The sequence below is a fragment of the Streptomyces albiflavescens genome (assembly GCF_014645835.1).
GTDB lineage: Bacteria > Actinomycetota > Actinomycetes > Streptomycetales > Streptomycetaceae > Streptomyces > Streptomyces albiflavescens.
Genome location: NZ_BMMM01000012.1, coordinates 145474 through 201732 on the forward strand (window position 1 = coordinate 145474; position 56259 = coordinate 201732).

Sequence of the window (56259 nt, forward strand, 5' to 3'; positions counted from 1 at the left end):
CACCGGCTGCGAACGGTCCAGGGCCTGGATCTGCGATTTCTCGTCCACGCATAGCACCAGAGCCTTCTCCGGCGGGTCTAGGTAGAGGCCCACTACGTCGCGGACCTTGTCGATGAACAACGGGTCCGTGGACAGTTTGAACGTCTCGCTGCGGTGCGGGGCCAGGGCGAAGGCACGCCAGATCCTGGACACCGCCGACTGGGACATACCGGTCGCGGCTGCCATGGAACGGGTCGACCAGTGAGTGGCGTTGGCAGGTTTCTCCTCGAGTGTCTTGACGATGACCCGTTCCACGTCGGCATCGGTGATCTTCCTGGGGACACCCGACCTGGGCTCGTCGGACAGACCGTCCAGGCCACGGTCGAGGAAGCGCCTTCGCCAGGTGCGGACCGTGTCCGGAGCGACGCTCAGCCGCCGAGACACCTCCATGATCGAGTGTCCCTCGGCGCACTCCAGCACAATGCGTGATCGCAAGGCCAGGGCCTGAGCCGTTGAGCGACGCCGCACCCACCCCTCAAGTACTGCCCGCTGGGCATCCGTTACCGACAACGGCGGGATCTTCGGTCCACGACGATTCACACCAAACCAACGACGAACCTCTGACTCAGGTCACTAGCTACGCGGGTTCGATTCCCGTCGCCCGCTCCATATGGCGTAGGGCCAGGCCAGAGGTTCATTCCTCGGCCTGGCCCTAGTCGTTTCCGGGGCTCCGATCAGCCCTCCGTGCAGCCGCTGCACTCCGTGTCGGTGGCTGGCGTGGTGGTACGCGAAGACGGACGTGTTCTGACGATCCGGCGTGCAGATAACGGCACTTGGGAGCCGCCCGGAGGCGTTCTCGAACTGGACGAGGCACCCGAAGATGGCGTGCGGCGCGAGGTTTTCGAAGAGACCGGTGTAAAAGTCGAGGTCGGCGACCTGACAGGCGTGTACAAGAACATGACGCTGGGGGTCGTGGCACTGGTCTTCCGATGCCGCGCAGAGGGTGGGCACGAGCAGCTCTCAGACGAGTCCACGGCCGTCGAATGGTTGTCTCCTGAAGAGGTCGCCGAGCGCATGGGCGAGGTCTACTCAATCCGCATCCTCGACGCCCTCCGAGACGACGCCCCACACGTTCGATCTCACGACGGCCGCAAGATCCTCGACGCCTAGCCTCCGAGACCGCTGATCCAGCTGTCGAGTCTCAGTTGATGGTTGACGGGTTGGCGTCGGGTGATGCTTGACGTCTGCCCTAGACGATCTTCCGGCGGTTGTGTTCGCCGGACTTGCGGACCACCACCTCCTTGCTGGTCACGCGCGGGACGGTGGTGACCAGCTCTGGGCCGTGGAAGATGCGGATCATGTCTTCGTCCAGGTGGGCGGTGACGACCGACGACCGTCTGCACAGCGGCTGCGCGCGTGAGATCCTGGAACTGCGGTGATGCGATGTGTCACACATGGTGGTCGCACCCGGTCTCCCTTGTGAGGGGTGGCCTGCACACGCCCCCTCAATGCATCGTCGCGTCAAGCATACGTAGGGAATGGTGTACATGTCGTACCCGAAGCAGGTGTATTTCGGAGATGGCGGCGAGATCAGCGCGAATTTCCGGCCGGAGAGCACCGGACCCAATCTCGGCGAGCCCGGCAAGGACGCCATCCACTATCTTGCGACCACAGCCACCACACGAGGCGAGTTCGGACTCTACCGAGTCGAGATGAGTCCGAAGGCAGGCGGCCCCAAGACGCATTTCCATCGGTCCATCTCGGAGTCGTTCTTCATCCTCGACGGAACCGTTCGCCTTTTCAACGGCGAGGAGTGGGTCGACGCGCAGAAGGGCGACTTCTTGCACGTGCCGCAGGGTGGACTTCACGCCTACCGCAACGACTCCGACGCGCCGGCTCAAATGCTGCTGCTCTTCGCACCGGGCGCACCGCGTGAGAAGTACTTCGAGGGACTGTCGCAGCTGGCCCATGCCACGGATGAGGAGCGAGCCAGGTTCCTCGACGAGCACGACTCGTACTTCGTGGAGTAGCCCGTCCCACCGGGTGCCGCCCCGGCGCGGTCCCACCTGGCGGCTCCTCGTGAGACCGCCGGGTGGCCGAGCACCGAGCGGCTCACCGGGCGGCCGGTCACCGCCGGGGCCTGGCGTTCGCGACCGCGCGGCGTGCGGCGACCAAGTGCCGAAAATTAGGTATGGGTTGGTCTGCCCCCCTTTAGCACACTGAAGGCATGGACGGACTGTACGTGGTCAGGCATCAGCCCTGGGTCCTCAGCAAGAGCCATCGCGGCAAGCGGCTCTTGCACGGCCCCGAGCTCCTGACCGAACTCGTAGTCTGGGTCGAGTGGCGGGAACTCAAGGAGATCGCAGAAGTGCTCTCCACCCACGTCCTCCACTGCATGGAGCGTCACGACGAAACCCCGTTTTGTCGGCTCTATGGAAACCCACCAAACTCCAGCTAGGTTCTCCGTCGCGGAACGTCCCAGGAACTGCTCGATCCCTTGCCCACGCTTAAGGGCTCCGACAGCGAACGACTCCACCAGGTAGCGCATGCGCGCAGGGTCGCGACCAACGACGTGCGATGTTCACCGTGACCGTCCGAGCTGCTTCCAGGCTGGTCACAGCAAAGCACGGAGCCTGGGCCGTCTCTGGGCCGTGCGGGGGTGCTCAACGACGACCAACGCTGACAACCACTGACAGCTAAGTCGCAGGTCGCAGCGTTGATCGATTGCACGGCCGCAGGTCAGAGACCCGGCCCTTCACATCTTCGGCCACTGGTGGAGCTGGGCCCGCCCGTCGACACGCGTGCCGTGCCCATGCGTGCTCCTACCTGGCCGGGACCGTGCCCCTTGCGTGCCCGTTCCGGCGGGACGCAGCGGGGACTCACGGGGAACAGCGGTGCCGATCGCGCTACGGCCAAGGTCAGGGAGTTGCCAGGCCAGTCGCCATCCGCATACCCCGTCTTCCAAACTAGTGCTCCAGGATCCGAGCGCAGCGGCGCTTGACCGGGTCATTGAAACTCCCGGCCAAAGTCCTGGAGCCGACCTCACGTCGTTATCAGTCCTCAGCCCTCTGAGCGTCAGTCGTGTCGGGCGATCCGCCATCAGAGCCCCGGGGGCGCCTGGCCAGCGTGAAGGCGGCTGCTCCGGTAAGGAGGGTGCCGGCGCCGCTTGCCATCGCTCCCAAAGCGTTCAGGACATCTGACGGCTCATTGGCCAGGAATCGGCCGTAGGGACATCCCGGGCTTGGGCAGGGGTCATTGGAGGGCGCGACATACACGTAAGAGCGGCCGCCGGGGTACCAGCCGTTGTTGATGACTAACAGGACTACGCCAGCCAGACTGAGGACGAGTCCTGTGCTGACGATCCAGGAAGAACGCCGTTGGTGCCCGCGTACGCGGGTGCGCGGGCTACGCATGGAGACACGTTGACATTGAGCGGCGCGGTACAGCAATACGACGTTCTACGTGTTGAGTTGTCAGTAGCGCGACCTTTGACCCGGCTCGGACGCTGTTGCACTTGCGGTGTGCCGAGCGTGCGTTGGAAGGGGAGGAGGAGGGGCGAAGCGGTGCGGCACAGCAGAGAAGTACAGCAACCGTGTGGACCGCAGGCGACCGACTCCAATCGCCAACATCCCCGTGACCAGCGCGGACGACCTCAGGGACCTTCCCGCCTGTAGTTCGCATCGAGTGGCACCCAGTTCGGGCGATGACTTGACTCGGTTCTTCAGAGTCCGCCGACCTGGTTGTGAACAACTCCAGTTCCTCGTACACGGGCAAGGTGACTGACCTACTGTGGTGCCACCCAATGGCTATCGCTGAGGAGGCGCTCGTGCAGTGCCCCTCGTGTGCTGCTCCTACCGTCGCTGTGGCGCGTAGAGGCTCCGAAGACGGCCTTTCGATCAGGCGGCGTCGTCAGTGTTCTGCCTGCACGTTCTTGTTCACGACCGTTGAGACGGTGATTGTGATCAAGCGTGCAGGTGTCACGGAGCCCTTTTCGCGGCAGGCGGTGATTGCAGGAGTTCGCACCGCTGCTCAGCGGCAGAGCTTCATTGCAGATGCATCAGCTGGTCGAGCGCAGTCGAGACGACGATCACGGCACGCACCGCTGGTCTGCCCTCGATCCGAACACCTGAGCACGCAGTCCAGCTGGGACAGCGCTGAGTCGCTGTTCCCGCTGGTGGCTGCTTCGGGCCGGGGCTGAGCCAGCGTCGTCTTTCAACCGTCTGATTGGCATACGAGGAGCGCGATGCGCGATCCGGCCCTCTAGCGCATCCACGCCTTCATGGGGCCCTTGATCCGCGATCTATCCATCAACATCCTGAGCGGCGCACTCGTCAGCCTGATCGGAGTGGTGCTGCGGCAGCTACACCGACGGCACATCCGCAGGCGGACAGAGCTGACATCAACGACTGACACCAACAGCACCGAATAGCAGCGGTCGTCAGCGGTCGCCGGAGCGGCTGTAACCGCACGTGATCTCTTGCCGAGCAGGCGCAGAGGGAACAGAGACTCGACCTTACAAGGCAGATGTCCCCCCAGCGCACGATCGCCCTCCTGGGCCGCCCTGGGGCCACGGGAGGACACGCCGTGGCCCCGCTACGGACCCGCTCCCTGCCTGATACGCACTATCTGCGATACAGGAGGGCACCGCGCACCTCCCACGATCAAGGAAATTGCTGCTCAGAGCCCATTTGCAAGCCCAACTCTGATTGTGCTCCGGAGCCGTGTGCGGTCGCGGCGAAGCACTGTCAGTGGCCAGTTGTACGGTCCAGCCATGGCTGAGAGACCTACGACAGGCTGGCGCGAGGGCATCGAGGAGGAGCAGCGAAAGCTAGACGCCGGCACGCTAGATCCGAAGTGTGCGTGCATGGCAGAACTGTTCCCGGAGGGCCTGATCACCGCCACCGACAGCATCTTGGACGCGTTCGAAGGTGATCTTCCTTCGCTCCAGGGATCTTCAGACGAGCGCGTCTTCGCCGCCGTGCAAAGTGTCGTCCTGGCCCTGAACATCGTCAACGACGAGCACAACGGCGGCGCTTACGAGACGGACGAACGTGAGCAACTGTGCGAGTACATCGACGAAGCACTCACCGAGCATGGGGTCGATGTCGGTGCTCTGACCGCGCGACACGGTTTGGGGCGCTACCAACTCACGGACCGGTGGCGCGACTGGTAGCGGTGCGGTTGTGTCGAATACGCGTCGAAGCGAGCTCACCGGTCAGCAACGCGTGCGGAAGAGGCCAGTTCAGGGGCAGTCCTCTCCCGAACCGCCTTAGCCTCTTCTAAGCGCTCGGTCGTTCGGTACGTGCCACTGTCGTGCCACATCGTGCGGTCAACCACGGTCAACGACGGTCCGCCGCAGTTGAGATGCGCCGTTGACCTGGGCTCCCGCTAGAGCCCGTGTGACCTGGGCGCCACGGCCATCCCACACCCCCGCCCTTACAAAGCCGCGGTGCCCGGTCTACTGCTGGAGCCCACGTAGGCACCCAGTAGCCTGCGGCCAATAGCCTTTGTCGACCTTGGAGGCTCCGTGGTCCATGCTGCTCTCACCGAACCGGATCGGCTGTGGTCGGCGCAGGAGGTCCTGTCGCGTCCCAGCCCGGTGCCGGCGGCGGCCGGGGTCTACGGCTGGTACTTCGAACAGGCTCCCTGCGAAGACCTCGCTGTCGGGCGCCTGCTTTACGTCGGTATAGCCCCGCGATACATGGCGAACCGGACCAGCAGGCAGAACCTGCGCAAGCGCGTGCGGTATCACTACCGGGGCAATGCGGCCGGATCGACTCTTCGCCTCACCCTCGGTTGCCTGCTCGGAATTGAGCTACGTCGCGTAGGTAGCGGGAAGCGCATGACCTTCGGCAAGGCCGGAGAAGCCGCCCTCAGCCAGTGGATGGCGGAGAACGCCCGAGTGTGCTGGATCGAGCATGAGGAACCGTGGACCATGGAGTCGGCGCTCATCTCTCAACTCGACTTGCCCCTGAACCTCGACCAGAACCGCCGCAACCCGTTCCACAGCCGACTCACGGAAGTGAGATCCCAAGCCCGCCAGCGAGCACGGGAGTTGGCCGTCGGCGCCTAGCCCATCGGGCTGACATCAACGGCGGCGAACGATGGTGCACCGAGGCGGTCGCGGCCGGATCGGCGAGCAACCCGCGGGCCTCGTTCCGGCACGCCGCACAGCGCTGCGATCGAACTTACAAGGCGGATGTCACTTGTCCTTCAGGGATCCCGCGGGGGCGCCATTCGCCCCGTGTGGCCGGATCGCTCCCTTGTGGGCACTTCGTGTACGTGTCAAACAGTTGAGGGGCGGGGTGATTGGGGGAGGGGGACGCTGCATGTCTGCGTTAGGTGACAACCGGGTTGCGCCTTCGGATTGGGCGGAGGAGCGGTTCGGGCAGCATGCCAGCAGGCTCGCCGCCGCGGTTCCGGTGCAACTTGCCAGGGCTCACGCGCGCGCTCACGCGGTGCACCTCACTGCTCGGTTGAAGAAGCGAAGCCCCTACGGCGCCACCCTGGCGGAGGCAGTTCGCGAGAACCTGGCGGATTCGGCGCGGGAGCTGGGCGGAGCCGTACGGGACGTGCGCGGGTACGAGTACGCCGTCATCAACGACCACGCGCTCTTCCCCTTCAAGTACGCCGACCGTCCGAGGCCCCTTGATCGTGCTCGGCTGGCTTCCAACGCTTCACCTACGCGACGCCGGATGCTCTGGGGGCACGGGCCGCAAGCGCCAGACACACTGTTCCCCCTCGACGACGACCTGACGACCGAGGAGTACGAGGAGCTGCACGAGACGTTCGAGGCCCTGGGTGCCTCCACGAGGCTCGTCTGTCTCTTCTTCACGGCCGACCCTGAGAACGGCATCCACGCCATCTACTGGGGCGACGCCCACCTCGAACCTGACCGCACCTTCACCTGGCTCCACAGCGAGCAGCTCCCAGTCGCTCCCCAACCGCTTGCGTGACGGCCGAGACTGGGCGTGAGCTGCGTCATGTCGGCAACGGGCGGAAAGCTCCTGGGCCGTGCGAGGTCGCTCGACAGCGACCGACGGCGACAACCAGTGGCCAGTTACGGGCCGTTCGCCTACGAACAGTCTCACAGACCGTCTCACGTGTCCGATGTCCGGTTAGAGCCCTGACCTGTGTAAACGGGCCGGACACCTCTAAGGGGACAGTGTCCGGTGTGTCCGGTCCAGAGGGCTGCAACACTCGGGGATGGGTGTTGCAGCACCCTCCTCGCAAGGTGCTCGCCTGGGCATTCGAGTCGTCCGGTACGGCGTCCTCCGCCAAATACGCGGCGAAGTTGGCCGTCAGAGGGCGATCTACTTCGCCCAATCCCAGGCCGTTGCGCGAGGCTGGGCGCCGATCTCGGACATGAACGAGTCGGTGCCGTCCGCCGGCGCTGGGTTCTGCTTGGAGGCCAGCTCGGGCGCGCATACCTGCCAGTACAGGGTCCGGGTCCCGTACGGGGCAATGCCCGCGTCCTGAGTGAGCGTCTTGACCGGGCCGTCCACGTCGTCGGGATACTCGCCATCGGCGTGCTTGGGCGTGTACAAGGTCTGGAACTTCTGGGAGATGGAGATGACGGCCGTGTCAGAGCGGTTCTCGTAGACGGTCATGACGTTCACGCATTTGTTCGTCGCGTCGCCGTCGTGCCATTCGGTCAGGGTGACCGATCCCTGCGGGGTGCGGGCCGGGGCTGGCGCAGGCGCCGAGGACGCGGCCGGCTTAGGGATGGCCGAAGTGCGACTGGCTACAGGTGTGGATGTCGGTGTGGGGGTAATGGTCTGGGTGACCGTGACCGTGGGGGCTGCTGCCGTGGGGGCGTCGTGTGCAGCGGGCTGCGGGGCGTCGCTGCTACAACCAGCGCCGAGGAGTGAGGCCGCGCAGGCGGCTATGACAGGAAGGAACCGGCGGGCCATGTCTGCCTTTCACGTTCAGCGAGATGACTGCGGCAGGCGCTGGGCGGCCGGTTCCTGTGGGGACGAAAGCGGGGGTCGCCACCTGACGTTCGGTACGACGCGGATCATAGCGGCGGGTACGGCTGCGCCCGCGACCCCACGTCACTGAGTAGCACCGCCGTTCGCGGCTGGTGACGCGGTTCTCTTACCAGCACCCGATGGGCGTAGGAGCCGGAGGCCACTCCCGACCTGCCTCTGCTGTCCGTGCTCCTCGCGACACACCTCCGACACACTCTGTGTCGCCGCGCACCCCCCGTCAGCCTCCGCCGCAGGTCAGACGGGGTGCCAGGGTGCGATCAAACAATCTCTCCGGAGCCGTGTGCGCAGGTTCGAATCCTGCCGGGGGCACTTCGCCTCAACCAGCACCATCACGCGGTTGACCAGCGCAGATACCTAACGAGAAGAGCGAGATCCAGTCTCACTGGGTCCCGCTCTTTGTCGTTGTTGCGCGCTGATCTCGTGTAAGCGGCGTGTGGGGACACGACTGTGCCTTGCGTGGCTAGGCCTCGCGGTCAGGCCGCATCCCTGGGGTGCGGCACCATGACGGGCATGGATCTTGAGGGGATAGGCGCGCTCTCCGCAGCCGGAGTGGCGCTGATCGGGATACCCGCCACGGTGCTCATTGGCCGATGGCAGATGAAAGCCGCCTTGCGCACGGCAGAGGCCACTAGTGAGGCGGGCTTGGCTCAAGCCGAGTCTTCCTACCGTGCAGCATTGGACGCTGTCCGCGCCGAGACATACGCCACTCATATGCAGTGGCGTCGTGGCATCCAGCGGGAAGCTTACGCCTCCTTCCTACTTGCAGCGCACCGCGTGGTGGAGGTGGGTGAGCGAATTGTCGCGGACAATGCGGAAGAACTCCCGCGGGAGAGCATCAGAGCAGGGAAGATCGCCATCGACGATGCTCTTGCGACACTCAAGGCAGCTCAAACGATCATCGAACTGGAAGGCCCGGATGACGTAGCTGCCCCTGCCGCAGGTATGACCAATGCTGCTCAGTTGATGGCGCTCTACCTTGGCTACCAAGCCACCTTCGAGAGAGCGCAGGGAAAGCTCCACAGAATGCTGGATGATCAGCCGCAGCCCGTGAGCACCCCTGCTGAAAGGCTCATACAGGCGCTATCTCATCTGGGCCGTCTCCGATCGGCGGCCCCTTCCGATTCCGCAGACCTGGACGAACACGAGACTCAGGAAACTCGAGCAGCGGAGCGGTCCTGCCGTGAAGCCGGGAACGCCCTGCCGCCCAATGCCCTCGACTACGAAGAGTTCGAGGCGCTCCTCGAGGGGCACTCGCGCCGCCCCCCAATGCTCAGCAGCAGGTACCTCGATGCTGCTCGTCAATTCGATGCCGAGGAAGTAATTTTCGTCCGAGCCGCGAAAATGGAACTGCACAGCCGGGTTTCCTGAATTAACTCTGCAGCGGTGGATACAACAATCCAGCGGAGTACGCGAGTTGACGCGGAACAACTGAGCGGACCCCGAGGAGACCGCTCAGTTTTTTCATAGCATCTCTAGGTAGTTAGCCATCGCGAGGTAGCTAGCCATCGCGGCCTGCCCAACCCATAGCCTTCTCAATCTTCGGGTCTGATGCAGGCTTGGGTGACTGGTTCGGTCACGCGGCCTGGAGGGCCGGTGTGGTCATGACGGTTTCGTATTCGACGGGGGTCAGCCGGCCGAGCGAGGCTTGTCGGCGGCGTCGGTGGTAGGTCCTCTCGATCCAGGTCACGATCGCGATCCGCAGTTCCTGACGGGTGGCCCACGAACGGCGGTCGAGGACGTTCTTCTGCAGCAGGCTGAAGAAGGACTCAAGGGCCGCGTTGTCGCCTGCCGCCCCGGCCCTCCCTATGGATCCGGCAATCCGGTGCCGGCCGAGTGCCCGGACGAATTTCCGTGACCGGAACTGCGATCCGCGAGCGTTATGCAGAACGCACCCGGCAACGTCCTCGCTCGACCGCGCAGCGCAGACCGGGCGGGAACCTTCGAACCCTCATCGCCGGGGGTGCCACTGAGCTTCGGCGTCGGAGCGGTGGCCCCAACACCGGCTTACCGGCTACAGGTAGCTCGTCTGTCATCGCACCGATCCCCCTGGGAGTCCGCCGGTCCGTTCCCGGGCTCTGCTGTAGACCACCACGCTACTGACTGGAATCGAGGCGTAGCCGCGGATCTGGAATCAGCGCCGGCCGCGGCAGCAGTCGGCGGGACGCCCCTCGGCGAGGGTAGAAACGATGGTGATCGGGCGTCACTTGCTCGACGTCACCAACGGCTGGGAGGGGACGCCGCCGGCGGGTGAGCAGGTGGTCGTGGTCTCGCACCGGCACAAGCCCGAGGCATGGCGCCCTGCGGCGTCGTACGACTTCGTCGGCGATGTGGCACAGGCGATCACGAACGCCAAGGAACTCGCAGGGGAGCGCAGTCGCCGTGGCGGCGGGCAACGTCGGCGGGCAGCGCATTCGCCCTCGGTCTGGTGGACGAGGTGGCCATGGACGTCGTGCCGGTGGTCTTCGGCTCGGGCAAGCGGTATGTCGGGTCGGTCGACGCCTGGCATCTGCCGGCGGACCCGCACGCGGTGATCCAGCGACCGGGTGCTGTACCTGCTGTATCGAGTCTCCGGTGACGAGGTACGGCGACCAATCTCTCGGCCCGGAGGACGGCAGCCATTGCAGGCTGGGGCCGGCCTGCACCCACCGCGGCCCGACCCGCCGACGGCTCGGGTGCACGTGCCGGATCTGCTGCGCATTGGTCGCGAGTGTGACGTCTGCGGTGCCCGGCGCGCTGTATCCGGTAGACCGGTCAAACACGGTCCCGTGGTGTTCGCTCGTTCCCCCGTCGGGCGGACACGCACGCCCGGGGCGGGCAGATTCAGTCCCCATCGTCTGCCCGCCCTGCGCGAAGCCGGCCGCACCCCGCACGCCCGGACCGCTTCGCTAGGCTCACCCCTCGAAGCACCACAACTACGCCCATAATCATGGAAATTGGGCGCCGACTGTGTGTGCTGCCGTCCGAGGCAGAAGGGTTGGTGTACGAGTGCTGCTGGCGGATCGATACCGCTTGGACGAAGCGCTGGGGCGCGGCTCCACGGGCGAGGTGTGGCGTGCCGTGGACCAGGCCCTCGATCGTGCGGTGGCCGTGAAACTCCTGCATGCGCAGGAGGAGACGGACACCGAGCGCTTCCGCCTGGAGGCGCAGACCGCAGGCCGCCTCAACCACCCCCATGTGGTGAGCGTGTATGACTTCGGCTCCGACCACGACCAGCCCTACCTCGTCATGGAGCTCATCAAAGGCCGGACCCTGGCCCAGGAGCGCTCACTGCGCGGCACCCTGCCCCCGCACGAGGCGGCCGGCATCGCGGCACAGATGGCGGCGGGCCTTTCCGCGGCGCACGGTCAGGGCGTGATCCACCGGGACATCAAACCCGCCAATGTGATGCTCACCACCGACCGCACCGCGAAGATCACCGACTTCGGCATCGCCCGTTTCGCCAACGACGCCGCCAGCACCCTCACCGCCACCGGCAAGATCGTCGGCACCGCCGACTACCTGGCCCCGGAACGCGCCCTGGGTCGTGCCGCGCAACCCTCCTCCGACGTCTATTCGCTGGGTTGCGTGTTGTACGAACTGCTCACTGGCGGGCCGCCGTTCCTGGGCTCGACGTCGCTCGCCGTGGTGCAGCAACACGTTGATGCCATCCCGGTTGCACCCACCCGGCTGCGCCCCGAGATACCTGGCCCGCTTGCCGATTACCTCCTGCGCCTGCTGGCCAAGGACCCCGCGCACCGCCCCACCGCGGAGCAGGCAGCCGCCTGGCTCGCCGGGCCATGGCACGAAGAGCAACCGCGCGACACCGCTCCCCTGCTCGAACCACCCGTCGCCACGGCTCCACCCCGCACCATAGCCACCCGAGTTGCGCACTCCGGTCCCCACGATCGCCGCAAGGGCGTATCGAAGGCCGTGCTGGGGGGCGCGGGTGTGCTGCTGTTCGTGGCAGCGATCGCTCTCGGTACCTCGCTGAACTCCGGTGACGACGCCCCGTCCTCACCCGTTCCTGCAAGCACCGCGCCCATCACCCACGCGCCTACGAGTGCGGCGCCCCTGTCCGACGTGCCGTCGACGACGCCGTCACCCTCCTTGCCACCTCGACCACTTGAGGACCGCCAGGGCCAGGAGGAGAGGTCGAGGGATGAGCAGCACGGTAAGGGGAAGGAAAGACACGGACAGGACTGAGGATCCGGAGCGAACGCAGTACGGCGCCGAAGCAGTGGTTCGGCGAGTGGTCCTCGGTCACGCCGTCGGGTCGAACAACGGTGATCCTCTCGGATGTCCTTGGCCTCGCGGCGCGGATGGCAGCGTTCATCCGGAGCTCGTCACGGGGCGCCTCCGAGGTGTTCTGCCGTACGCCGTTCTTGCTGAGCACCACGATGTCGCGCCGCCAGGCGGTGGCCATGACCTGGTCGCCGGGCGCGAGCCGCTCCAGGAGCGGCCCCGGGTCGCCGAAGGACACGGTTCCCCGCCAGGAGTCCGCCTACCTACTCCGTCCCAGCGTCCATCAGCCAGAGGCAGGAATGCACCCAGGTCGCACGGCAGTCTGCGAGAGCGGCCGGCTTCCGCATCCCGGCAATCCCAGCTGAGCGGGCCGAACGGATCGTTCAGTGGGCAGGGCATGAGCACGCCAAGCTCACCCACTACGTCTACGACATCGCACTGATCGATCTGGCCACCGCGACCGATCAGATCGACTGGGACTGGATCACTGCGCGTCGCAGCCCGGCTGTCTCCGACCAGGAGGCCCTCTCTGTGCTGGTTGCAGGCGAGTGCCCCCGCCGCCTACGGCCCGCCATTGAAGAAGCCGGACTTCAGGTCCCCGACGACGGCGTCGAGTGGATGCCCACTGACGATGAACGCTCCACTCCATGGCGCGCTGAGTGCGAAGAGCAACGCCAGGCTCAGCCCGACCACACTCGCAATACCTACGACGAGCAGCGACGTTCGCAGGCTGCAGCGGAAGACCAGCGCGCCGGAGTTCACGATCAAGGCCAGTCCGCTGACCACAAGCGTGACGACGTAGAGCGCGGGAACGTCGCGCGAGGCGGCCGCGACGCGGGCACGACGACTACTGGTGACACCGTCCAGGGAAACCACCAGCTCCGTGCCTGCCGGGGTTCCCACCTCGGGCCGGGCCGCCTCGGCGCGCACGCTTCGCTCCAGCCGTGCGATCGCGCGAGCGGTGGCCGTGTCGGTACCGGACGCTGCGGCTGTACCCTCCCATTCCTTGGCACGCGTGGTCTGCAAGTAGTCCAGCAGTGCCGCATGGATCGGCTCCGACTGGACTCGGGGACTTGTCGCCGCCCATGCCAGGCGGGAAGCCGCGGCCGCCTCGTCGCTCACCAACCCCTCTGCTGCGCGCAGGTAGCCGGCCTCGCTGGCCAGTGAGAGTGCCGCAAAGATCGCGAAGGCAGCGCCGAGCGTCGGCATCAGGGGCGGGGCGATCTGCGGCACCCGATCCCGTTCCTCGACCGGTACGAGCGCCCGGACGCCGATGCGCGCCAGGGCGGCGACCAGTAAGGCGAGTACGAGCCCGCACACAACCAGCACCACCGCCGGCAGCGAGGTCAACCAGTTCACCACATCACCTACTGCGCGTTCCCACGAGCGCCCCTCGGCGGCGACGCATCGGCCCCCGCGACCTGAAGCTCCTCGTCGATCACTGTCAATGAACGCTCCATGATCACAGGCCGAAGACCTTTGCCGCTCGCGACGCCCGGCATGGCATCTCGCTTCGTTGGCCAAACGGCCGAATACCGCCCAGTACGGGGCTGTACTGACAACCGCCGCCGCGCCTGTCTCACTTTCCGTCTCATTCAGCCTGGTTCACCGTCGTTCAGCCGAGACCGGAAGCCGATCCCCATGCGGCGAGCCTCAGCAGGCGTCCCTACAAAATGACGAAGGCCCCCGGACAGGTCCAGGAGCCCTGCGTAGGACACGCGGCGGCCAACGACGAAGCCACCACTGCCGGTGGAAGAGCGAACAGGCGGGGTTCCTGCCAGGCGCGCGAGGGCAAGAGCAAGACGCGCGAGGGCAAGAGCAACAAACGAACTTCCGCGCGCGCAAAGATCGCGCCGTGATGGCCTCATGGGGGAATCCACTGTGCGCACAGCGTTCCGTCCGACGTTCCTCGAAGATCATGGCCCCAACGTCGTGAGGCCGGGTAAATTCGCTGGTTCGACCTATTGGTGCTGGCCATACTGCCGCCATGGATCCCCTGACTCTGAAGACCGCGCGCCTCCAACTCAGACCTTTCGCCCCCTCCGACGCGGACGCGGTGTACGCAGCCTGCCAAGATCCGGACATCCAGTACTACACACCAGCGCCCACGCCCTTCCAGCGTCAGGACGCCGAGAAGTACGTCACGGAGACTGCGCCACGGGGCTGGGACACTGACCACGACCACATCCTCGGCGCCTTTCGCTCGGACAACGCTGCACTGGTCGGTTCCTTCTGTCTGACCAAGCTCTTTCAGGGCGTCTACGAACTCGGCTACTGGGCAGCCAAGGAGCAGCGCGGCCAGGGGTACTCCGCAGAAGCGGCACGGGCGCTGTGCGACTGGGGATTCACCGCACTCAACGCCCACCGAATCGAGTGGTGGGCGATGGTCGGGAACACAGCCTCGCGCGCGCTCGCCGAGAAGCTCGGCTTCACGCTCGAAGGGACCCTCCGCAACCGCAGCATGGTCCATGGCGAACCGCACGACTGGTGGGTGGGCGGACTCCTGAAACCCTGACGCCACGCCTCCGGCACCTGAGGCTCGCGGCTGTGCAGCAGCAACCGCAGCTGTTGCAGTACACCACCGGAACTGGGGTGGCCGACCGGGTGGCTGCTCGCCGCCCGGCGACGGGATCGTAGAGATGACCTCCTCGTGCGGGAGTCCCTCGTTGGCGGTACCGGCGCCCGGGCAGCGAGCACCGTCCGCCGAGACCAGGCCGCGACCAGGCCGCGACCAGGCAATTGGCCCCCGCGCGGCCCGCCGTCCCGGAACCGGCGGGCCAGCGACTCGAAAGGCGCCGTCGCGGGGTAAGCGGAACCTACGCCTCCGCTAGCCAAAACGGAAGACCCCTGTTTCTGCAGCGGCCCGGCCGCTCAGGCATGGGCGGCTGGGTCGGCGCCTCGGCACAGTACTCCGGGGTCGTGCATCCAGGACATACGTTCGTCCGTGCGCACCGCCCAGTACCCCAGCTTCGCTCGCTGAAATCGCTCCTGCACGAGAGTCGGTACGTACGCCCGGGCACCAACCTCCCAGGGCGTCGACGGTGGTGAGGCCGAGGCCGGTCTCCAGGGCCCTCACCGTGGCCGGCGGGATTCCCGGCGGCGCCATCGAGGAGGGCTTGAAGGACACGGTGGCGTTCGTCCTGCGGGGGTGCGCGCCGTAGCGGACGCACGGGGAGGCGATGACGCACGCCCGCCGTTCAGTTGGCCGTTGTCGGCTCCGTTCAGTTGGCCGTTGTCGGCTCCGTTCAATTGGCCGTTGGCCGCCCACCGCGCCCGGCTCGCGCTCGCCCAAGCCGCCGGGACGGCGGCTGCGTTCCATTGGCCGTTGTCGGTTGCCCCCTCGGGTGACTGACACCGTGTCAGCGGCCCGGGGCCCGCTGCTTCACCTCCTGGAGCACCCAGCCGTTGCCGTCGGGGTCGCTGAAGTCCGCGTAGGAGCCGTAGTCGGCACGGTCGGGGTGCGGGCCGGTCAACCGGTCTCCCTCCTCTTCATGGACGACCCGTCCGGCATCGTGGCCGTGGTGGAAGAGCCCTGCGCCGTCGTGGAACACCTCGCTCACATCGACGCCGCGGCCGACGAGCTCCGCGCGGGCCTCCTCGATGTCGAAGACGACGAGGTACAGGCCCTGGGCCGAGCCGGGGGGAGCGGAGGTGACCCCCTTGCCGAAGATGATCGAGCACTCGGAGCCGGGCGGCGTGAACTGCACACCCCGGAAGTCCTCACTGGCGACGTAGTCGATGTCCAACCGGAATCCCGCCGCCTCGTAAAAGTTCTTGGCCCGATCGACGTCGGAGACGGGCAGCACGATGACTTCGAGTTTCAGATCCATGAGGATGTCCTTCAATCCAGCAGCACGACCCCGGTACGGCGGCACGTCCGCCGCCCCAGGGCCTAGCTCGCTGATGGTTCGTCAAACGTGATGTGGAAGGTGAGCCGCCGCTCCGTCTGACCGGCGGGGACGGTGTGGACATAGCCCCGGGCCGTACGGTAGGCGCCTGAACCGCCGGTGATGGCGATGTCGATCGCGGGGGCGGGAGGCAGGTGGAGCAGGGCCTGCGAGGTGACCTGTCCCTGGGGCAGAGCGAAGGTGCCGACGCACTGGAGCTCGTCCGGGTTGATGTGAACATAGGTGCAGACCACGCTGTGGTCGCCAATCTTCCTGCCGTCACGGTAGAGGTCTTCGGCGATGATGTTCTCGTCGCCCTGACTGAGTCCCTTGCTGCCGAGATCAAGGGATGCGGACTGGGTTTGTTTGGCCACCAACTCGATGGTTTCCGTGCGTTGGTGAGTCTCCTGCCCGGTGCCGGCGGTCGATGTGGTGGCCGATGCCAGGGGGGCAGCGACGAGGGCGGCGGCCAGGACGGCGGCCGCGCTCAGGCTGCGTAGATTGCTCTCGCGCATGGAGCGTCTCCCGCCCGACGCGGAAATGTGCCTTTCACACCTCAATTTACCGGTTTGCGTGATGCCTCGCGCGGTGTGCCTCACCGCCCCTTTCACCGCGACCGATGATCAGGGGACGCTCGCCGCCCTCGCGCCTGCCCCGCAGCACCCCACCGGACGTAGGCCGCTCGGCCGATCCAGTGCGGCTACGCAGGGCCCAAGGCGAAGGCATACCGGCTGATCTTGATTCTCTGCTTCGAGCTCATCCCGGGCAGCCGTATGTGCGGCAATGGACGAGGGGGCGGAATTCAGCCAATTCGATCACACGGCCCGACATCGCTGTGCTCTCACTTCACAACTCTTCACAAGAATCCCGCATGTTGGGGTCTGTGGGTGCCACGGGAAGGCCCTCGTGAGGGCCGGTGCTCGCGGATCGTTTTCCTGCCATGTCCTCGATCAGATCTTGTCGCGCATGCTCATGCCATGACTACAGTGACCGCGCCCGGAGGGTTAGTCCAGACCAGACGTCTCCAGGGTTTGACCATGCACGGGGGGAACGTCCCACAGCGCCGGGACCATGCGCGACGGGACACCCCCTGCCTTGCAGCAGAAGGAAACAGGGGGATACACGTTGCGCCCTGCCAGATCCGTAGCCGCACTTTCCGCTGTGGTGGCCTCGTTCGCCGCCGTCCTAGCGACGGCGCCGTCCGCATCCGCTGCGACCTCCTATGCGTCTGACGCGTGCAGTTCCGCCTACAACCGGGCCTGCTTCCGCATTCACTTCAACTCCCGTTCCGAGACGACACAGTTGTCCCAGAGCGCCTGCTTCGCCAGCAACAAGTCGATCAAAGACCACTGGGGTTACTCCCCGAACGGGGCCTCGATCGTCCGGTATATCTTCGGCGGATTCCCCGGCTACTACACGGACCCCGATGGTGACACCCACAAGGGCATGTCCAATCCGTGCGACGACACGGGCAACGGGCAGTACGCCACGGACAACGCCGCTTCCGCCTACAACCAGGACCCGTCCCACTCGTACACCGTTTACAGCAACGCCGGATACAGCGGCAGCAAGAAGACGATCCCGAAGTACGACGGCATCGCCCGCAACCTGGGCAGCGGCCTGAAGAACAAGAACTCGTCGAGCAAGAGGAACTAGCTATGACCAAGAAGTGGATGCGCTCCGCTGCGCTGGCCGCCTCGTGCTCGGCGCTCGCCCTGACCGCTGCCTGCGGCACCCAGCACGCGCAGGGACAGCAGACGGTGAAGACCAAGACCGAAGCCGGCTCCCTGCCGGATGCCACGAGCCGGGCGAAGTGGCCGACGGCGCAGGTGGAGAGCGGCCTCGCGGCCGGGATGCGGCTGCCGCTCGAGGACTACATGGTGTCGTACCCGGACGAGGTCGACGTCGAGAACGCCAAGGACAAGGTCAAGACCGCGTGCATGGCGCGTCTCGGGTTCACGTTCGCCCCGCCCGCCTCCGGCACGACCCCGGCCCTGTCGTACGACGGCATGAATATGGAGCGCCGCTACGGCATCACCGACGCCAAGACCGCTCAGACGTACGGCTACCAGGTGCCCGCGGCCGCCCAGGAACCCGCGGACGACACCGCCGCGGAGGAGGCCAAGGAGGGCCGCACCGACAACTGGTACGAAGCCCTGGAGAACACCTGCATCCCCGAGGCGAACAAGAAGGTCGGCATCCTGTACGAGACCGACATCGCCGGTGACCTGGCCGCCGAGTCGCTGGAGGTCACGAAGACCAACCTCAAGGTCCAGGCGGCCCTGAGTAACTGGTCGGCATGCATGGCCAGGAAGAGCTACACGAAGTTCCCCGAGCCGCTGCAGGCCGGCGAGTCCTTCGCCCAGTCGACGGGAACACAGGCGTCCCAGACAGAGATCGACACGGCTGTCGCGGATGTCGACTGCAAGGAGTCCTCCGGCCTGGTGAAGAGCTGGTTCAGCGCGGAGACCAGCCGCCAGACGCAGCAGATCGGCGATCACAAGGCGGAGCTGGACGCCGAGAAGGCCCGCAACACCAAGATGATCGAAACGGCCAGGGCCATCCTCGGCCAGAACTAGCCACCGCATCCTCTTCAGCCGACCGCCGCGGCCCCTGTTCTGCCTTGGGGCTGCGGCGGTTCGGCAAGCAGAGCCACGTCGATCGAGCCGCCGGTACGGGGCGGATGGCGTTGGTGCGGGGGGCGACTTCTCGCAGGAGCGGCAACGGTCTGCCGGGGTGAGGGGAGTCGGGCGGTCGTCCATCGGTCGGCAAAAGGGGTCAGGGGCGGTCCCCCGTGGACCGCCCCTGACCAAGGCGGACCGCCCCTGACCAAGGCAGAAGCGAAGGTCAGCAGGTCACGCCTTCGCCGCCGACGTCTCCGGCGCGGAGTCCGACATCGCGTCAGAATCCGACTGCCCCTCGGCCACCGGGCGGACGGGGATGAGGGAGGCGACGGCCGCGGCCGCGAGACCCACGCCGCAGCCGATCAGCATGGCGACGCGGAAGCCGTTCTCCGACGGCAGGGAGTAGACGCCGAACTTGGTGGTCATCTGGGCCAGGACCACACCGATCACGGCGGCGGACACGGAGCTGCCGATCGAGCGCATCAGCGTGTTGAAGCTGTTGGCCGAGGCGGTCTCCGACTGGGGCACCGCGCCCATGATGAGGGCCGGCATCGCACCGTAGGCGAAGCCGACACCCGAGCTGCCGACGATGGTCACGAGCAGCAGGCCCCAGGGTGAGCCGGAGCTGATCAGCGGCAGGGAGACGCCGTATCCGAGGGCGATGACGAGGGCGCCGACGACGAGGGTGACCTTGGGGCCCTTCGCGGCCGACAGCTTGGCGCCGACCGGCGAGATCAGCATCATCATCAGGCCCGCCGGGGCCATCCACAGGCCCATGGCGAGCATGGACTCGCCCAGTCCGTAGCCGGTGGCCTCGGGCAGTTGGAGCAGTTGGGGTACGACCAGCGACTGGGCGTACATCGCGAAGCCGACCAGGATCGAGGCCGCGTTCGTCGTCAGCACCTGCGGGCGCGCGGTCACCCGGAGGTCGACCAGCGGGTCGGTGATCCGCAGTTCCCACCAGCCCCAGGCCAGCAGCACGACGACGGCGGCGGCGAACAGGCCGAGCGTGGTGCCGCTGCCCCAGCCCCAGTCGGCACCCTTGGAGACGGCGAGGAGCAGACAGACCAGCGCGGTGCCCAGACCCAGCGCGCCGAGCAGGTCGAAGCCGCCCGACGCGGTGTTCGCGCGGTCCGTGGGCACGAAGAACCAGATCAGCGTGCCGACCGCGAGGCTCAGCGCTGCGACCACCCAGAACAGCACCCGCCAGCTGGCGTTCTGCGCGATCGCCGCGGAGAACGGCAGGCCGAGCGCGCCGCCCACCCCCATGGACGCGCTCATCAGCGCGATGGACGTGCCCAGCTTCTCCGCCGGCACCACATCACGCAGCAGGCTGATGCCGAGGGGCACCACACCCATGCCCATGCCCTGCAGACCGCGTCCGGCGATCATCGGGAGCACCGAGGAGGACAGGGCACACACCACCGAGCCGAGGATCAGCGGGACGAGCGAGGCCAGCAGCATCCGCTTCTTGCCGTACATGTCGCCGAGGCGGCCGGCGACCGGGGTCATCACCGCGGCGGCCAGCAGTGTGGCGGTGATCACCCAGGAGGCGTTCGAGGCGCTGGTGTCGAGCAGGGTCGGCAGTTCCCCGATCAGCGGCACCACCAGGGTCTGCGTGATCGCGGCCACGATGCCACCGAAGGCAAGGATGCCGACGACTCTGCCGGAGCCGGTCTCGGGCTTGGAACTGTCCACGGGTACTCCCTCGCGCTCTGTCAGATCCGTATGCACCATGCATTCGATATGTATCATGCACGTGAAGTGCATCATACACATGCGTGGTATACCTACTGGTAGGCGGTCTCCCTGAGAGGGAAGAGGGAGGCCGACCAGGAGCCGAAGGAACCCCGCATGGACAAGCCCCTTGATCTGATCGAATTCGAGACGATGCTGCTCGGGCGGTACATGCACCTGCTGACACCGCGCATGCGAAACGGCGACCGGCGGCTCGACCGCAGCGCCTACCTTCTGCTCAGCCGCATCCAGGTGGACGGCCCGATGTCCATCGGCCAGCTCAGCGAGGCGTTCGGGCTGGACACCTCCACGCTCAACCGGCAGACCGCCGCAATGCTGCGGGCCGGGATCGTCGAGCGCATCACCGACCCCGACGGGGGCATCGCCCGCAAGTTCGCCATCACCGCCGAGGGCGAACGCCGGCTGGCCGCCGACCGCGCCGAGAACCTGCAGGGCCTGGAGAAGGTGATGGAGGACTGGACGCCGGACGAGGTGGCCGAGTTCGCCAACTATCTCGGACGCCTGAACCGCGACATCGAGCGCCTGGACGGGCGCCCCTGGCCGCGCCGCTGACGCACCCGCAGGATCGTACGCTCAAGCAGGGGACCCCCCTCGCCCCTGGGGGCTCTGCCCCCAGGGCCCCTCGGGCTGTCCTTCGAGTGCGAGCCGGTGGGGGCTTGTCGCGCAGTCCCCCGCGGCCCTGACGGGGCGCGCCCGGCGGGTCAGGCCGACGCACGTTTCCGCGGTGCGGCCTTCTTCGCGGTCGTCTTCTTCGTGGCGGTCTTCTTGGCCGCCGTCTGCTGGGTGGTCGTGGCGGCGGCCTCCTTGGTGGCCGTCTTGGTGGCCGTCTTGGTGGTCGACTTCTTCGCCGTGGTCTTCTTCGACGTCGTCTTCTTGGCCGCCGTCTTCTTCGCCGCGGACGTCGACTTCTTGCCGCCGACCTCCTTGGGAGCCGTACGGGCGGACTTGCGGGCGGCCGTACGGCGGCCCGGGAGGGGTGTGACCTCGGCGGGCTCGCCTGGCTCGACCGCCTCCTCGCCGCGCGACTCCTTGGCCGCGCGCACGCTCTTCTCCAGGGCGGCCATCAGGTCGAGCACCTTGCCGCCGGGGCGCTCCCCCGCGGGGACGGCGGGCGCCTCCACGCCGGAGGCCTTGGCGGCGATGAGCTCCTCCACGGCATCGCGGTAGTCGTCGTGCAGGTCCTCGAGATCGACCTCGCCGAGGGTGTCCATCAGGGCGTCCGCCAGGTCCAGTTCCTTCTCGCGGACGGTGACGCTCGTGTCCGGGGCGACCTCGTCGGTGGCGCGGATCTCGTCCGGCCAGAGCAGCCCGTGCATGGCGATCACGTCGTCGACCACGCGCAGCATGCCGAGCCGTTCCCGCCCGCGCAGTGCGAACTTCGCGACGGCGACCTTCTGGCTGCGCTTCAGGGCCTCGCGCAGCAGGACGTACGGCTTGGCGGCGGGGACGCCGTTCGCGGACAGGTAGTACGCCGTGTCCATCTGGAGCGGGTCGATCCGGTCGGCCGGTACGAACGCCACGATCTCGATGGTCCTGGCGGTCGGGATCGGCAGCGAGGCCAGGTCCTCGTCGGTGATCGGGATCAACGTGCCGTCCGCGTCCTCGTACCCCTTGCCGATCTCCGCGGTCGAGACCTCACGGTCCTCCAGCTCACAGAACTTGCGGTAGCGGATGCGGCCGCCGTCGTCGAGGTGGATCTGGCGGAAGGAGATCGAGTGGCTCTCCGTGGCGTTCACGAGCTTGATGGGGATGCTGACCAGGCCGAAGGAGATGGCGCCGTTCCAAATGGATCGCACGTGCAGCACCTTCCTGACATCGATTCGAGAGGTGCGTGTGAAAGCTGGAAATCCAGGCTGAAACCAGGCTAAACGGACGTCCCCGACGGCACATCCGCAGGCACTCTCCCCCGGTGCCGCGCGCCCCGATTCCTTTCGGCGACCCGGCTGGTCTTCATCACCAGACGCTGGAACGACGAGAGGGAAAACCATGACCAGCACCGACACCACCCCCGTCCAGGCCGAACGGGACGACGCCGAGCGGGCCGTACTCGCCGTGCTCGAAGACGTCTACGCCGCCTGGGCGGCGAACGACCCGGACGCGTTCGTCGCGGACTACACGGCCGACGCGACGGCGCTGCTGCCGGGCACACATCTGCGGGACAAGGAGGAGATCCGCGCCGCCATGGCGGCCGCCTTCGCCGGGCCGCTCAAGGGCTCCCGGGCCGTCCACGACGTGCAGAGCATCCGGTTCCCGGGCCCCCGGACCGCCCTCGTGATCAGCAAGGGCGCCATCCTCCTCGCGGGCGAGAGCGAGCCGCGGAACGAGAACCGGGCGCTGGACAGCTGGGTGCTCTCCGAGCAGGACGGGGCCTGGCGTGTCCGGGGCTTCCACAACTGCCCGGAGCACACGGCGTGAGGCGCCCGGCAGGACAGGAGACCGAGCGGACGGGAGACACGGAGATGGCAAGTAGGCAGTCGGGTGCTGTGGCCAAGCTGTACAAGACGTGGCTGGGCAGCCCGGCCGAGGATGACGTCGTCCGGGACCAGTCGCAGTGGGACGTACTGACGGCGGAGCCGGGCGGCATCGACTACCTGGAGACCGACGCGGGCGGTACGGCGGCGATGTGGGCGGTCCCGAAGGGATGCGCCGAGGACCGGGTGCTGCTGTGCGTCCACGGCGGCGGCTTCGTCTCGGGGTCGATCCACACCCACCGCAAGATGTTCGGCCACCTCGCCAAGGCCGCCGGCGTCCGGGCGCTGATCGTCGGCTACCCGCTGCTCCCCGAAGGGGTGCATCCGCTCCCGGTCGACCATGTGGTCGCCGCCTACCGGTGGCTCCTCGGCCAAGGGGTCGACGCCCGGCGCATCGCGTTCGCGGGAGACTCGGCCGGCGGCGGGCTCGCGGTCACCGCACAACTGCGCGCCCGGGACCAGGGACTGCCGCTGCCCGCGGGATCGCTACTGATCTCACCCTGGGTCGACATGGAGGTCACCGGCGGGACGATGGTGTCGAACAGCGGGAAGGACGCGCTGTTCAACCAGCCGTGGGTGAAGGAACTGGCGGCGAACTTCCTGGGCGGCGGCAGCCCACGGGACCCGCACGCCAACGCGCTCCACGCCGACCTCACGGGCCTCGGGCCGATCTACGCCCAGGTGGGCGACCAGGAGCTGCTGCTGGACGACAGCCGCCGGCTCACGGAACACGCCGAGAAGGCCGGGGTGTCCGTCCGGCTCGATGTCTTCCCGGAGCAGCAGCACACCTTCCAGATGATGGTCGGCCGGGCCCCCGAGGCCGACGACGCGATCCGCCGGTTCGCGGAGTGGGTCGGCCCCCTACTGGGCCGGTGACCGGGCCGGGCAGCCGAGCAAGGGAGCGATGATGGCGCAGCGGGCAGCGGCCGGGCGTCCCGGTGATACCGCCGGATCGGACGGCCCGAGCCCGGACGGCCCGAGCCGTACCGGTGGGTCGGACGGTCCAAGCCGTACCGCCGGATCGGACGGCCCGAGCCGTACCGGTGGGTCGGACGGTCCAAGCCGTACCGGCGGGCCGGACGGCATCGAGTTCGCCGAGCGCACCGCCCCGTTCCGGCGGGAGCTGCTCGCCCACTGCTACCGGCTGCTCGGATCGGTGGACGACGCCGAGGACCTGGTCCAGGAGACCTACCTGCGGGCGTGGCGCTCGTACGACGGTTTCGAGGGCCGGTCCTCGGTGCGGGCCTGGCTGTACCGCATCGCCACCAACGCCTGCCTGACGGCGCTGCGGCACGGTTCCCGGCGTCAGCTGCCGTCCGGGCTCGGCGCTCCCGGCGACGACACGGATCCCGCGTCGGCCGGCGGCTCCGAGGCCGGCCGACTGCAGCCGGTGCCCGACGCGCTGGTGACCCCGGAGTCCGGCGACCCCGCGACAGTGGCCGTCGCGCGGGAGAGCCTTCGGCTCGCGCTGATCGCGGGGCTGCAGTACCTGCCGCCCGGCCAGCGGGCCGTGCTGCTCCTGCGGGACGTGCTGGCCTTCCCGGCAGCCGAGGTCGCCGAAATGCTCGGCACCAGCACCGCGGCGGTCAAGAGCAGCCTGCAGCGGGCCCGGTCCCGGCTCGCGCGGGTGGCGCCGACCCCGGAGCGGATCAGCGAACCCGCCGAACCCGAGATGCGCGCGCTGCTGGATCGGTACATCGCCGCCTTCGAGCGGTCCGACGCGGCGGCCCTGGAGCGGCTGCTGCGCGCCGACGCCACGCTGGAGCTGCCGCCTTCCCATGGGTGGTACACGGGCGGCGACGCCGCCGCGCACGCCGTCGCGGGGCTCGGCTCGCCCGGCGACTGGCGGATGGTCGCGACGGCCGCCAACGGGCAACCCGCCGCGGCGGCCTACCGGCGCGGCGACGACGGCGCCCATCACGCGTACGGGATCGTCGTGCTCACCGCGGCCGGCACCGGCATCGCCCGGATCACGGTGTTCGCCGACCCCGCCCTGTTCACCGCCTTCGGCCTGCCTCCGGTCCACAGGACCGATATTTCGTGATCTGTTCGTCTTGGTCGCCTTTCATGGGATTCTCGACCCATGACGCCGATCACGGAGGTGGAGGGGCGCAGGCTCGCGCTCAGCAACCTGGAGAAGGTGCTGTACCCCGCGACCGGCTTCACCAAGGGCGAGGTGCTGCACTACTACGCGACCGTCGCGGACTCGCTCCTCGCTCATCTCCACAACCGGCCGCTCTCCTTCCTCCGCTACCCCGACGGGCCGGACGGGCAGGTCTTCTTCGCCAAGAACGTGCCGCCCGGTACGCCCGACTGGGTCAGGACCGCCGAGGTCCCCCGCTCGGAGGGCCCTGCCCGCATGGTCCTGATCCAGGACCTGGCCTCGCTCATGTGGGCGGCGAACCTCGTCACCGAGTTCCACACGCCCCAATGGCGGATGGACGCCCCCGGCGAGGCCGACCGGCTGGTGTTCGACCTCGACCCGGGGTCGCCGGCGACGATCGTCGAGTGCTGCGAGGTCGCGCTGTGGCTGCGGGAGCGGCTGGCCGCGGACGGGATGGCGGCGTACGCGAAGACGTCCGGGTCGAAGGGGCTGCATCTGCTGGCGGCGCTGGAGCCGACGCCGTCCAAGGAGGTCACCGCGTACGCGAAGGAGCTCGCCGTCGAGGCCGAGCGTGCGCTGCGGGGCCGTGTCACCCACCGGATGACGAAGAACCTGCGGGGCGGGAAGGTCTTCGTCGACTGGAGCCAGAACGCCGCGCGCAAGACGACGGCGACGCCGTACACCCTCCGCGCCCGGGCCGAGCCCACCGTGTCCGCTCCGGTGACCTGGGAAGAGGTCACGGAGTGCGCCACCGCGAACCAACTGGTCTTCCGCGCGCCGGACATCCCCCCTCGCCTCCAGCGGTACGGCGATCTCCTCGCGCCGCTCCTGAATCCCCGTCGCGCCGGGGCGCTGCCCTGAGTCGGTGTGGGCGCCCCGCGGCCCGCGCCCCGGAAGGGGCCCCCGGTTACACCCGTGCCCAGGTCTGGCGGTCGCGGGCCATGGCGTGGAGGGCCTCCACGTCGGCGGGTTTCAGGACGCCGCCCAGGTGGGCCAGGGAGGCGAGGTCGGTGTCCTGGAGGATGCGGATCTCGCGTGGGGGTGCCACGACGTCCAGGTCGGCGGGGCCGGACACGGCGAGGACGGGGTGGACCTCGGCGGTGAGGGCGTAGGAGGCGCGGTCGGCGTCCGCGCGGACTCGGCGCAGAAGCGGTTGCGGCTCGTGGCGACCCACGGTGACCATGGGGTCGGCGATCAGGACGCGTTGTTTGCGGGCGTAGAGGGTCCGGACGCAGAAGAGGCCGCCTGGCCCCAGGAGCAGGTGGTGGATGCGGTCGCCGCCGGGGAGGGGGATCGAGTGGAGGGTGTGCCACCCCGCGCCCTCCAGCTGGTCCAGGGCCTCGCCGACGGCCTGCTCGGCGGCCAGTGCGCGGCGTCGCGGATCGGGACGCAGCCGGTGCGCGGGGCCGGGATCCCGGTCGAGGGCGATCACCAGCGCCTCGCCGGGCCGGTTCGGGGCGAGGTCGTCGTCCGGGTGGAGGGTCAGCCGGGCCAGCTCGGCCGGGGTCGGGACCGGCGGCGGCCCCACCGTCACCGGGCCGGTCAGGAAGGGACCCAGCACATCGAGCACGTCCTCGCGCCGGTCCTCGCTGAGCAGGTTGACCCGGGCCGCCTCACGGTCGTACCAGGCGACGTTCCTTCCGTCCGCCAGACAGATGTACAGCCGCTCCTGGCCGTGCCGCCAGGTCGGTATGACGCGCAGTCCGTTCATGCACCATCACCCCATGACCATGGGAACAGGCGGGGTGCTCCAGGGGCAAGAACCCGGTTACCTTTGGGAGGAGTTGGGGGAGTTGGGATTCGGTGGGAGGCGGCGTTGCGGACTCGCAGGAGGCAACCCGATGTGCCCGCTCCGGACAGCCCCTGGAGCGAGATCGTGCCCGGCCTGTGGATGGGCGGACACGCGTTCTCGGGCCGTTCCGGTGAGCCGGAATTCGCTGTCGTACGGAATGAGTTCGACCTGGTCCTGACGCTGCTGCGGCTGCCGGGGCACGGCCCCGACCCCGGCGTCGAGCACCATGTGTGGCCCATTCCGGACGGACCCCTCGACGGTACGCAACTCGCGGGTGTGATGCGACTCGCGCGGGCCGCGGACGACGCGCTGGAGGACGGGCGCCGGGTTCTGGTGCGCTGCTATCACGGGTACAACCGTTCGGGACTGGTCATCGCGCACGCGCTCGTCCTCGCCGGGCACACCGCCGAGGACGCGATACAGCTGATAAGGGCCCGTCGCTCGCCGTGGGCGCTGCACAACGAGCTGTTCGTGGAGTACCTGCGAGCGGGACTGGCCACGGCCCGCCTCCTCGAGGAACTCGCGGAGCCGTGACGCCATAGCCGTACGAGCACCCATTCCCACCATGCCGGACATCCGGCGTCGTACGCATGAGCAGACGGCTCCACGGCGGCCTTCAACGTCCGCGAGATCCCGCGGACGAACAAAAGGGACTTCCCTACGAATAAGGTGGACGGGGCGACCGGCCGTCCGGAGCTGCGCCTGATCACCCGTGGTGGGCCCATCGTGGACGGTCACCGCGCCGACACCATCGTTCATTCTCTACGCCGACCTCGCGCGGGAGCGCTCTGCGGGGCGAGGGCGGCCCGGACGCAGGAGTGCAGTGACCCCCAGCCGCCCCAGCCGCCTCACGCGGGCAGCCGGCAGGCCCACACGCGCGGCCCTCGGTGCCGCCGTCGCCGCCGTACTCGTGGCGACCCTGGCGGGCTGCGGCGACTCCGGCGACCTGCGTGCCGCGGGAGCCACCCCCACCGCCGTCGGCCCGACCAAGCTGTGGCCCGAGGTGCCGCCCGCCTCGACGCCCGCCCTCGACTACGGCGAGGCGGACACCGAGACCGTCAAGGGCATCACGGCACCGGGCGACGACATCCACCGGGTGGATCCGGTCGCCGTGGTGCGTGCGGAGGTCGCCGCGCACCCGGACGAGTACACCGGCCCGCACGCCATGTACGCACAGACCGTCGACCAGCTGACGTACTGCGGCAAGAAGGGCGCGCAGGGCAGGAGGTGCCCCATCCTCCAGGCGTACTACCGCGATCTCACCGGCGACGGGAAGGACGACCTGGTGCTCGGCATCCGCTTCCCCAAGGGCCAGCTGGGGGTGCGCGTGTACACCTTCACGCACCACAAACTGGTGCAGGTCATGGGCACCTCGGACAGCGTGGTCAGCGTGGAGCTGGCGGGCCGTGACGTGATCATCCGCTCTCCCTCGACACTGCCCGGATACGAGTTCCGTACGGTGTGGACCTGGGACCCGCACCAGCACGCGATGCTGGCGACGCGCGACGAGATCCTGCGGGTGGGCACCGCCCCGCCGACGACGGCGATCCCCACGCTCTCGCCCTCCGCGAGCGCCTCATGAGACAGACGTTTCAGCGCCTCCCCCAGTGGACCGCCACCCTCACCTGGAAGGCGGCCGCCTTCATCACGGTGATGTGCTGCGGCCTCGCCGCGCTCCTCGGCATCCTCGTGCACGTGTCGGTGACCGACCAGACCGTCGGCGAGGCCCGCGGCCGTGCGCTCGACCGGCTCGCCGACGTGACCACGAGGTACGAGGCGGGAGACCGGCTGCCGCCGGACGCGGGCGTCGATCTCCCCAGGCTGCCGCCCGCGCTGCGCAAGCTCGCGGCGGACGGGAAGCGCGGCACGATGGTCCGCGACCAGGACGGGCACCCCACGATGTGGGCGGCAGGACCGGCGGACGGCGGACGCGCGCTCGCCGTCCAGTACGACTACGCGCAGGGCGCCCACACCATCGACGCCCTGGACCGGGCGATCGTGTGGTCCTCGGCGCTGGCGATCGGCGCGACGCTGCTGGTGGGCTCGTTCGCGGTGACCCGGGTGACCCGCCGGCTGCACGCGACGGCACAGGTGGCGCGGCGGATCAGCGCGGGCGATCTGGACGCGCGCGTCAACGACCGGTGTACGCAGGATCCGACGCGACCCCAGGACGAGGTGGGCGCGGTCGCCGGGGCCCTCGACACGATGGCGTCCTCACTGCAGAGCAAACTCCTGAGCGAGCAGCGGTTCACGGCGGACGTGGCGCACGAGCTGCGCACCCCGCTGACCGGGCTGCACGCGGCGGCCGAGCTGCTGCCGCCGGGACGGCCGACCGAGCTGGTGCGCGACCGGGTGGCCGCGCTGCGCACGCTGACCGAGGACCTGCTGGAGATCTCCCGCCTCGACGCGCGGAGCGAGCGGCTGGAGCTGGACTCGGAACCGCTGGCTCCGCTGGCCGAGCGGGTGGTGCGTGCGTCGGGCACCGACACCGAGGTCCGGGTCGCGCGGGACGCGCGCGTGGAGACCGACCGGCGCCGGCTGGAGCGGGTGCTGGGGAACCTGGTGGCGAACGCCCACAACCACGGCGCCGCGCCGGTGGTGCTGACGGTCGACGGCCCGGTCGTCACCGTGCGGGACCACGGCCGCGGCTATCCGGAGTACCTCGTGGCGCACGGGCCGCAGCGCTTCCGCACGGAGGGCGGTTCGAAGGGGCACGGGCTCGGGCTGACGATCGCGCTCGGCCAGGCGGAAGTACTCGGCGCGCGGCTGACGTTCGGCAACGCTCCCGAGGGCGGCGCGGTGGCAACCCTGACTCTCCCTCAGTCCGGCCTCCCCGAACGGCCTTCCGGAGCAAGCTGAACGACCGTCCGGAGCAGCCCGAAGGACCGTCCGGAGCAGCCCGAAGGACCGTCCGGAGGACCCTGGGCGCCTCCGCGTCCCCGATGGCGCAGCGTGACCTGCGCGCACCCAGCGCCGCTCCTAATGTGGCGATTAGTCAGGTTAGCCCCCCTCTCGGAGGAGCCCCCCATGTCTCAGCGATCCAGGTACGTGCGTCTCGCCATAGTCCTTGCCGCGGGCAGCCTCGTCGCCCTTGCCGGCGCCACCCCCGCCGTCGCCGGCGAGGGCTGGGATCCCGGGAGCGGCGACAGCCGCGAGTGGGTCGACGGATGGGACAGCAGCGGCGTGTCATTCGCCGAAGGCTTCGACGGAAGCGAATCATTCGGCGAAGGCTTCGCGTTCACCGACGGCGGCGACGGAGGCGTCAGCACCTTCACGGTCAAGGGCAGGGTCAACCTGAACGGCGGGCTGATCCTGCGCAGCTCCCCGACTCGCAACAGCCGGCTGGTCCGTGTCGCGAGGAACGGCGAGATCGTCCACATCTTCTGCAAGACCCGGGGCGAGTCGGTCAACGGCGACTCTCTCTGGTACCTGCTCGACGACGGCGGCACCTGGTCCTGGGGCCCGGCGCGCTTCATCGACGCCGTCGAGTCTCCCCCCTGGTGCTGAACCGCCGACGCCGGCTTCCCCGGCAGATATACCGGAACAGCCCGTTTGTCATCACATAACGGGACATCAGGTCCCTTGCTTGCTACGTTCCGGTCATGATGCAGCGCGGAATGCCCGGAACGACCGTGACAGCGGCCCCGCCCGCACCCGCTGTACGCCTGCCCAGGCGCCGTGGCATCGAGTTCACCCTCATCGTCCTCGCCGTCCTGCTCTGCGTGTACGGCTACTGCGCTGTCGGTTTCGCGAAGAACGGCACGGTCCCGCCCGGCGCCGCCGGTTACGGCGCCGGGCTCGGCGTGCTCGCGCTGCTCGCGCACCTGGCGGTTCGGTTGCGGGCGCCGTACGCCGATCCGCTGCTGCTCCCCATCGCCGTGCTCCTCAACGGCCTGGGCCTGGTGCTGATCTACCGGCTCGATCTGGAGACCCCGGGCGACCGGGCGGCCCCCATCCAGCTCATCTGGTCGACGCTCGGTGTCGCGCTCTTCATCGTGGCCGTGCTCGTCCTGCGCGACCACCGCGTCCTTCAGCGCTACACGTACGTCTCCGTCGTCACCGCGCTGGCGCTGCTGATCCTGCCGATCCTCTTCCCCGCCGTGAACGGCGCCCGCATCTGGATCCGGATCGCCGGATTCTCCATCCAGCCGGGCGAGTTCGCGAAGGTGCTCCTCGCGGTCTTCTACGCCGGATATCTGGCCGCCAACCGCAACGCGCTCGCGTACACCGGCCGGCAGATCTGGAAGTTCAAGCGGCTCCAGCTCCCCACCGGCCGCGTGCTCGGCCCGATCGTCGCGATCTGGCTGCTGAGCGTCCTGGTGCTGGTACTGGAGCGGGACCTGGGCACGTCGTTGCTGTTCTTCGGCCTGTTCGTGATCCTGCTGTACGTCGCCACCGGCCGCACCGGCTGGATCGCGGTCGGACTGCTGCTGGCCTGCGTGGGCGCGGTCGCCGTCGGCTGGCTCGAACCGCACGTCCACAGCCGGGTGCAGGACTGGCTGCACCCCTTCGCCTCGATCGAGGCGGGCCAGGGGCCCAACCAACTCGCCCAGTCCCTCTTCGCGTTCGCCGCCGGCGGGATGCTCGGCACCGGTCTCGGGCTCGGCCACTCGATCCTCATCGGCTTCGCCGCCAAGTCGGACTTCATTCTGGCGACCGCGGGCGAGGAGCTGGGCCTGGTCGGCCTGTCGGCGATCTTCCTCCTCTACGCCCTCCTCGTGGAGCGCGGCCACCGGGCGGGCCTCGCCCTGCGCGACCCCTTCGGACGGCTCCTCGCCATCGGCCTCGCGTCGATCATGGCCCTCCAGGTCTTCGTGATCGCGGGCGGGGTGACCGGCCTGATCCCGCTGACCGGCATGGCGATGCCGTTCCTCGCGCAGGGCGGTTCCTCGGTCGTCACCAACTGGATCATCGTGGCGCTGCTGATCCGGATCAGCGACTCCGCCCGCAGTCAGTACGACGGGACGGCGGCGCCGTGAGTGCTCAGGAGGTCTCGCCATGACCAAGTACATCCGACGGGCCACGGTCCTGTGCGCCCTGCTGCTGGTGGCCCTCCTGGTCAACGCCACCCGCATCCAGCTCTTCCAGGCACAGTCGTACGACGACAACCCCGCCAACCGGCGCCGCACGATCGCCCGTTACGACCAGCCGCGCGGCGACATCGTCGTCGGCGGCGGCACGGTCACCGGCTCCAAGGACACGGGTGAGCTGCTCCGTCATGAACGGACATACCGGAACGGTCCGTTGTACGCGCCCGTGACCGGCTTCGCCTCGCAGCTGTACGGGACGACATTCCTGGAGAACGCCGAGGACGCCATCCTCTCCGGCACCGACCCGATACTCGCCCCGCTGCCCCTGTGGGGCGACATGACCCGCGCCCAGAACCCCGGCGGCACCGTGGTCACGACGCTCAACCCGGCCGCGCAGCAGGCGGCGTTCAAGGGACTCGGCTCGCGACGGGGCGCGGTCGCCGCGATCGAGCCGTCCACCGGCCGGATCCTGGCGCTGGTCTCCACACCGTCGTACGACCCCGGGGAGCTGTCCGGGACCGGCTCGGGGGCGACGCAGGCGTGGGCGCGGCTGAACGGGGACGCCGGCAAGCCGATGCTCAACCGGGCGATCCGGCAGACGTATCCGCCGGGGTCGACCTTCAAGGTGGTGACGGCCGCGGCCGCGCTGGAGGCGGGTGTGGTGAACGATCTCGACACGTCGACGGCGTCGCCCGACCCGTACCGGCTGCCCGGCACGACGACCAGGCTCACCAACGAGATCAAGGGCTGCGAGGACGCGTCGTTGCGGGAAGCCTTCGAGTGGTCCTGCAACACGGTCTTCGCCAAGCTCGGCGTGGACGTGGGCCTCGCCGACATGACGCACACAGCGGCGGACTTCGGTTTCAACGACCGGACGTTGAAGATCCCGTTCTCGGTCGTGCCCAGCAACTTCGACACGCGACTCGACAACGCGCAGCTGGCCCTCTCCTCCATCGGGCAGTTCGACACCCGCGCGACTCCCCTCCAGATGGCGATGGTCTCGGCGGCCGTGGCGGGCGGGGGTTCCGTCAAGGCGCCCTACCTGGTGGAGAGGACGACCACGAAGGGCGGTGCCACGCTGTCCACGAACGGTCCGAGTACCGTCCACCAGGCGATGAACCCGACGACCGCGCTGCTCATGCGCGAGCTGATGACCGACGTCGTGACGGAGGGCACCGGCACGAGCGCCGCCATCCCCGGCGCCACCGTCGGCGGCAAGACCGGCACCGCCCAGCACGGCCTCGACAACTCCGGCCTGCCGTATGCCTGGTTCATCTCCTGGGCGCAGGCAGACGGCTCCATGGAGCCCGCGGTGGCCGTCGCGGTCGTCGTCGAGGACGCGGCGGCCAATCGCGGGGACATCAGCGGGGGTGGGGACGCGGCGCCGATCGCGAAGGCGGTGATGGAGGCGGTGCTCGGGTTCGGAGGCAGAGGTGCTGGTGGGGGTGGGGGTGGGGGTGGGGGTGGGGGTGGGGCGCGTGGTGTACCTGGGAGGTGAGGCGGTGGGTGGAGCGGGGCGTGAGGCGGGGTGGTCGCCGTCGGTGCTCGCTTCGTGAGACGGGGGGTGTTGTGCGATGGCCGCCCGACCTACCGTTCGGTCATGACTCAGCCAGTAGCCGCGTACGAACTCGCCCAGGTCAACATCGCCCGCCTCAAAGCCCCCTTGGACTCACCCCAGTTGAAGGACTTCGTCGAAGCCCTCGACCCCGTGAACGCCGTCGCGGACGCGGCCGACGGATTCGTCTGGCGCCTCCAGAGCGACTCCGGCAACGCGACCGATGTCCCCGTCTTCGGCGACGACTGGCTGATCGTCAACATGACCACGTGGCGTGACACGAACGCGCTGACGGCGTTCATGTACCAGGGGCAGCACCGGGAACTGCTGGCCCGTCGGCGCGAGTGGTTCGAACGCCTGGAGGAGGCGGTGACGGCCCTCTGGTGGGTCCCGTCGGGCCACCGCCCCACGGTGGCCGAGGCCGAGTCCCGTCTCCTCCACCTACGCGAACACGGCCCCACACAACACGCATTCACCCTGCGCACGCCCTTTCCGGCGGGGGGCTAGGCACCCCCCGGCACCGGCTCCCTGCGTTGGAGCCAGGGTTCCGGGGCGGTGTCGACGCCCGTGCGGGCGGCCACGATGCCGCCGGTGATCGCGCAGGTCGTGTCGACGTCGCCGAACCCCTCGGCGGTACTCCAGAGTGCGGCGGTCAGGTCGTCCGGATGGCGGGCGGCGCACCAGACGGCGAAGGGAACGGTGTCGTCGGCGCGGACCCGCTGACCGTTGCCGAGGAGGTCGGAGGCCTTCCAGGGAGCGGTGGCGAAGGGGAGGCGGGCCGCCCGGGCGAGCCCGTCGCGGACCGCGCTCGCCGGGGTCGCGGAGACGACGGCGTCCAGATCCAGCTCACCACGCGCGGACAGCGCCGCGGCCGTGGCCACGGCGACCGCACCGGCGACGCCCTCCGGATGCGCGTGGGTCACCTGCGCCGACAGCGCCGCCTGCTCGGCGACGAGCGGCAGGCTGTCCTGGAACCACGCCCCCAGCGGCGCGACCCGCATCGCCGCACCGTTTCCCAGGCTGCCCTGGCCGCCGAAGAGCCCCCGCGCCAACTCCGGCCAGCGGTCCGGCTCTTCGAGGAGGCGAGGGAGCAGTTCGTGCATGCCGTGGCCGTACCCGCGGGCGGGATCCGCGTCGTAGCCGAGGGCGAAGGCCTGGGCCAGCTCCGTCTGCCGGATCTCACCGTGCTCTTCGAGGATCCGCAGGACCCCGAGCGCCATCGCCGTGTCATCGGTCCAGTGCCACTCCGGCTCCTGGGGTGTGCGCCGGGCGCGGATCTCCTCGTACGCCTGGAGGCGGTCGCGGAAGAGCGGGAACCAGCGCTCGCCGAACGCGTCCCCGAGGGCCAGGCCTTCAAGACTGCGACGAGCGGCGGCTCGGCGTGCGGCGGGGGTCATGCGATCACCTTCCGGACCTCGGTGCCGGGGAGGTCCCGGGCGAGCTCGTCACGGTCGTCGAGCAGCGCCCTGGGGCGGGTCGGGCTCGCCCCGGGGAAGCCGCAGGGCGCGACGGGGCGGCCGTACGGGCTCCGGTGCGGTGGAGGCATGGACACACCGGGACGTTACTCCACGTGAGTGAGCGGTCAGGGCTCGATGCCGCCGGCCTGGATCGCGTCCTGCACCTCCGCGACCCGCTCCTGCTCCTCCGCCGCGAACCGTTCCGCGTCCAGCTTCTCCGCGATCTCCTCGTCCTGGGCCATGAGTTGGTCGAGGTTGGCGTTGCCCATCTCGAAGACGCCCATGTCGACGTAGGCCTGTTGGAGGCGCTTGCCCCACAGGCCGATGTCCTTGACGCAGGGGACGATCCGGGAGAACAGCAACTGGCGGAACAGGGCGAGGAATTCGGACTGTTCGCTGTATTCCTCTGCCTCGGCCTTCGGAATGCCGAAGTTCTCCAGCACCTCGACGCCGCGCAGGCGATCGCGCATCAAGTAGCAGCCCTCGATGACGAATTCCTCGCGTTCGCGGAGTTCGGCGTCGGAGAGTTGCTTGTAGTAGTCGCGCAGCGCCATCCTGCCGAAGGCGACATGCCTCGCCTCGTCCTGCATCACATAGGCCAGGATCTGTTTCGGGAGAGGCTTGTCGGTCGTGTCCCTGATCATGCCGAAGGCCGCCAGTGCCAGGCCCTCGATCAGGACCTGCATGCCCAGGTACGGCATGTCCCAGCGCGAGTCGCGGAGGGTGTCGCCGAGGAGCGACTGCAGGTTGTCGTTGATCGGGTAGAGCATCCCGATCTTCTCGTGCAGGAAGCGGCCGTAGATCTCGGCGTGCCGGGCCTCGTCCATGGTCTGGGTCGCCGAGTAGAACTTGGCGTCCAGGTCGGGGACCGATTCGACGATGCGCGCGGCGCAGATCATCGCGCCCTGCTCGCCGTGCAGGAACTGGCTGAACTGCCAGGAGGCGTAGTGCTTGCGCAGTTCGCCCTTGTCCCGGTCGGTCATCTTCGCCCAGTAGGGGGTCCCGTACAGCGTCACCGCCTCGTCGGGGGTGCCGAGCGGGTCGTACGGGTCCACTTCGAGGTCCCAGTCGATCCGCTTCTGACCGTCCCATTGCTTGTCCTTGCCCTTCTGGTACAGGGCGAGCAGCCGGTCACGACCGTCGTCGTACTCCCAGCTGAAACGTGCCGCCCCGGAGGCCGGTACCTGCCAGAGAGGGTCTCCCGAGTCCTTGGCGTACAGCTCATACGTCGGCATACATCGCAGGCTCACACGGGGTAGACGCGTCGTCAACAAGTCGGACGCAGGGGATTGACGAGCTTGCTGACAGGCAGTCTCATAAGACGTGACCGCCGGTAACCCCTGGAGTAATCCCGTACGACGAGGTGGGAACAGCCATGACGACGGTGACGGAAGACGGACTCGATGGTCTCCGCGACGCGCTCGGCCTGCTCAAGGACCGGGAGCAGGTGGCCGAGCGGTTGCTCGACTCTTCCGCCAAGCACTCCTTCGACCCCGACAAGGAACTGGACTGGGACGCGCCCTTCGAGGAGGGCAAGTGGTTCTGGCCGCCGGAGCTGGTGTCGCTGTACGACACCCCGATGTGGCGGCGGATGAGCGAGGAGCAGCGGATCGCGCTGTCCCGGCACGAGGCCGCCGCGCTCGCGTCCCTGGGCATCTGGTTCGAGATCATCCTGATGCAGCTGCTGGTGCGGCACATCTACGACAAGCCGGCCACGAGCGCGCATGTGCGGTACGCACTGACCGAGATCGAGGACGAGTGCCGGCACTCGAAGATGTTCGCCCGGCTGATCTCGCACGGCGGGACGCCGTACTACCCGGTGAGCCGGGCGCACCTGAACCTCGGCCGGCTCTTCAAGACCATCTCGACCACGCCGGGGTCCTTCACGGCGACGCTGCTCGGCGAGGAGATCCTCGACTGGATGCAGCGGCTGACGTTCCCGGACGAGCGGGTGCAGACGCTCATCCGGGGGGTCACGCGCATCCATGTCGTGGAGGAGGCGCGACATGTGCGGTACGCGCGGGAGGAGCTGCGGCGGCAGATGGTGACCGCGCCGCGCTGGTCCCAGGAGTTCACCCGGGTCACGTCCGGCGAGTTCGCCCGTGTCTTCTCCGTCGCCTTCATCAACCCGGAGGTCTACACCAACGTCGGCCTCGACAAGCGGGAGGCGATGGCGCAGGTCAAGGCGAGTGGGCATCGGCGGGACGTGATGCAGACCGGGGCGAAGCGGTTGACGGACTTCCTGGACGAGATCGGGGTGCTGCGGGGGGCCGGGCGGCGCCTGTGGAAGTCGTCGGGGTTGCTGGCGTGAGATTTCGCCCCTCCGCCCGTGCCCTCCCCCAAGCTCTCGGCTTGGCTCGAGGAGGGGCCCCGTCGTCCCTGGGGGGCTCCGCCCCAGGGGCGCCTGGGTTGTCTGTTCGGGTGCGGGTGGATCGGGGCTTGTCGTGCGGTTCCCCGCGCCTCCGACAGGGCGCTCCGGCCGCTCCCTGGGACAGGATCGACAGGGGCGGAGGGGGCGAATACACGGATACGCTGCAGACATGACCTCCGAGGCTCCCACCCGCGCGTACCGACGGCTGAGCGTCGAGGAGCGGCGCAGTCAGCTGCTCGAGGCGGCGCTGTCCCTCTTCGCGCACCGCGCGCCCGAGGAGGTCTCGCTGGACGACGTGGCGGAGGCGGCGGGGGTCTCACGGCCGCTGGTGTACCGGTACTTCCCGGGCGGCAAGCAGCAGCTGTACGAGGCCGCTCTGCGGTCCGCGGCCGAGGAGCTGGAGCACTGTTTCGCGGAGCCCCCGGAGGGACCGCTCACCCAGCGGCTGTCCCGGGCGCTCGACCGCTATCTCGCGTTCGTGGACCAGCACGACGCCGGGTTCAGCGCCCTGCTGCAGGGCGGAAGCGTCGTCGAGACGTCTCGGACCACGGCCATAGTCGACGGGGTGCGGCGAGCCGCCGCCGAGCACATTCTCGATCATCTGGCGGTCGACGACCCGGGACCGCGGCTGCGGATGACCGTACGGATGTGGATCACCGCGGTGGAGGCCGCCTCGCTGATCTGGCTGGACGAGGACAAGGAGCCGCCGCTCGACGAGTTGCGGGACTGGCTCGTCGAACAGTTCGTGGCGGCGCTCGCGGCGACCGCGGGCCGGGATCCGCAGGCCGCGGGGGTGGTGAGGGCCGCGCTCGCGCTGGAGACGGCGGACGGGGTCGTCGGGACGATGGCCCGTCGGGTCCTCCCGCTGATCGGGGACGCGGCGCGACTGCTGTGACGGCGGTGACCGTGGTGTTTGTGACACTGGTTGTGTGAAGAGCGAAGACACTCCCTTTGTGGGCGGCCCGCTGGACGGCCGCGTGCTGCCCGTCCTGCTCGGCCTCACGGGACATCCGCCGAAGACCTACCGCGTTCCGGTGCCGGACGCGAACGGCGGGCCGCCCACCGTGCTCGTCTACCAGCGCGTGCAGGCGAGCCGGAGCAAGCGGCTGGGGCTGCATCAGGGGTGGAAGTACGAATACGACCCCGAGGGGAAGCTGGGGCGCGGGCTGAAGTGGCCCTGGTCGAAGACCGACGCCAAGGCCGACCGGCCGAGCGACGCCACGCCGGACCCCCACGCCGACGAGTGACCTTCTTGGGCTGACCCGACCAGTCCGCGCGCGCTCGGGATGCGCGCACCCGATCCTGCCGGTGCGAGGTGGAAGTACCACCCCAGCACCGGAGGTGATGACGTGTCAGGAAAGCTTCTGCGCCTGGTGTGTACGGCGACGGTGACGGCCGGGGCGCTCCTCGCGCCCACACCCGCCATGGCCGTCCCGGTTCCCGGACCGACGACGGGCACGGCCGTCGGTGAGCCCGGACAACGGTCCGTGGCCGCACTGCTGACGGACCTTCAGCAGCTGTACCGGGATGCCGAACGGGCCACCGAGACGTACAACGCGACCGCGGAGAAGCTGAGGAAGCAGCGCGCCGAGACCGCCCGGCTCGACGCCGGCCTCGCCAGGGCCCGCCTCTCGCTGAGCGACAGCCGGGGCGCCGCGGGGCGGCTCGCCCGGCAGCAGTACCAGAACAGCGGCGAGATCTCCTCGTACGTACGACTGCTCCTCGCCCGTGATCCGCAGCACGCCCTCGACGAGGGCCACCTGATCGGGCAACTGTTGCTGGAACGGTCCGAGACCGTGGAACAGGTGGCCGGGAGCGAGCGGAAGGCCGATGCGCTCGCACGCGCGGCCCGGAAGGCGCTCGACGGTCAACTCACCCTCGCCGCACGGCAGAAGAAGGAGCGTGACGACGTACGCAAGCGGCTCAAGGGCGTCGAGGGACTGCTCGCCTCACTGACCGTCGACCAACTCGCCGAGCTGGACAGGTTCGAGAAGTCGGGGACGGCCGAGGCCCAGAAGAAGTTCATGACCTCGGGGGCACTCAGCAGCGCACAGCGACCCTCGCAGGAGGGCGACAAAGCGCTGCGGTACGCCGTGCGCCAGATCGGGAAGCCGTACCAGTGGGGTGGGGAGGGCCCGAAGTCGTACGACTGCTCGGGCCTGACCTCACAGGCGTGGCAGCGCGCCGGACAGCCCATCCCCCGGACCAGCCAGGAGCAGTGGGCCCAGCTCCCGAGAATCCCGCTGAGCGCACTGCGCCCCGGCGATCTGGTGATCTACTTCCCCGAGGCCACGCATGTGGCGATGTACCTAGGCGACGGCATGGTCGTGCAGGCGCCGCGGCCGGGGACCCGGATCAAGGTGTCGCCGATCGCCGCGAACCCGCTGCTCGGCGCGGTCCGCCCCGACCCTGCCGGGGAGCCTCTGCGGCGGTACACGCCGCCGAAGCTCCCCGTGAGGGCGACAGACGGTTCGAACAGGGGCTACCGCGGCTCGCTGTAGCCAACGCCCGGAGATCCGGTCCGGTCGCCGACGCCCGGGAGCGAACGCATTCCGGCCACCGACGCCTGTCGCTTTCTTCGGCGACACCCGGACCGCTCCGAGCGCGAACTCAATATCAGGTTGTACCGTTATCGCCCATGAAGTTCTGGTTGCCGGTGTCCGCCGTGCCCCGACTTGCCGGTGCGGTGGTCGTCGGAGTGGCGATCGGCGTGGCCGCGGGCTTCCTGACCGACGCCCCACTGGGCGTTCTCTCCGGCATCGCCGCCACCGAGACGCTCTTCGTCGTGGCGGGCCTGAGCGTGCTGTGGCCCATGGACGCGACCACCACGCACCGCTATGCACAGCGCGAGGACTTCCGCCCCCTCACCGAGGAAATCGCCGTCGTCGCGGCCGCTCTGTTCGCGCTGCTCAGCATTGTCGTTCTCCTGCTGCGCGGGAAATCCGCGGAAGGCCACATGGCAGCCGCGGTAGCGCTCGGCGGCGTGTTCATGAGCTGGGCGTCTCTGCACCTGATGTACTCCACCCGCTACGCATACCTGTTCTGCGCGAAGCCGACAGGCGGCATCGACTTCAACTCGGAACACCCGCCCGCGTACGCCGACTTCCTGTACTTCAGCTACAACCTCGGCATGACGTACCAGGGATCCGACACCAGCGTTTCCAGTGCACGAATCCGTGCGGTGGTGCTCCGCCACTGCCTGCTGTCCTACGTCTTCGGTACCAGCATCCTGGCTACCACGATCAACCTGGTGACCGGGATCGTCACCAGCTGACCCCCGGGCTCCTGAGCGGTGTCCTGGAGTCCTGGACGGCGGCCTAGCCGGCCGGCGGCTCGGGAAGATCGTTGAGGAAATTCACGGTCGGCACATAGAAAAGGCAGCCGGTGGTCGCCGTCGAGAAGTCGAGGATCCGGTCGTGGATCCCGGGACGGTCGCCGAGGAACATGTTGCGCAGCATCCGTTCGGTCACCTCAGGCGTGCGCGCGTAGCCGATGAAATACGTGCCGTATTCCCTCTTGCCGATCGTTCCGAACGGCATGTTCTCCCGCACGATCTTCTGTTCGTTGCCGTCCTCGTCCGTGATGGTGTTGAGGGCGACATGAGAATCCGGGGGCTTGACGTCGTCGGGCATTTCGACGTTGGCCAACTTGCTTCGGCCGATGACGTTCTCCTGTTCCTGTGTGGTCAACCCGTTCCAGGAGACGAGGTCGTGGAGATACTTCTGGACGATCACGTAGCTGCCGCCTACGAAGGGCTCGTCCTCGGCGCCGACGAACACCGCGTCGGAGGCCGCCCGTTGTCCGGGATTCTCGCTGCCGTCGACAAAACCCAGCAGGTCACGCTCGTCGAAGTACTTGAAGCCGTGCACTTCGTCGACCATCGTGACCGCTCCCGCGAGGCGTGCGGCGATCAACCGGGCCAGTTCAAAACAGAGGTCCATCTCGTGGGCGCGCAGATGGAAGAGGAGATCCCCCGGTGTGGACAGAGCCTTGTGGACAGTGCCTTCCAGCGGCACGAAGGGATGCAGGTCACGAGGGCGCGGACCGGCGAACAGCCGGTCCCAGGCGCGGGAACCGACGCCGACGACGCAGCTGAGCTCGGCGTACGGGGCGCGATAGCCCACCGACCGCAGCAAACCTGCCACATCTTCGAGCAGGTCACGGACAGTGGCCTCGCCAGCGGGGTCGATCGTGGCCACGAGGAAAACGGTGGTCTTGGCCGGCGGGGCGATCACCCTCTGCGACTCGTACACGAAGCCTGCCTCCCGCCTGTCGTGATAGCGACGGTACGACCCGTCGGCCGATCCTGCGCTCCGCAGGACCACGTTCCGCGGAAGAGGGGCCGGGCCGGCCGGGCGGATGCCGTGAGTGTGCGCGCCACTGCGGGTGTCATCGGCCGTCGGGCAGCTCGCCGACGGAGAACCGCACGGTGACCGTGCTGCCCACGCCGACCTGATCGGTGCGGGGTGCCCCCGCGTCGCTCGCCTCACGAAGCCGCGAGGAGATCTCGTCGATTTGGTCGTCGAGGCGCTGGAGTTGGCCGGCACGCTGCAACTCGTCGGCTTGGTCCGCGTGGTCGCCCACTTCCTCGGGGTCCTTCAGTGTCGCCGCGACCGTGTCCCGCTCGGCGCGCAGGTCCGCCAGCTCCTGTTCGAGCGCGCGACGTGCCGTGTCACCTATCGGACCGTGTGCACCGGACATTCCTGCTCCCGCGTTTCAGTGGGAATCAAACGGAAATAACGGTGTCAATAAGACCATTTCAGAGCATAGCAGTCGGGCTGCTCCGGCGAAGAGGGCCGCACAGGCTCCGCCGGGCCCGGTGGAGCGTGCCTCTGGGGCCGCCGAGCGATCCGATCACGCGAGGCGCTGGTCGGATGTCCCGTGTGCTCCCGCCTCCGGAAGCCGCCTGGCGAGGGATGATCAACCGGCATAGCCTGAGGGGAAGCGCTGAAGGTGGTCCATGCACCGCACGGCGAAAGGGTGAGACTCTTGCCCCCCTCGCATGACGAGCCGGGAAAGCCGGAACCCACAGTGGGCCCCGAGCCCAAGGGCGAACCACGATTCCGCCCCTGGAGGGCGCACCGGCGATCGCCGACGCCGTTCCCGGCCGGGGTTCGTGCAGCGCCACCGTGGGCCTCGAAGGCACCCTCCGCCGACAGGTCGCATCCGGCGAGGCTCGGCGGCAGGTGGACATTCCCACCGGTCAGCAGGGATGTCCACCTCCGACTACGTCCGGATCGCCGCCCGGAAGCCCGCTACGCCCCGGTCACCGAGGCCAGGTAGGCCTCGGTCTTCTCGGGCTCGAAGAAGAAGTTCTCGAAGTCGGCCGGGTTGTCGAAGCCGTTGGCGAAACGGTCCGCCACGGGCTGGAGCTGGCCGGCCGCGCCGATGAGGTTCAGGACGTGCTCCGGCGGCACGCCGAGCATGGCGTTCGTCCACTTGGTCACGTGCTGCGCCGTGTCCCAGTACCGGTCGAACGTGGCCTGCATCCACTCCTCGTCGAAGGGCTTGTCGCCCTGCTCGAGGATCGAGGCGAGGTACGCGGCCGCGCACTTGGAGGCCGAGTTGGAGCCCTGCCCGGTGATCGGGTCGTTCGCCACGACCACGTCGGCGACGCCCAGGACCAGGCCGCCGCCGGGGAGGCGACCGATCGGGTTGCGGACGGTGGGGGCGTACCGTCCCGACAACGTGCCGTTCGCGTCGGTCAGTTCCACCTTCGTGGCCCGCGCGTACTCCCACGGCGTGAACCGCTCCATGAGTTCCAGGGTCAGGGAGAGGTGTTCGGCCGGGTCCTTGACGCCGTTGAAGACGTCGAGCGGGCCGCCGGGTATGCCCTCCCAGAAGAGGATGTCCGCACGCCCCGAGGTGGTGAGGGTCGGCATGACGAAGAGCTCGCCCACGCCGGGGACAAGGTTGCACCGGACCGCGTCGTAGTCCGGGTGCTCCGGGCGCGGGCCCAGACCGTGGACGTACGCGACCGCCAACGCCCGCTGCGGCTCGCTGTACGGCGAACGGGAGGCGTCCCGGCCGAACATGGACACGAGCTCGCCCTTGCCCGCCGACACCAGCACCAGGTCGTAGGTACGGGAGAAGTAGTCGAGGTCGGAGACCGCGGCGCCGTGGATGACCAGCTGGCCGCCACGCTGCGCGAACGTCTCCATCCAGCCGGCCATCTTGACCCGCTGGTCGACCGACTGCGCGTACCCGTCGAGCCTGCCCACCCAGTCGATCGCCCGCTGCGTCGGCCCCGGGTCGTGCGAGCCGGGGGCCGCGACCGAGACGCCGAGTCCTTCGATCTTCGGGGCCTGGGACTCCCAGAAGTTCACCTGGAGATCGCGCTCGTGCTGGAGTGCCGTGTCGAACATGCACTGTGTCGACATGACACGGCCGGTACGGATCTCGTCCGCCGTCCGGTTCGACATCAGGGTGACCTCGTACCCGTGCGACTGGAGTCCGAGGGCGAGCTGGAGTCCGGACTGGCCGGCTCCGACGACGAGTATCTTCCGCATGCGCGTCCTAACTCTGCGTACGTCTTATTCGGGGCTCACGTCGAGCGCGTGCCCCACCAGCGCGAGCAGGGTCTCGACAACCGAGATCCGGCGCCTGGCATCCATGATCATGACAGGTATGTGTGGGGGCACCGTGAGGGCCTCGCGCACGTCCTCGGGCTCGAAGTGCTCGCTGCCGTCGAAGTGGTTGACGGCGACGACGTAGGGCAGTCCGCAGCTCTCGAAGTAGTCGAGCGCCGGGAAGCAGTCCGACAGGCGGCGGGTGTCGGCGAGGACCACCGCGCCGATGGCACCGCGCACCAGGTCGTCCCACATGAACCAGAACCGCTGCTGGCCCGGCGTGCCGAAGAGGTAGAGCACCAAGTCGTCGTCGAGCGTGATGCGCCCGAAGTCCATGGCCACGGTGGTGGTCAGCTTGTCGGGCGTGCCGGTGAGGTCGTCGGTGTCCTCGCTGGCCTGGGTCATCAGCGCCTCCGTCTGGAGGGGCGTGATCTCCGAGACCGCGGTGACCAGCGTGGTCTTGCCCACGCCGAAGCCGCCCGCCACGACGATCTTGGTGGCGATCGGCGCGCGGCTGCGGTCCGTCTGCCAGGCCTGCAGATTCTCCTCGTCGTCGAGGAGGGGGGCGACGCCCGGCGCGGCGTCAGAGACGACGGAGTCCACTCAGCACCCTTTCCAGCAGAGCGCGGTCCGGCTGTCCCGGGCCGTGACCTGTTCCGTACACACGGATCTTTCCCTGGTCCGCCAGGTCGCTCAGGAGCACTCGGACCACGCCGAGCGGCATCCTGAGGAGGGCGGCGATCTCCGCCACCGTACGCATCCGGCGGCAGAGTTCGACGATGGCCCGCATCTCGGGCATCACCCGGTGGGAGAGCGAGCCGTTGGTCAGCTCCTTGCGCTCCTGCGGGGCTTCGAGCGCCGCCACGAACGTCTCCACGAGGAGGACGTGCCCGAAGCGGGTACGGCCGCCGGTGAGCGAGTAGGGGCGTACGCGGGCGGGTTTGCGGTCGCCTCCGCGGACCGGAAGCTTGTTGGGCGTGCTCGGCGTACTCATCGGGCGCTCCCCATCGACTCGGTCTCCAGGGATTTTCGGAGTTCACTGCGCAGTTCGGGGGTCAGGACGTGTCCGGCACGGCCGACGAAGAGCGCCATGTGGTACGCCACCACGCTCATGTCGCAGTCCGGGGAGCCATGCACGCCGAGCAGCGAGCCGTCGCTGATCGACATGACGAAGAGGCTGCCCTCGTCCATCGCGACCATCGTCTGCTTCACGCTGCCGCCGTCCATCAGCTTGGCGGCGCCGATGGTGAGGCTGCCGATGCCGGAGACGATGGTCGCGAGGTCGGCGGAGGAGCCCTTGGGGCCCGTCGGCCGGTCCGTCTCGGCCGTCCTCGCCTCCGCGTTCCTGCCGGGGTCGGAGGAGAGCAGCAGCAGGCCGTCGGAGGAGACGACCGCGACCGACAGGAGGCCCGGCACCTCCTCGACGAGATTCGTCAGCAGCCAGTGCAGATTGCGGGCTTCACTGCTCAGGCCGAAGGTACTGGGCGCGGTCAACTGCTTGCCTCCTCGACTGTGCCCCCCGATGCTTCTACGTCCTGTGCGTGCGCGTCGGACGTCGATCCTGCGGGCGCGTGCGCTTCCGGCCCCTGTACTGCGGATGCGTTCGTCTCGGCCGTCTGCTCGGCGATCTCCGCCTCCACATCGCGGCGGCCTTCCACCGCACCCCGGTGGAAACCGCCGAGCCTGCGGCGCAGGGCCTCGGCGTCCACGCCACCCGTGCGCGGCCTCGGGACCGGCGCGGGCGCGGAGATCTTGGGCGTCCGCTTGGGCAGACCCTTGTCGGTGAGCCGCGAGCCCTCGTCCGGGACACGTTCGTGGGTGTCGGGGCCGATGGCGTACGGATCGGTGGTGGTGGCCTGGGCGGGGACGCGGACTTCCGGAGCGAGGTGGGCCGGGGTCGCTTCCGGGTCACGTTCGGGAGCGGGCGCTTCCTCCGGGGGCTCCGGAAGCAGCAGCTCCATCGTGGTCTCGGGAGCGAGTTCCGGCTCGGACGCCGGCTCTGGCTCGGGCGTGGGCCGGGGTACGGGCGTGGGCCGGGGTGCGTACGACGCCTCGGGTTCGGGAGCCGCCGCTTCCGCGCCGGGATCCCGGGCGTCCTCGCGTACTCCTGCTTCCTGCGCGGAAGCCTCCCGTACGGCCGCTGTGTCCGCGGGAGCCTCCCGTACGGCTTCTTCCGCCGTGGAAGCTTCTCGTACGGCCTCTTCCGCCGCGGCGATCAGTGGGTCCTCGTCGCCCGCGGGTTCCGATGCCGTCGGGACCGAACGGCCCGGCAGGACATTGGAGTTGGCCTCCGCGTCCGCGCCGGGCAGCGACACCGAGGACGCGCTGCCGACCAGCCGGGTGGCCGTGGGGGCGGTGACCGCGGACGCGGCGGCGAGCAGCGCCTTCGGCAGGACGACCACGGCGGCGACACCGCCCTGCTTCTGCTCGCGCAGCTGCACCCGTACGCCGTGCCGGTGGGCGAGCCGGGCCACCACGTACAGGCCGAGCCCGAGACCGTCGCCGCCCTCCAGGTCGTAGGCGTCCTCCGGATCGAAGTCCGAGAGACGGGAGTTGAGCTGGCTCATCCGCTCGGCGGTCATGCCTATGCCCTCGTCCTGCACGGAGAGCATCACCTCGCCGCTCTCCAGGAGCCAGCCGGAGACCTCGACGGCGAGGTCGGGCGGCGAGAACGACGAGGCGTTCTCCAGGAGTTCGGCCACGAGGTGGCTGATGTCGTCGGCGGCGAAGCCGGCGAGGTGCGCGTGCGGCGGCAGCGCGGCGATGCGGACCCGCTCGTACCGCTCGATCTCGCTCACCGCGGCGCGCACGACGTCGACGAGCGGGACGGGACCCGCGTGGTGCTGGACGTGCTCGGCGCCCGCGAGGACGAGCAGGTTCTCACTGTGCCGCCGCATGACGGTGGCGAAGTGGTCGAGCTTGAAGAGCGTGGCGAGGCGGTCCGGGTCCTGCTCGCGCTCCTCCAGGCCCTCGATGACGCCGAGCTGGCGCTCCACCAGGCCGAGTGTGCGCAGCGCGAGGTTGACGAAGGTGCCGTGGATGGTGCCGCGCACCTGCTCCAAGTGGGTGGCGGCATCCGCGAGTTCGGCACGCAGCCGGTCGCGCTCGTCGGCCATCAGCTGACGCTGCCCGATGAGGTGCTTGCGATCGCCTTCGAGCGTCGCGAGCCGCTCATGGAGCGCGGCGGCGTGCTCGTGCAGCGCGTTGACGGAGCGGACGACCTGGGCGAACTCGTCGTTGCGGCCGGTGAACCTGACCGGTTCCTCGGCGCCCGGGTCGGCGGCCAGGCGGGCCGAGCCGATCCGCAGCACGGCCAGCGGGCGGGTGAGACTGCGCGCCATGGCCATCGAGACGCCGACCGCGACGAGCAGCAGCGTGCCGATGAGGGCGATCCGGATCTCCAGCGCGGTGACGTCGTCGTCCCGCAGCTGTTCGAGGTCCCTGGTGCGGTGGTCGTTGAGGGAGGCCTCGGCACCGCGCATCAGCTCGACACGGGCCGACAGGGCCGCGTCCAGCTTCTTGGTGCTGGTGTCGAGTTCGGCGTCGGAGAGCGTCGGCTGGTCGGTGAGGCTCGCGAGGTACTTGTCGGCGCTGCCGACGTCGGGCCCGGTGACCGTGGAGTCGTACGAGGCCGTGGCGGCCTTGGGCGCCGTCTCGCGGAAGCCGGCGAGCGCCGCGTCCGAGCGGAGCCGGGCCTGCTGGGCCGCGGCGCTCAGCGCGTCGCGCTGCTTGGTGTCGGCGGCCGAGGAGACGCTCGTGGTGGTCGCCAGACCGGTGATCGGGTTGATGGCGGTCTGGGTGGTGCGCGGAATGCTGAGGGCGGCGAGGAGCAGTCCGCGGGCGGCGGCGGACTGCTGGACCGCGGAGTCCAGCTCGGCGAGGGCGTGCGCGCCGGAGCCCGCGCGGGGCGGCAGCTGATCGGCCAGGTCCTCGGCGAGGGCATGGAGTTCGGCGATGGCACCGGAGTACGCCTGATGCGCTTGAAGAGCGGTGCTCTTTCCGGTGAGCGCCGCTCTGCGCAGGGAGGCGATGGAGTCGAGGTCCTTGAGCAGCGTGGCGGGGGCGTCCTCGTCCGCCCGCAACTCCTCGACCTGCCGGTCGACGCGGGCGCCGCGCTGCTCGGACGGGGCCTTGGCCTTGGGCCTCCCCGCGGCGATGTACGAGGTGACCTCGTCCCGCTCGTCGGCCAGCGAGTGCGCCAGGGTCAGCGCCTGCTGGGTCCGCTGCGCGAGCGTCACCAGGTTCTGGGAGTCGTTCAGTTGCCCCGAGGCGGCCAGCACCGTGGGGGCCCCGGCACCGGCGATGGCGGCCGCGACGACCGCCACGGCGACGATCAGTCGGTTGCGTACGTGGGCGGGTCGGCCCCTGCTCGGGGAGTCGGCGGTGTCGCCGGCGGCACCGCCCCCGGTTGAGCTGGAGGCCGTCTGCTTGCCTGTGCGCCTCGGCCGCGTCTTCTGCACCGGTGCTCGCATTCCTGACTCGTGTACCCATGGGCCCGGGTGATGACGCCCTGTCAACTGGGGCGTCCGCCCTCCCCCAAGCTTTCGACTTCGCTCAAGCCAGGGGGCGCCCCCATCGGCTCCCGACCCTCCCAGTGCCGGTGGGCAGTGGCCCCGCATCATCTGGCCCGCCACCCGAAGGAGTGAACATCGGACCGGAGTTGGCGGGCAAGTTCCCCCGGCGTGTTCGACGGTCTTGACCGGCGGGCCGGTTGGACGTCGGCGACGCGCTTTGGCACTATTCGCCACCACGCTTCACCGGAGTCGATCATTCCATGCCAAACCCGGCGCCTGAGCTGGTGGTCCGCACCCGTTCGGCAACGGATGCCAGCCTTTCGTAGACCTTGTGAAGGGCTCGTGCAGACTGGCCGGATGCGCACTGAACTCGTCTCGGAGCCCGGTGACCCGGACCGCCCCAATGAGGACTTCGCATCGGTCGGCCTTCCGGCCTCAGGACAGGGGGGTTCGCTGGTCGTCCTGGACGGCGTGACGCCCCCTCGGAGCGACTACGGCTGTCTGCATTCCGTCGCCTGGTTCTCCACACGCCTCGGCGGAGCCCTGACCGAACTGTCCGTTTCCCGCCGAGATCTGACCCTGCCGGAGATCCTCTCCAGGGCCATTCGCCGCGTGGCTGACGCCCACGCCGACACCTGTGACCTTTCTCACCCACGGACACCGCAGGCAACCGTGGTCCTCGCCAGATGGTCCGCCGCCGAGGTCGAGTACCTGATCCTCTCGGACTCCGCCCTGCTGGTGGAGTCCCCCACGGGCGACGTGACCGCACTCCTGGACGACCGCCTCTCCCGCCTCCCCCGCACCTCCCTCGCGACGGACGCCGTCGCCGACGCGACCGTCCGCAACAAGGAGGACGGCTTCTTCACGGCGGCGGCGGATCCCTCGGTGGTCTCCCGCGCGGTGACCGGCACACTGCCCCGCACGTCCGTCCGCGCCCTGACCGCCCTCACGGACGGCGCCACCCGCTGGGTGGAAAAGTTCCACGAGGGCGACTGGGCCGCCCTGTTCACCCTCGTACGGAAGGAGGGCACACAGGCACTCGTCAACCGCGTACGGGCACTGGAGACCGCGGACGCGCAGGAGCGGGTGCATCTGCGACGGAGCAAGACGCATGACGATGCGACGGCGGTGTTCGTGGAGCTGTGAGCCGGGATGCCCGCGAGGCGCGCATCCTCGGGGAAGCGGGCCGGCCGGTGGCCTAACGCTGCTGTTCCATCCCCGTGTTCAGCTGGTGCAGCAGCCGGGCCAGTTCCGCGACCTCGCGGGGGTCCCAGCCCGCGAGCTGCCGGACATAGCGGGCCCGGCGGGCCTGTCGGACCTTCCGGAAGCGTTCCTGTCCCTCCTCCGTGAGGTGGACGAGCCAGGCGCGGCCGTCGGCGGGGTCGGGCTCGCGGGCCACGAGGCCGAGATCCTCGAGGGCGCGGAGCTGACGGGACATCGTGGCCTTGCCGACGCCGATGTAGGCGGCGAGCTCCGTGGCACGCTGCCGGCCGCACTCCTCCAGCCGGAAGAGGAGCCCGTACGCGGAGGACTCCAGGTCGGGATGGACCTCGCGGGCCATCTCACCGGAGGAGGCGCGGGCGCGCCGCAAGAACACGGTCAACTCGCGTTCCAGCGCCGGGAATTCCTGGTCCACACCACTTCCCGACGCCGCGGATTCGACACGCTGCCCGCCGCCGTTTCCGTTGTCGTGCACGTCAGCACCCCTGCCCCGGTTTCCCGATCCTGAAAGTTTCCGCCACAATCCGCCATTGCCGCAGCTCCGCCAGTATTTCGCAGGCGTAGACCAACGGCAGCCTCCGGGCCCTCTTCCCACGCCGTCTTCTACGTGCGTAGCTTCTTTATCAGGCAATCAGTGGCATGCCCACGCCATCTGCAGGTCGACGAGGACCTGACCCCCCACCCGGGCGTGCGCGTGCCGTCAGCGTTCCCCCCACCGAGCACCACCGTGCACCACCGATCTCTTCGGAGGCACGACATGCCCGTGCACAGACACAGACCCGCAACGACCCACCGCCTGCGCCCGCTCGCGTTGGGAATCCTGCTCACCGCCTTCTCCCTCCTGTACACCCTCCCCTCCTCCGCCGCCGACATCCCCGCCCGGGGCTCCGCCCACATGGGCATGGGCGTCGTCGCGCACGACGGTCAGGACGGTACGCCGAGCAGCGGTGACGCCACGCAGACGGAAGGCGTGGACGTCTCCGGCTACCAGGGCAACGTCGCCTGGTCGACCCTGTGGAGCAGTGGGGTCAGGTGGGCCTACACCAAGGCGACCGAGGGCACGTACTACACGAACCCGTACTTCGCCCAGCAGTACAACGGCTCGTACAACGTCGGCATGATCCGCGGCGCGTACCACTTCGCGACTCCCGACACGACGACCGGCGCCACGCAGGCGAACTACTTCGTGGACCACGGCGGTGGCTGGTCGAAGGACGGCAAGACGCTGCCGGGCGCGCTCGACATCGAGTGGAACCCGTACGGGGCCGCCTGCTACGGCAAGACCCAGAGCGCCATGGTGAGCTGGATCAGCAGCTTCCTCGCCCAGTACAAGGCGCGCACGGGACGCGACGCGGTGATCTACACGGCCACCAGCTGGTGGACCCAGTGCACGGGCAACTACGGCGGCTTCGCCTCCGCCAACCCGCTGTGGATCGCCCGTTACGCCTCCGACCCCGGCACGCTCCCCGCCGGCTGGTCCTACTACACGATGTGGCAGTACACGTCGTCCGGACCGACCGTCGGCGACCACGACAAGTTCAACGGGGCCCTCGACCGGGTGGTGGCGCTGGCCAACGGCTGACCCGCCCGAGCGTGGGCACCGCGCGCACGGTGAAGGCCCGGGCCTCCCTCACGGGACCCGGGCCTTCCCTTTCCGGTCGCGTCCGTCACGCCGCTACCGGAACCTCCGGCGTCGCGCCGTTCGTCGCCGGCGACAGCGCCAGCTCCAGGACCTGTCGGACGTCCGTGACGGCATGGACGTCGAGCTTCTCCAGGACCTCGGCCGGGACGTCGTCCAGGTCGGGCTCGTTGCGCTTGGGGATGATGACCGTCGTGACACCCGCGCGGTGCGCGGCGAGCAGCTTCTGCTTCACCCCGCCGATGGGCAGGACACGACCCGTCAGCGAGACCTCACCCGTCATCGCCACATCGGTGCGGACCAGGCGGCCGGACAGGAGCGAGGCCAGCGCCGTCGTCATGGTGACGCCCGCGCTCGGTCCGTCCTTGGGGACCGCGCCCGCCGGGAAGTGGATGTGCACGCCCCGGTCCTTCAGGTCACCGACCGGCAGTTCGAGCTCGGCACCGTGCGACCTGAGGAAGCTCAGCGCGATCTGCGCCGACTCCTTCATCACGTCGCCCAGCTGACCCGTCAGGGTCAGGCCCGCCGCGCCCGTCTCCGGGTCGGCCAGCGACGCCTCGACGTAGAGCACGTCACCGCCGGCGCCCGTGACGGCCAGACCGGTGGCGACACCGGGCACCGCCGTGCGCCGCTCGGCCGGGTCCTGAGCGGACTCGGGCACGTGGTGCGGCCTGCCGATCAGACCGCGCAGATCCGCGTCCGTGACCGTGAAGGGCAGCTCCCGCTCGCCCAGTTCATGCTGGGCCGCCACCTTGCGCAGCAGCCGCGCGACGGCCCGCTCCAGGTTTCGTACACCCGCCTCCCGCGTGTACTCGCCGGCGAGCTTGCGCAGTGCGCTCTCGTCCAGCGTGACCTCCTCGGACTGCAGACCGGCCCGCTCCAGCTGGCGCGGCAGCAGGTGGTCCCGGGCGATGACGACCTTCTCGTCCTCGGTGTAGCCGTCGAGGCGGACCAGCTCCATACGGTCGAGCAGGGCCTCCGGGATGGCCTCCAGGACGTTCGCCGTCGCGAGGAACACGACGTCGCTCAGGTCGAGTTCGACCTCCAGGTAGTGGTCGCGGAAGGTGTGGTTCTGCGCCGGGTCGAGGACTTCGAGCAGGGCCGCGGCCGGGTCGCCGCGGAAGTCGGAGCCGACCTTGTCGATCTCGTCCAGCAGGACCACCGGGTTCATGGACCCGGCCTCCTTGATGGCGCGGACGATACGGCCGGGCAGCGCGCCCACGTACGTACGCCGGTGTCCGCGGATCTCGGCCTCGTCCCGCACGCCACCCAGGGCGACGCGGACGAACTTGCGGCCCATGGCGTGCGCGACGGACTCGCCGAGCGAGGTCTTGCCGACACCGGGCGGGCCGACCAGCGCGAGCACGGCACCGCCGCGCCGCCCGCCGACCACGCCGAGCCCGCGCTCGGAGCGCCGCTTGCGCACCGCGAGGTACTCGGTGATCCGCTCCTTCACGTCCTCCAGACCGGCGTGCTCGGCGTCCAGGATCGCCTTGGCGCCCTGGATGTCGTACTCGTCCTCGGTCCGCTCGCTCCACGGCAGTTCGAGCACGGTGTCGAGCCAGGTCCGGATCCAGCTGCCCTCGGGCGACTGGTCGCTGGACCGCTCCAGCTTGTCGACCTCCTTGAGCGCGGCCTCGCGGACCTTCTCGGGGAGGTCGGCGGCCTCGACGCGGGCGCGGTAGTCGTCGGACTCCTCCGCGTCCGAGGACTCGCCGTTCAGCTCGCGCAGCTCCTTGCGGACGGCTTCGAGCTGACGCCGCAGCAGGAACTCGCGCTGCTGCTTGTCGACGCCCTCCTGGACATCCTTGGCGATGGACTCGGCGACATCCTGCTCGGCCAGATGCTCACGGAGCTGCTCGGTGGCGAGCTTCAGCCGGGCGACCGGGTCGGCGGTCTCCAGGAGCTCCACCTTCTGCTCGATGGACAGGAACGGGGAGTAACCGGAATTGTCGGCAAGGGCGGAAACATCATCAATCTGCTGTACGCGGTCCACGACCTGCCAGGCGGCGCGCTTGCGCAGCCAGCTGGTGGCGAGGGCCTTGTACTCCTTGACCAGGTCGGTGACCCGGCCGGGCAGCGGGTCGGGCAGAGTCTCTTCGACCCGGGTGCCCTCCACCCACAGCGCGGCACCGGGACCCGTGGTCCCCGCGCCGACCTTCACGCGCCCACGCCCGCGGATCAGCGCGCCCGGGTCGCCGTCGGCCAGGCGGCCGACCTGCTCGACGGTGCCGAGCACACCGGTGCCCGCGTACGTCCCGTCGATGCGTGGCACCAGCAGCACCTGTGGCTTGCCCGGTGTCGAACGGGCGGCGGCCTGGGCGGCCTCCACCGCTGCGCGTACATCGGTGTCGTTCAGGTCCAGCGGAACCACCATGCCGGGCAGTACGACCTCGTCGTCGAGCGGCAGCACGGGCAGGGTGAGCGGTGTGGACGTCGAAGCCATGATCTCCCCTTCGGCAGTCAAGTTGAGTTACACCGGCTCAATGCATGGAGGCCTTGCATTGTTCCCCGGGGTCCGTTCGCTGTCAGCGATCAGCTCTGCGATCTGCGATCAGACCGCCTCGCGCCCGAGCGCGGCCCGCGCCCGCACAGCTCTCCTCGCCCCCGGAGCGCGGCCCGCGCCGGGAATGAACGTCGCGCACGGCCCGGGCGTCACAGGTGCGGTGCCGGATGCGGTTCCACTCCACCGTCTGCCTCCGGGGGGCATCATGCGGTCCGTCAAACTGCTCGTCGTACTCGGCCTGGTCGCCGCCGCAGCCGTCGGATGCGGCAACGAAACGACACCCCGCGGCGGCGACAAGGTCCGGGACGGCGGCACCGCCGCCGACTCGGAGCGCGCCCGCCAGGTCGCCGCCGCCTGGGAGGGCTCCGAGGCGGCGCGGGTGTGGCAGCGGGGCTACTACCCGCTCGGCGACGCCGTTCAGCTGCCCGAAGGGGCGTTCCACAACGACGCCGACAAGCGCGCGTACCTCACCCAGAACTTCGAACTGCGCGCCTCTCTTCCCGACGCGCCGAAGAAGAAGGGGGAGATCCGGTGGCGCGACGGCGACTCGCTCGCCGTCCCGGTCACCTCCGCGCGAGCGGCGTACGAGAAGCTCGACCGGGGCGGTAATTCGGGTCCCGCCCTCACCGTGACCGGTGCCCGGCTCGGCGAGATGACCCTGCTGACCAGCCGGGGGGCGGCGACGGTCCCCGCCTGGCACTTCACGATCAAGGGCTACGACACTCCGCTCGAACGCGTCGCGGTCACCCCCGCGAAACTCCCCCGGCCCCCGATCGGGCCCGTGCGGCAGCAGACGGCCGAGCTGGGACCGCTCGCCGGGCTGGACACGGTCGCGGAGGACGGCCGGACGGTCACCCTGCGCGCCGAGCACGGATCGTGCGACGACGGCCCAGCCGTCGACGTGCTGGAGACCGGGGGCAGCGTGGTGTTCTCCGCCTCGGTCCGCGGCGTCTCCGACGGCCCGTGCACGTCCGAACTGCGCATCGAGAAGGTGACGGTGAAACTGGACCGCCCGATCGGTGACCGCATGCTCCTCGACGCGTTCACCGGCAGGCCCGTGCCCTACGAGCAGCCCCACTCCACCTCGCCGACCTGGAGCTGACTCCACCCGGACGGCGCGGAGCGAGCCGGGCACATCGACATCGCGCCCGCGCTTCTCGACGCGGCCGGGATCGGGCCGGACACCCCGCACGACGGGCACTCGCTGCTCGGCACGGACGACCGCGGGCATCTGCTCGGCGAGTGGTGGTGGAACCGCCAGGACGAGCAGCCGATCCACAGCTGGGCGTCGTACATCGGCAAGAACGAGCAGTACACGGAGTACTACGACCTGCGCCTCGACGAGAAGGGCCGCCTGCCGAGCACCGGCGACAGCGCGGCGGTGGTCTTCCGCGCGTACGACGACCTGCGCCGTGACCCGTACCAGCTCACGAACGAGCTCCACGGGGCGACCGCCGCCCGGGACCATCGGCTCGGCATCCCTGGGCCGGCACGACGCCTCGCCGCGGTCCGGAACGGCTGACCGACGAGGGCACTCGCGCCGCCTGCCGACGCCGCACCAGCGGCCACGTCGAGATGCCGATCGTCAGGGACATCAGGTGTCCCCAGCCTGTCATCGGGTCGGTGAAGGCGAGGAGGTCGCCGACGAGCATCGCGGCGAAGCCGATCAACAGCGGCCAGCGCAGCCAGGGCGACAGCAGTCCCGCGAGCGCGCCAACGCTCGTGGCGACGCCGAAGCTGATGCCGTAGTCGAGGCGGTGCAGGGAACTGTCGGGCAGATGGCCGACCAGCACCGCGAGCCCGACGGGCACTTCGGTGGCCAGCGTGGCGACCACGTGCCCGAGCAGGAAGACACCGGCCGTCCGCAGCCCGCCTGTCCGCCGCTCGAGCGCCGTCAGGACGACCAGGAACGCCACCGCGTAGGGCGAGGTGATCCCGCCGACGATCCACAGCGCGCTCGCGACCAGCACCAGCACCGGGTGCTGCGCGAGATGCGCGACGTCCGTGCTGGATGCCTGGTGCAGCGCGTGCACGAGCGTGGGGTCCGCGTACTCGGTGACGGCCGAGGTGACGGCGAGGACGGCCGCGTATCCGAAGGTGAAGGGCGTCCCGAGGGGAGTGGGGAAAAGCCGCCAGGGGCGGAGGGTACGGAGCCGCCCGGCGAGCGCGCCCAGGGCGGACACACGTGCGGCAGCAGGCGCGGCGGCCGGTCCGGGCGACGCGACCGGGACCGCTGCCGCCCTGCCCGGTCCGCGCGACGCGACCGGAGCCGCTGCCACCCTGCCCGGTCCGCGCGACGCGACCGGAGCCGCTGCCACCCTGCCCGGTCCGGGGGACGCGACCGGAGCCGCTGCCCCCGTGACCGGTTCGGGTGCCACGGCCGAAGCCGGTGCCTCCGCGGCCGCGTGGCGGGGCGTGGTGAGCGAACCGTCGCGCTGGCGGGGCATCCCGTCCAGAAGATCGTCGAGGAGAGGCGCGCCCGTCTCGGGGTCGGCCGGCACGGCGTCAGCCCGCGCGGTGGTGCTCCGGTCCACGGTGAGGCGCTCCTTCCGTCGCGCCCCACCCTTCGT

55 protein-coding genes and 1 pseudogene are annotated in these 56259 nt (G+C 69.2%); 32 read left to right on the top strand and 24 right to left on the bottom strand.

Features of this window, described 5'->3' with window-relative positions; genetic code table 11:
• The coding region (locus tag IEY95_RS49325; RefSeq protein WP_229703455.1) for an IS630 family transposase at nucleotides 1-579 on the bottom strand (579 nt) is incomplete at its 3' end.
• A 162-nt stretch (nucleotides 580-741) separates the two neighbouring features.
• On the opposite strand from IEY95_RS49325, the gene IEY95_RS29675 reads away from it, so the two are divergent.
• A complete protein-coding gene (locus IEY95_RS29675; RefSeq protein ID WP_189189414.1) occupies nucleotides 742-1149 on the top strand; it encodes an NUDIX hydrolase in 408 nt (135 codons plus the stop codon).
• Between the two features lie 79 nt (nucleotides 1150-1228).
• Here the strand turns inward: IEY95_RS29675 and IEY95_RS29680 are convergent, their stop codons facing one another.
• A complete protein-coding gene (locus IEY95_RS29680; protein WP_189189429.1) occupies nucleotides 1229-1435 on the bottom strand; it encodes a hypothetical protein in 207 nt (68 codons plus the stop codon).
• A 91-nt stretch (nucleotides 1436-1526) separates the two neighbouring features.
• Between IEY95_RS29680 and IEY95_RS29685 the strand changes: the two genes are divergently transcribed.
• Nucleotides 1527-2009 carry a cupin domain-containing protein gene (locus IEY95_RS29685; protein ID WP_189189230.1) on the top strand — a complete coding sequence of 161 codons (483 nt, stop codon included), beginning with the start codon at nucleotides 1527-1529 and terminating at the stop codon, nucleotides 2007-2009.
• 155 nt (nucleotides 2010-2164) lie between these two features.
• On the opposite strand, the gene IEY95_RS29690 is transcribed toward IEY95_RS29685, so the two are convergent.
• A complete protein-coding gene (locus tag IEY95_RS29690; RefSeq protein ID WP_189189231.1) occupies nucleotides 2165-2527 on the bottom strand; it encodes a hypothetical protein in 363 nt (120 codons plus the stop codon).
• Nucleotides 2528-3781: 1254 nt separating this feature from the next.
• Here IEY95_RS29690 and IEY95_RS50785 point away from each other — a divergent pair.
• From IEY95_RS50785 to IEY95_RS29705, 4 genes are all read left to right on the top strand, one after another.
• Nucleotides 3782-4177: an NrdR family transcriptional regulator gene (locus tag IEY95_RS50785; protein ID WP_373294568.1), complete on the top strand. Its 396-nt coding sequence runs from the start codon at nucleotides 3782-3784 to the stop codon at nucleotides 4175-4177.
• A 666-nt stretch (nucleotides 4178-4843) separates the two neighbouring features.
• Nucleotides 4844-5152: a hypothetical protein gene (locus tag IEY95_RS29695; RefSeq protein WP_229703456.1), complete on the top strand. Its 309-nt coding sequence runs from the start codon at nucleotides 4844-4846 to the stop codon at nucleotides 5150-5152.
• 354 nt (nucleotides 5153-5506) lie between these two features.
• Complete coding sequence (locus IEY95_RS29700) at nucleotides 5507-6052, top strand: GIY-YIG nuclease family protein (protein WP_189189233.1); 546 nt, start codon at nucleotides 5507-5509, stop codon at nucleotides 6050-6052.
• Between the two features lie 403 nt (nucleotides 6053-6455).
• A complete protein-coding gene (locus tag IEY95_RS29705) occupies nucleotides 6456-6935 on the top strand; it encodes a hypothetical protein (RefSeq protein WP_229703457.1) in 480 nt (159 codons plus the stop codon).
• 357 nt (nucleotides 6936-7292) lie between these two features.
• On the opposite strand, the gene IEY95_RS29710 is transcribed toward IEY95_RS29705, so the two are convergent.
• Nucleotides 7293-7598, bottom strand: coding sequence for a hypothetical protein (locus IEY95_RS29710; protein WP_189189235.1), 306 nt, complete (start codon nucleotides 7596-7598; stop codon nucleotides 7293-7295).
• Between the two features lie 873 nt (nucleotides 7599-8471).
• On the opposite strand from IEY95_RS29710, the gene IEY95_RS29715 reads away from it, so the two are divergent.
• Complete coding sequence (locus tag IEY95_RS29715; protein ID WP_189189236.1) at nucleotides 8472-9338, top strand: hypothetical protein; 867 nt, start codon at nucleotides 8472-8474, stop codon at nucleotides 9336-9338.
• A 205-nt stretch (nucleotides 9339-9543) separates the two neighbouring features.
• Here IEY95_RS29715 and IEY95_RS29720 read toward each other — a convergent pair.
• Nucleotides 9544-9858 (bottom strand): annotated as a pseudogene (locus IEY95_RS29720) (integrase core domain-containing protein); the annotation flags it as partial.
• A 537-nt stretch (nucleotides 9859-10395) separates the two neighbouring features.
• On the opposite strand from IEY95_RS29720, the gene IEY95_RS50790 reads away from it, so the two are divergent.
• Nucleotides 10396-10545 (top strand): hypothetical protein, encoded by a 150-nt coding sequence (locus IEY95_RS50790; RefSeq protein ID WP_189189237.1) that lies wholly within the window; start codon nucleotides 10396-10398, stop codon nucleotides 10543-10545.
• A 434-nt stretch (nucleotides 10546-10979) separates the two neighbouring features.
• Complete coding sequence (locus tag IEY95_RS29730; RefSeq protein WP_229703458.1) at nucleotides 10980-12152, top strand: serine/threonine-protein kinase; 1173 nt, start codon at nucleotides 10980-10982, stop codon at nucleotides 12150-12152.
• Between the two features lie 600 nt (nucleotides 12153-12752).
• Here the strand turns inward: IEY95_RS29730 and IEY95_RS29735 are convergent.
• Nucleotides 12753-13541, bottom strand: coding sequence for a bestrophin-like domain (locus tag IEY95_RS29735; protein WP_189189239.1), 789 nt, complete (start codon nucleotides 13539-13541; stop codon nucleotides 12753-12755).
• Between the two features lie 637 nt (nucleotides 13542-14178).
• Here IEY95_RS29735 and IEY95_RS29740 point away from each other — a divergent pair.
• Nucleotides 14179-14706, top strand: coding sequence for a GNAT family N-acetyltransferase (locus tag IEY95_RS29740; protein ID WP_189189240.1), 528 nt, complete (start codon nucleotides 14179-14181; stop codon nucleotides 14704-14706).
• An 844-nt stretch (nucleotides 14707-15550) separates the two neighbouring features.
• Here the strand turns inward: IEY95_RS29740 and IEY95_RS29745 are convergent.
• Complete coding sequence (locus IEY95_RS29745; protein ID WP_189189241.1) at nucleotides 15551-16021, bottom strand: VOC family protein; 471 nt, start codon at nucleotides 16019-16021, stop codon at nucleotides 15551-15553.
• Between the two features lie 62 nt (nucleotides 16022-16083).
• Nucleotides 16084-16593: an allene oxide cyclase barrel-like domain-containing protein gene (locus tag IEY95_RS29750; protein ID WP_189189242.1), complete on the bottom strand. Its 510-nt coding sequence runs from the start codon at nucleotides 16591-16593 to the stop codon at nucleotides 16084-16086.
• A 787-nt stretch (nucleotides 16594-17380) separates the two neighbouring features.
• On the opposite strand from IEY95_RS29750, the gene IEY95_RS29755 reads away from it, so the two are divergent.
• Together IEY95_RS29755 and IEY95_RS29760 are read left to right on the top strand one after the other, a co-directional pair.
• Nucleotides 17381-17734 carry a hypothetical protein gene (locus IEY95_RS29755; RefSeq protein WP_189189243.1) on the top strand — a complete coding sequence of 118 codons (354 nt, stop codon included), beginning with the start codon at nucleotides 17381-17383 and terminating at the stop codon, nucleotides 17732-17734.
• A gap of 2 nt (nucleotides 17735-17736) precedes the next feature.
• Nucleotides 17737-18657, top strand: a complete 921-nt coding sequence (locus IEY95_RS29760) for a hypothetical protein (protein ID WP_189189244.1) — start codon at nucleotides 17737-17739, stop codon at nucleotides 18655-18657.
• Nucleotides 18658-18933: 276 nt separating this feature from the next.
• On the opposite strand, the gene IEY95_RS29765 is transcribed toward IEY95_RS29760, so the two are convergent.
• Nucleotides 18934-20400 carry an MFS transporter gene (locus tag IEY95_RS29765; RefSeq protein WP_189189245.1) on the bottom strand — a complete coding sequence of 489 codons (1467 nt, stop codon included), beginning with the start codon at nucleotides 20398-20400 and terminating at the stop codon, nucleotides 18934-18936.
• Between the two features lie 156 nt (nucleotides 20401-20556).
• On the opposite strand from IEY95_RS29765, the gene IEY95_RS29770 reads away from it, so the two are divergent.
• Nucleotides 20557-21012, top strand: a complete 456-nt coding sequence (locus IEY95_RS29770; RefSeq protein WP_189189246.1) for a MarR family winged helix-turn-helix transcriptional regulator — start codon at nucleotides 20557-20559, stop codon at nucleotides 21010-21012.
• A gap of 149 nt (nucleotides 21013-21161) precedes the next feature.
• Here IEY95_RS29770 and ku read toward each other — a convergent pair whose 3' ends face one another.
• Complete coding sequence (gene ku, locus IEY95_RS29775) at nucleotides 21162-22256, bottom strand: non-homologous end joining protein Ku (protein WP_444544770.1); 1095 nt, start codon at nucleotides 22254-22256, stop codon at nucleotides 21162-21164.
• Between the two features lie 190 nt (nucleotides 22257-22446).
• Here ku and IEY95_RS29780 point away from each other — a divergent pair, with 190 nt between their 5' ends.
• The 4 genes from IEY95_RS29780 to ligD are packed head-to-tail and all read left to right on the top strand — an operon-like array spanning nucleotide 22447 to nucleotide 25896.
• On the top strand, nucleotides 22447-22875 hold the full coding sequence (locus tag IEY95_RS29780) for an SgcJ/EcaC family oxidoreductase (RefSeq protein ID WP_189189248.1): 429 nt from the start codon (nucleotides 22447-22449) through the stop codon (nucleotides 22873-22875).
• 44 nt (nucleotides 22876-22919) lie between these two features.
• Nucleotides 22920-23807 carry an alpha/beta hydrolase gene (locus IEY95_RS29785; protein ID WP_189189249.1) on the top strand — a complete coding sequence of 296 codons (888 nt, stop codon included), beginning with the start codon at nucleotides 22920-22922 and terminating at the stop codon, nucleotides 23805-23807.
• A gap of 31 nt (nucleotides 23808-23838) precedes the next feature.
• Entirely contained in the window at nucleotides 23839-24975 is a 1137-nt protein-coding gene (locus IEY95_RS29790; RefSeq protein ID WP_229703459.1) for a sigma-70 family RNA polymerase sigma factor, read from the top strand.
• Between the two features lie 39 nt (nucleotides 24976-25014).
• A complete protein-coding gene (gene ligD, locus IEY95_RS29795) occupies nucleotides 25015-25896 on the top strand; it encodes a non-homologous end-joining DNA ligase (protein WP_189189250.1) in 882 nt (293 codons plus the stop codon).
• 46 nt (nucleotides 25897-25942) lie between these two features.
• On the opposite strand, the gene IEY95_RS29800 is transcribed toward ligD, so the two are convergent.
• Entirely contained in the window at nucleotides 25943-26746 is an 804-nt protein-coding gene (locus IEY95_RS29800) for a nuclease-related domain-containing protein (protein ID WP_189189251.1), read from the bottom strand.
• Nucleotides 26747-26851: 105 nt separating this feature from the next.
• On the opposite strand from IEY95_RS29800, the gene IEY95_RS29805 reads away from it, so the two are divergent.
• From IEY95_RS29805 to IEY95_RS29835, 7 genes are all read left to right on the top strand, one after another.
• Complete coding sequence (locus tag IEY95_RS29805) at nucleotides 26852-27361, top strand: protein-tyrosine phosphatase family protein (RefSeq protein ID WP_229703460.1); 510 nt, start codon at nucleotides 26852-26854, stop codon at nucleotides 27359-27361.
• A 289-nt stretch (nucleotides 27362-27650) separates the two neighbouring features.
• Nucleotides 27651-28409 (top strand): hypothetical protein, encoded by a 759-nt coding sequence (locus tag IEY95_RS29810; protein ID WP_229703461.1) that lies wholly within the window; start codon nucleotides 27651-27653, stop codon nucleotides 28407-28409.
• On the top strand, nucleotides 28406-29686 hold the full coding sequence (locus IEY95_RS29815) for an ATP-binding protein (protein WP_189189253.1): 1281 nt from the start codon (nucleotides 28406-28408) through the stop codon (nucleotides 29684-29686). The genes IEY95_RS29810 and IEY95_RS29815 overlap by 4 nt, the downstream gene beginning before the upstream one ends.
• 168 nt (nucleotides 29687-29854) lie before the next feature.
• The gene (locus tag IEY95_RS29820) at nucleotides 29855-30334 is read left to right on the top strand and encodes an SH3 domain-containing protein (RefSeq protein ID WP_189189254.1); all 480 of its coding nucleotides are present in this window, start codon (nucleotides 29855-29857) and stop codon (nucleotides 30332-30334) included.
• Between the two features lie 95 nt (nucleotides 30335-30429).
• The gene (locus IEY95_RS29825) at nucleotides 30430-31806 is read left to right on the top strand and encodes an FtsW/RodA/SpoVE family cell cycle protein (protein ID WP_229703462.1); all 1377 of its coding nucleotides are present in this window, start codon (nucleotides 30430-30432) and stop codon (nucleotides 31804-31806) included.
• Nucleotides 31807-31825: 19 nt separating this feature from the next.
• Nucleotides 31826-33355: a penicillin-binding transpeptidase domain-containing protein gene (locus tag IEY95_RS29830; protein WP_189189255.1), complete on the top strand. Its 1530-nt coding sequence runs from the start codon at nucleotides 31826-31828 to the stop codon at nucleotides 33353-33355.
• 102 nt (nucleotides 33356-33457) lie between these two features.
• Nucleotides 33458-33919, top strand: coding sequence for a DUF3291 domain-containing protein (locus IEY95_RS29835; RefSeq protein ID WP_189189256.1), 462 nt, complete (start codon nucleotides 33458-33460; stop codon nucleotides 33917-33919).
• Here IEY95_RS29835 and IEY95_RS29840 read toward each other — a convergent pair.
• From IEY95_RS29840 to IEY95_RS29850, 3 genes are read right to left on the bottom strand one after another with little or no spacing between them, the layout of a single operon-like run.
• Nucleotides 33916-34809: an ADP-ribosylglycohydrolase family protein gene (locus IEY95_RS29840; RefSeq protein WP_189189257.1), complete on the bottom strand. Its 894-nt coding sequence runs from the start codon at nucleotides 34807-34809 to the stop codon at nucleotides 33916-33918. The two genes, IEY95_RS29835 and IEY95_RS29840, sit on opposite strands and share 4 nt — an antisense overlap.
• Nucleotides 34806-34964 (bottom strand): hypothetical protein, encoded by a 159-nt coding sequence (locus tag IEY95_RS29845; RefSeq protein ID WP_189189258.1) that lies wholly within the window; start codon nucleotides 34962-34964, stop codon nucleotides 34806-34808. Before IEY95_RS29845 ends, IEY95_RS29840 begins: the two co-directional genes overlap by 4 nt.
• Before the next feature lie 30 nt (nucleotides 34965-34994).
• Nucleotides 34995-36104, bottom strand: coding sequence for a ferritin-like domain-containing protein (locus tag IEY95_RS29850; protein ID WP_189189259.1), 1110 nt, complete (start codon nucleotides 36102-36104; stop codon nucleotides 34995-34997).
• Between the two features lie 140 nt (nucleotides 36105-36244).
• Between IEY95_RS29850 and IEY95_RS29855 the strand changes: the two genes are divergently transcribed.
• The 5 genes from IEY95_RS29855 to IEY95_RS29875 all read left to right on the top strand — a co-directional run bounded on the left by IEY95_RS29855 (nucleotide 36245) and on the right by IEY95_RS29875 (nucleotide 40514).
• Nucleotides 36245-37180: an AurF N-oxygenase family protein gene (locus tag IEY95_RS29855; RefSeq protein ID WP_189189260.1), complete on the top strand. Its 936-nt coding sequence runs from the start codon at nucleotides 36245-36247 to the stop codon at nucleotides 37178-37180.
• Between the two features lie 229 nt (nucleotides 37181-37409).
• A complete protein-coding gene (locus IEY95_RS29860; RefSeq protein WP_189189261.1) occupies nucleotides 37410-38135 on the top strand; it encodes a TetR/AcrR family transcriptional regulator in 726 nt (241 codons plus the stop codon).
• Between the two features lie 34 nt (nucleotides 38136-38169).
• Nucleotides 38170-38487 carry a DUF8847 domain-containing protein gene (locus IEY95_RS29865; RefSeq protein ID WP_189189262.1) on the top strand — a complete coding sequence of 106 codons (318 nt, stop codon included), beginning with the start codon at nucleotides 38170-38172 and terminating at the stop codon, nucleotides 38485-38487.
• Nucleotides 38488-38589: 102 nt separating this feature from the next.
• Nucleotides 38590-39741 (top strand): C40 family peptidase, encoded by a 1152-nt coding sequence (locus IEY95_RS29870; protein ID WP_189189263.1) that lies wholly within the window; start codon nucleotides 38590-38592, stop codon nucleotides 39739-39741.
• A 137-nt stretch (nucleotides 39742-39878) separates the two neighbouring features.
• On the top strand, nucleotides 39879-40514 hold the full coding sequence (locus tag IEY95_RS29875) for a DUF1345 domain-containing protein (RefSeq protein ID WP_189189264.1): 636 nt from the start codon (nucleotides 39879-39881) through the stop codon (nucleotides 40512-40514).
• A 43-nt stretch (nucleotides 40515-40557) separates the two neighbouring features.
• Here the strand turns inward: IEY95_RS29875 and IEY95_RS29880 are convergent, their stop codons facing one another.
• The 7 genes from IEY95_RS29880 to IEY95_RS29910 all read right to left on the bottom strand — a co-directional run bounded on the left by IEY95_RS29880 (nucleotide 40558) and on the right by IEY95_RS29910 (nucleotide 48269).
• Entirely contained in the window at nucleotides 40558-41493 is a 936-nt protein-coding gene (locus tag IEY95_RS29880; protein ID WP_189189265.1) for a Dyp-type peroxidase, read from the bottom strand.
• A gap of 136 nt (nucleotides 41494-41629) precedes the next feature.
• Complete coding sequence (locus tag IEY95_RS29885) at nucleotides 41630-41941, bottom strand: hypothetical protein (RefSeq protein ID WP_189189266.1); 312 nt, start codon at nucleotides 41939-41941, stop codon at nucleotides 41630-41632.
• Between the two features lie 554 nt (nucleotides 41942-42495).
• Nucleotides 42496-43749, bottom strand: coding sequence for a styrene monooxygenase/indole monooxygenase family protein (locus tag IEY95_RS29890; protein ID WP_189189267.1), 1254 nt, complete (start codon nucleotides 43747-43749; stop codon nucleotides 42496-42498).
• A 24-nt stretch (nucleotides 43750-43773) separates the two neighbouring features.
• Nucleotides 43774-44412 (bottom strand): GTP-binding protein, encoded by a 639-nt coding sequence (locus tag IEY95_RS29895; RefSeq protein WP_189189268.1) that lies wholly within the window; start codon nucleotides 44410-44412, stop codon nucleotides 43774-43776.
• Nucleotides 44393-44803 carry a DUF742 domain-containing protein gene (locus IEY95_RS29900; protein WP_189189269.1) on the bottom strand — a complete coding sequence of 137 codons (411 nt, stop codon included), beginning with the start codon at nucleotides 44801-44803 and terminating at the stop codon, nucleotides 44393-44395. Before IEY95_RS29900 ends, IEY95_RS29895 begins: the two co-directional genes overlap by 20 nt.
• A complete protein-coding gene (locus IEY95_RS29905; protein ID WP_189189270.1) occupies nucleotides 44800-45303 on the bottom strand; it encodes a roadblock/LC7 domain-containing protein in 504 nt (167 codons plus the stop codon). The genes IEY95_RS29900 and IEY95_RS29905 overlap by 4 nt, the downstream gene beginning before the upstream one ends.
• The gene (locus IEY95_RS29910) at nucleotides 45300-48269 is read right to left on the bottom strand and encodes a sensor histidine kinase (protein WP_229703463.1); all 2970 of its coding nucleotides are present in this window, start codon (nucleotides 48267-48269) and stop codon (nucleotides 45300-45302) included. The genes IEY95_RS29905 and IEY95_RS29910 overlap by 4 nt, the downstream gene beginning before the upstream one ends.
• 411 nt (nucleotides 48270-48680) lie before the next feature.
• Between IEY95_RS29910 and IEY95_RS29915 the strand changes: the two genes are divergently transcribed.
• The gene (locus IEY95_RS29915; RefSeq protein ID WP_189189272.1) at nucleotides 48681-49469 is read left to right on the top strand and encodes a protein phosphatase 2C domain-containing protein; all 789 of its coding nucleotides are present in this window, start codon (nucleotides 48681-48683) and stop codon (nucleotides 49467-49469) included.
• 52 nt (nucleotides 49470-49521) lie between these two features.
• Here the strand turns inward: IEY95_RS29915 and IEY95_RS29920 are convergent, their stop codons facing one another.
• Nucleotides 49522-50019 carry a MarR family winged helix-turn-helix transcriptional regulator gene (locus tag IEY95_RS29920; protein WP_189189273.1) on the bottom strand — a complete coding sequence of 166 codons (498 nt, stop codon included), beginning with the start codon at nucleotides 50017-50019 and terminating at the stop codon, nucleotides 49522-49524.
• Between the two features lie 282 nt (nucleotides 50020-50301).
• Between IEY95_RS29920 and IEY95_RS29925 the strand changes: the two genes are divergently transcribed.
• Entirely contained in the window at nucleotides 50302-51126 is an 825-nt protein-coding gene (locus IEY95_RS29925; RefSeq protein ID WP_189189274.1) for a lysozyme, read from the top strand.
• A gap of 85 nt (nucleotides 51127-51211) precedes the next feature.
• Here IEY95_RS29925 and lon read toward each other — a convergent pair whose 3' ends face one another.
• A complete protein-coding gene (lon, locus tag IEY95_RS29930) occupies nucleotides 51212-53629 on the bottom strand; it encodes an endopeptidase La (protein WP_189189275.1) in 2418 nt (805 codons plus the stop codon).
• A 265-nt stretch (nucleotides 53630-53894) separates the two neighbouring features.
• Between lon and IEY95_RS29935 the strand changes: the two genes are divergently transcribed.
• On the top strand, nucleotides 53895-54791 hold the full coding sequence (locus tag IEY95_RS29935; RefSeq protein WP_189189276.1) for a hypothetical protein: 897 nt from the start codon (nucleotides 53895-53897) through the stop codon (nucleotides 54789-54791).
• Between the two features lie 325 nt (nucleotides 54792-55116).
• Here IEY95_RS29935 and IEY95_RS49340 read toward each other — a convergent pair whose 3' ends face one another.
• On the bottom strand, nucleotides 55117-56223 hold the full coding sequence (locus tag IEY95_RS49340; RefSeq protein WP_229703464.1) for a rhomboid-like protein: 1107 nt from the start codon (nucleotides 56221-56223) through the stop codon (nucleotides 55117-55119).
• Nucleotides 56224-56259 lie beyond the last annotated feature (36 nt).

Excerpts from the sequence above, each read along its gene's own strand:
- IEY95_RS29885 (WP_189189266.1), bottom strand. The coding sequence starts at position 41,941 with ATGTCCGGTGCACACGGTCCGATAGGTGACACGGCACGTCGCGCGCTC.
- IEY95_RS29900 (WP_189189269.1), bottom strand. The coding sequence starts at position 44,803 with ATGAGTACGCCGAGCACGCCCAACAAGCTTCCGGTCCGCGGAGGCGAC.
- ligD (WP_189189250.1), top strand. The coding sequence starts at position 25,015 with ATGACGCCGATCACGGAGGTGGAGGGGCGCAGGCTCGCGCTCAGCAAC.
- IEY95_RS29745 (WP_189189241.1), bottom strand. The coding sequence starts at position 16,021 with ATGGATCTGAAACTCGAAGTCATCGTGCTGCCCGTCTCCGACGTCGAT.
- IEY95_RS29780 (WP_189189248.1), top strand. The coding sequence starts at position 22,447 with ATGACCAGCACCGACACCACCCCCGTCCAGGCCGAACGGGACGACGCC.
- IEY95_RS29685 (WP_189189230.1), top strand. The coding sequence starts at position 1,527 with ATGTCGTACCCGAAGCAGGTGTATTTCGGAGATGGCGGCGAGATCAGC.
- IEY95_RS29925 (WP_189189274.1), top strand. The coding sequence starts at position 50,302 with ATGCCCGTGCACAGACACAGACCCGCAACGACCCACCGCCTGCGCCCG.
- IEY95_RS29855 (WP_189189260.1), top strand. The coding sequence starts at position 36,245 with ATGACGACGGTGACGGAAGACGGACTCGATGGTCTCCGCGACGCGCTC.
- IEY95_RS50785 (WP_373294568.1), top strand. The coding sequence starts at position 3,782 with ATGGCTATCGCTGAGGAGGCGCTCGTGCAGTGCCCCTCGTGTGCTGCT.
- IEY95_RS29790 (WP_229703459.1), top strand. The coding sequence starts at position 23,839 with ATGGCGCAGCGGGCAGCGGCCGGGCGTCCCGGTGATACCGCCGGATCG.
- IEY95_RS29840 (WP_189189257.1), bottom strand. The coding sequence starts at position 34,809 with ATGACCCCCGCCGCACGCCGAGCCGCCGCTCGTCGCAGTCTTGAAGGC.
- IEY95_RS29785 (WP_189189249.1), top strand. The coding sequence starts at position 22,920 with ATGGCAAGTAGGCAGTCGGGTGCTGTGGCCAAGCTGTACAAGACGTGG.
- IEY95_RS29915 (WP_189189272.1), top strand. The coding sequence starts at position 48,681 with ATGCGCACTGAACTCGTCTCGGAGCCCGGTGACCCGGACCGCCCCAAT.
- IEY95_RS29860 (WP_189189261.1), top strand. The coding sequence starts at position 37,410 with ATGACCTCCGAGGCTCCCACCCGCGCGTACCGACGGCTGAGCGTCGAG.
- IEY95_RS29830 (WP_189189255.1), top strand. The coding sequence starts at position 31,826 with ATGACCAAGTACATCCGACGGGCCACGGTCCTGTGCGCCCTGCTGCTG.
- IEY95_RS29715 (WP_189189236.1), top strand. The coding sequence starts at position 8,472 with ATGACGGGCATGGATCTTGAGGGGATAGGCGCGCTCTCCGCAGCCGGA.
- IEY95_RS29800 (WP_189189251.1), bottom strand. The coding sequence starts at position 26,746 with ATGAACGGACTGCGCGTCATACCGACCTGGCGGCACGGCCAGGAGCGG.
- IEY95_RS29750 (WP_189189242.1), bottom strand. The coding sequence starts at position 16,593 with ATGCGCGAGAGCAATCTACGCAGCCTGAGCGCGGCCGCCGTCCTGGCC.
- IEY95_RS29835 (WP_189189256.1), top strand. The coding sequence starts at position 33,458 with ATGACTCAGCCAGTAGCCGCGTACGAACTCGCCCAGGTCAACATCGCC.
- IEY95_RS29740 (WP_189189240.1), top strand. The coding sequence starts at position 14,179 with ATGGATCCCCTGACTCTGAAGACCGCGCGCCTCCAACTCAGACCTTTC.
- IEY95_RS29820 (WP_189189254.1), top strand. The coding sequence starts at position 29,855 with ATGTCTCAGCGATCCAGGTACGTGCGTCTCGCCATAGTCCTTGCCGCG.
- IEY95_RS29825 (WP_229703462.1), top strand. The coding sequence starts at position 30,430 with ATGATGCAGCGCGGAATGCCCGGAACGACCGTGACAGCGGCCCCGCCC.
- IEY95_RS29890 (WP_189189267.1), bottom strand. The coding sequence starts at position 43,749 with ATGCGGAAGATACTCGTCGTCGGAGCCGGCCAGTCCGGACTCCAGCTC.
- IEY95_RS29760 (WP_189189244.1), top strand. The coding sequence starts at position 17,737 with ATGACCAAGAAGTGGATGCGCTCCGCTGCGCTGGCCGCCTCGTGCTCG.
- IEY95_RS29680 (WP_189189429.1), bottom strand. The coding sequence starts at position 1,435 with ATGTGTGACACATCGCATCACCGCAGTTCCAGGATCTCACGCGCGCAG.
- IEY95_RS29850 (WP_189189259.1), bottom strand. The coding sequence starts at position 36,104 with ATGCCGACGTATGAGCTGTACGCCAAGGACTCGGGAGACCCTCTCTGG.
- IEY95_RS29695 (WP_229703456.1), top strand. The coding sequence starts at position 4,844 with ATGGCAGAACTGTTCCCGGAGGGCCTGATCACCGCCACCGACAGCATC.
- IEY95_RS29690 (WP_189189231.1), bottom strand. The coding sequence starts at position 2,527 with ATGCGCTACCTGGTGGAGTCGTTCGCTGTCGGAGCCCTTAAGCGTGGG.
- IEY95_RS29935 (WP_189189276.1), top strand. The coding sequence starts at position 53,895 with ATGCGGTCCGTCAAACTGCTCGTCGTACTCGGCCTGGTCGCCGCCGCA.
- IEY95_RS29770 (WP_189189246.1), top strand. The coding sequence starts at position 20,557 with ATGGACAAGCCCCTTGATCTGATCGAATTCGAGACGATGCTGCTCGGG.
- lon (WP_189189275.1), bottom strand. The coding sequence starts at position 53,629 with ATGGCTTCGACGTCCACACCGCTCACCCTGCCCGTGCTGCCGCTCGAC.
- IEY95_RS29815 (WP_189189253.1), top strand. The coding sequence starts at position 28,406 with ATGAGACAGACGTTTCAGCGCCTCCCCCAGTGGACCGCCACCCTCACC.
- IEY95_RS29875 (WP_189189264.1), top strand. The coding sequence starts at position 39,879 with ATGAAGTTCTGGTTGCCGGTGTCCGCCGTGCCCCGACTTGCCGGTGCG.